Genomic DNA, 57671 nt, shown 5'->3' with positions numbered 1-57671 from the left:
GATGTGGAGAGGTTTACGATTCTCCCGTAATTCTCCATGTATTTCATCGCTTGCTGACAGGCAAAGAAGGTACCTTTTACATTCAGCGCGAATTGTTGGTCAAAATCAGCTTCGGTCACCTCAGCCAGAGGTTTGGTAATCATCAGCCCGGCATTGTTAACCAGAATATCCACTTTGCCGAATTCAGCAATCGTATTGGTAAATAAGGCTTCAATATCGCTCATCTTGCCCAGATCAGCGTGGAGAGCTATGGCTTTTCCGCCTTTTTGAATAATGCCTGCTACAACTTCTTTAGCTCTATCCGGACTGTTGGCATAATTGACAACTACAGCAGCACCTAGATCAGCCAGCTGCTCAGCAATGGCACGTCCAATTCCCCTGGATGAGCCAGTGATAATCGCTATTTTCCCATCCAAATGCTTCATATGTGCTCAACCTTCTTTCCGAATATTTTTAAGATATCCCTTTTTCTAAAAGCATCCACACATCTGAAAACTCCTGATCAATTGTCGGACTCTTCCATTCGTAAGCATGTGCGGGATGATGGAAACGGGTTGTGGCATAGAAAAGCGTACGCGCCAGTTGGGTCGGCTGATCCGCTGTGATGCCCCCGCGCACAATAATGTCAGCGAGCTGATCCACAATGTGGGCGATATGCTGGTCGATTAAATCCGCGGCTTGCTCGGTGACCCGAGTATACATCCCGAACATTTCCTCGTCATCGCGGGCATAATACTGCTTAAGCTCGATCAAGGTCTGTATATATCGTTTTAAGTGCGGTATTCCTAGCATAGATGAATCCTGACATATCTCCGTTAATGGATCAATAATCTTTTCATTTAGCCATTTTTCGGTCACGCCTTCAAGAAGCTCGGCTTTACTTTTAAAGTGTCGGTAAATAGTGCCGTGACTTACTCCTAATACTTTGGCAACATCCGTCACGGAGCTTTTGGCTACACCAAAACGCCTAAGTGTGTCTTCTGTAGCAATGAGAATCTGTTCCTTGGTCAGTATATCTGAGGATTTTTCCATAGAGACACGGTTAACTTACCGTGTGAGTCACCTCCTTGAAGTCAGGATAACACAATGAGTATCAAATGACAAATATTTGTTTTTGTCATTTGATACTCATTTTTTAAAAGAATCCAAAGAAGTGACCAGAAAAACTACAATAGCGATTCGATGACAGGATCAATAGCACAGGGCGCTGTTGTTACTTCAAATCTGCCTTTTACATAGCCATCGCGGTTAATCAGGAATTTGGAAAAATTCCACTTGATACCGTCGCCGACGTATATTTCTGGATATTTATCCCGTAGGAATTCCTCCATCCATTGACCGTCTTTGGTCTGGGTATCGAAGCCCTGAAACGGTGCCTGTTGGGTCAGATATTGAAATAAAGGATGAGCAGATAAGCCTCTTACATCCGTCTTCTCAAATAGCGGGAAGGTTAATCCATGGTTATTTTGGCAGAATGCCTGAACCTCCGAATTGCTACCCGGCTCTTTTTCATTGAATTGGTTACAAGGAAACGCAAGGATTTCAAAACCTTGTTCCCTCCGTCTTTCATAGAGCTTTTGCAGATCAGCGAATTGACTGGAGAAGCTACACATGCTGGCAGTGTTTACAATAAGGAGAACCTTACCTCTATAGTTTGAGAATTCAATCGGTTTCCCGTTGATTAAGGTTGCTTGAAAATCATAAACAGACACGTTAACATTCCTCCTCACGTTATTTTATACACATCGTATATCCAGAATTGCTATTGGTCTAATATATTATTGGAATCAACTTTATAGGCATTTACAATAACCCCGTCATGTAAAGATACATTGTCCATCTATCTTTTGAAATCAAAGGAGGCTCGACATAGGAAATAGGAGATTCGCTTCTTACATAGCAAACTGTGGCATTCGCCGTTACCAAGATAGAATATAGATGCATATTCATGTAGTGTGTGCAAAAACCCAACAGAATCGAGGGATATTCGTGCCCATTGGAAAGATGATTCAATACAAGGAAATGCAACAACATCCCATTTTACGCTCGCACTTGCCCGAAACCCGCTGGATTACGAATGCAAGGACTTTACGGATGCTGGATACCTATCGCACAGTCTTCATCAAGCCTAATTATGGGAGTGGGGGAACCGGCATCATACGCGCGAAAAAGGTAGGGAGGAGATATGAAGTTCGTTGCGGCTCCAGTCGCAGAGTCGTTAGATCCCACGCCGTAAGAAGAGCAATTAGAAGCTACCGAAGACCTCATCGTCGTTATTTGGTACAGCAAGGACTCAAGTTAGCCAAGTACAAAGGTTCGATTTTTGATGCCAGAGTGTATATGCAAAAGCCAGACTCGGAATGGGTTATCTCAGGGGTAACCGGTCGTGTTGCTGCACCCCGAAAAGTGGTTACCAATTATCGGAAGGGGGGACATGCGGCGCCGTTATCCAAAGTGCTTTTAAGGGTTTTTAAAAATGACAGAGCAAAAATGAAAGAGATTTTGGACCAGATCATCGAGCTTTCTAGAATTATTGCCGACACGATTGACAAAAATCATCCGGTTCGCGAGCTGGGCATCGATCTTGCTGTTGAGAAGAGCGGCCAAATCTGGATTATCGAGGCCAATCCGCATCCCGGACATATGTTATTCAGGCAGCTCCCTAATCATAAGATGATTCGCAACATTTTGAGAAACAAACGTCGTATTCATCATCATTAGGATAAAGTGTTTTAAATCATTTATGAATAAGATAAGGAGGAGAACGCCCAAGCAGAGGTGCGGGAGCGTTCTCCTCCTTTTGTTGTATGACTGATCGATCTTAGCCAAAGCTTTTATGTTAAAATGTGCCCGCCATCCACATGGAGGACTGTCCCGGTCACAAACTGATTTTCAATCAAATAAAGTACGCCTCGTGCCACATCCTCCGCAAGTCCAACTCGTTTCACAGGAAGCCTATTCGCCACCGTACCATAGAATTGATTACGCGTGTTTTCAGACATTTTACTGCGGGAAGGTGTATCAATAATGCCAGGGGAGACGACATTCACGCGAATAGGAGCAAGCTCTAACGCCAAAGTCTGACCAAGATTCGAAACTGCTGCATTCACAGCCCCAAGTGCTGAGGACCCGACCATCGGTTTGTATGCCACCACTCCTGAAAATAAGGTAATGGAACCCTGGGTTGAGAGTTGGGAAGACCCATATTTAGCTGCATAATACTGGCCCCAGAACTTATTTTCGAATAGTTTGCGGGCATCTGTTGTTTCCGATTGAAGGAATGATCCACCTGATGTTTCTGCCGCGCTCACTACAAGATGGTCATAGGAGCCCACTTTTTCGAAGAAAGACTTTACCTGCTGCTCATCTGTCGTGTCCAGCACATATATTGTTGCACGAGGGCCCAGCATCTCTTTGGCCTTGTGCAATTTATCTTCAGAGCGGCTGGCAATAATCACTTCTCCTCCTAACGAAATGATTTGCTTAGCTGTTTCTAAACCAATACCTGAACTTCCACCTATAATCACAATCTTTTGGTTTTGCAAATGAATCCCTCCTATAGTTTTAGCTGGATTTGTTACTCATGGAATACGTCTTTCAAATGAACTGCGAGATCAGTAATAAACTGATATATATTCGGGTTTTTAATGACGTCGTAGCATGCAAAGCTTTTTAAGGGCTCCATACCGAGAAATGCATGTGCAGAATGCAAATGACGGAGTGCTGCCTCTAGGCCATTGCCCTTAAAAAATTGAGTTGGATCATTAAAGGCTTTTTCTGGAGCATTCCAGGTCGTCGAGAACATATATTTCTTATTGGTTAATAAACCTCCGCCCCCATATGTGCGAGAACCCGTGAAGAATACACCGTAGGCATAGACCTCATCCATATAGGTTTTTAATAATCCAGGAACACTGAACCAATAGATAGGTGTTTGGTAAATGACTACATCCGCCCAGATAAATTTTTCCTGTTCCTCGCTGATGGTATAACCATTCTGAACAGACGTTGTCTTAATTTTGTTCTCTTCGCTTAAGAGACGCACCATATGGTCCATCAATGTTTGGTTCAGATTTCCTTCAGAAGAGTCATACTTTTGGTGACCATTAATGATTAATATATTTTTCAACTCTTCACCTCCTCGTAGTAGAGAAAACATTATTGGCTACGACGATATTGTATATGTAGTAAGTTCATTTATGGAAGTAGTGATATTTAATTCATATAGTTTCCTAAAGGGAACTATTGTGATACCATTGGGTTTAGCAGATTTTTTTGTGGAGGGAGTTCCTATGCATGTCCCAGAACCTATTGAATTGACGAAAGGAATACCAGGCCAGCCGTGCCCTATTGCCCAAACGCTTGATTTAATCGGAACCAAATGGACTTTTTTAATTATTCGTGACCTTCTGATCGAAGGAACACTGAGATTCAGCCAGCTTCAGAAATCCATGAAAGGAATTAGTCCCAAGACGCTTTCTCTGCGCCTAAGGGAACTCGAAGACAACGGTCTATTAGAAAGAAAGGTTTATCCGGAGGTTCCCCCGCGGGTTGAATATTCGTTAACGGAAAAAGGGAAGCGCCTGGAAGGTATTTTTATTGAGCTGAAGAGATTTGGCTTAGATTTAAAAGTAGATCATTGAGGATTTAACTGAAACATGCAAGGTATCGTTGAGATGAACGATGCCTTTTTTGTGTTCTAAAAAAGAGTGTCTATCGAATTGTTCACAAAATGTTCACTTATGTGAGAGTTTCGACTATTTATATAATTAGCAAAGCAAAAGAAGGGATGATGGAATTGCCAACAACGAAGAAGGAAAATTTTTATTTTGGTTTAATGATGTGCTTGGGGATGGTCGTATTCATGACATTGTATAATCTATATACAAATGGCTTGATTGGCACCATGTCTCTAAAGGCAATGCTTCTTCAATTTATTTTATGTTTTATTACTGCTTTCGTATTGGAATTATGTATTGTCGGTCCAGTAGCAAAGAAAATAGCCTTCTCATTACCGTACGACAAATCCAAAAAGCTATTTGTAATTCTATCCCTTTCATGTTGTATGGTCATTGGCATGGTTTTCTGTATGTCACTTTATGGTTTGGGGACGGCTTACTTTTTTAATAGTCTTTCAGAAGACTCATTATTTAAAAATTACTTATCTTTAGTTGTTAAGAATTTTGCGTTTGCTTTTCCTCTACAGCTCTGCATTGTAGGGCCGCTTGTTCGCTACTTATTTGTTAGATTCGTGAAAGGTACAAGTATGGGGATACCATTAGGCAAAAACGTAGTTAACGACGGTATTCGATAGCTCAACAGCCGCCTTCTGTCTGAGAAGGCGGCTTGTTTTTTATCCAGAAGCTCAGTACCTTATAGCGTTTGCCCGCTGTCTACTGTAATCATCTGGCCTGTCATGGCTTCCTGTTCCAAAGCAGAGCAGACCATGCTGGCAATATCCTCAGGTGTGGAAATGCGCTGTAGCAGCAGATGAGGAGCCAATTGTTTCATTTGTTCTTCCCTACCTGCCCACCATCTTGTCGCCACCGCGCCTGGTACGATGCAATTGACTCGAATATCAGGGGCCAGGGATCGTGCTAACGATTTGGTCAGCCCGTGGACGGCTGCTTTGGATACTGCATAGGGGAGTGAGGAACCTAGCCCTGTTTGTCCAGCTATACTTCCCAGATTGACGATAGCTCCTTGTTGACTATGCTTCATACTAGGAGCTACGGCTCTAGCACAGTAAAACATGCCTTTCACATTGACATCCAAGAGATCATTCCACACCTCTTCCGTAACGGCTTCTAGATCTTCCATCAGAATATGATGTGTAATGCTGGCGTTATTCACCAATACATCAACCGTGCCGTATTGCTGAACAATCTGCTCGACCATATCCCGTACTTCCCGATCTTGGGAAACATCTGCCTGTAATGCAATTGCACTTCCTCCCTGTTCAAGTATCATACGTACGGTTTCCTCTGCATCGTCTTTAGAACGGGAATAGTTTACGACTACCGTAGCATTTCGATCTGCTAATTCTATACATATCGCTCTCCCAATTCCTGTACCACCGCCTGTAACTAGGGCTACTTTTTGATGTAAATCCATGTATATCCGCTCCTTAGCCAACTCGTTAGTGTTGTGTGAGAAAAGTAATATAATCTGTTATGGATCATTGTAGAGGATGTATTATATTTTGTATAATTGAATTAACTGAACTTTTAATTCAATAAACTTGAATTAAACAAGCGACTTGGGAGTAGGAGAATGGATATTAAAGCACTCAAAACATTTCAGATGATTGTGAATTACGGGAGTTTTATGCGTGCGGCGGAAGCGTTGAATTATGCGCAATCCACTGTGACGATGCAAATACAGAAGCTGGAATCCGATCTAGGAGTTCAACTAATTGAGCGGGGCAAGAAAATAAAGTTAACTGAAGCTGGCAGGATGTTTTATGAGCAAAGTTTGCCCATTGTAAAAGACATGGAGCAACTGCAGGAAAATATGGAGAATCTGCAAAGGGGAACCGCAGGTGACATTCGTATAGGAGTGACTGAACCGACCGCCAGTTACCGACTGCCCGAAATTTTAAAACGATTCTTAAACCATTACCCTCACATTCGGGTTTCTGTTGAGTTTGGTAATACACCTACATTAAGCGAGCGTATTCTCCAAGGGGATGTGGACATCGCATTATGCTCTGCCCCGGATTTGGGTACAGAGCTATATTTTGAACCTTTATTTAAGGAGAATTTTGTAGTTTTGATGCCTGAACATCACCCTCTTGCAGAAAAGGAGTGCATTGGACCCGCAGATTTACAGGGGCATCGCCTACTTATTACGTCGTCCATCTGTCCTTATCGGCGCAAACTTGAAATGGTCATGAAAGAACATGGAATAACTACGTTAGACACGATGGAAATTGGCAGCATGACGGCTCTAAAATCTTATGTGGAATGTGAATTAGGGATTGCCCTTGTGCCCCAAATTCTAGTCCGTCCTGTCCCGGCAGGAACAGCAGTGAGGCAATTAAGCGGCAGCTTGATCGATATGACCTTTGGTCTTCTTTGTAAAGCAAACGAGACACCGCTGAAGCTGGCAAGCTCAAGGCTATATTCTGTGTTAAAGCAGGAGCTTGGGCAATTGTCGTGAGCATAGATATCAAACCGACTGCAATAGGCAGCCGGTTCGTTTGGTTATTTTTTCGTAATCGGAATCCATACTTCACTTCGGTATTCCTCAGCATGAGTATCTCCCATGGTATATACTTCTAGCTCAGGCCCGCCTGAGTGCTCATAGTTGCTGGCAGGGAACCATTCCTGGTAAATTCTTTGCCATACCTTCTGGATCGAGTGAGGCATAGGGCCGATGGATGTAAACACGGCCCAGGTTGCAGCCGGGATGGTTCTGGCTTCTAATCCGTTCGAGGCTGCTACGTCTTCACTGCCCTCTGCGGCGATAAGGTAGCTAAACGTTTCCTCACCGTGCTTCATGTCCAGACATATACCGAGGATATCATCGCCTGTCCCCAAGGCATGAATGCGATCCGATGTGCCATCTGCGTTAAGTTGATCCCAGAATTTTGGGATTTCCCGAAGGTTTTCACCGTTCTTAGTAGTAACTTGAATGGACTTCCCAATGACCGTAAAGGCCGCCTTCTCTACAATTTTATAATCCATTTCCTGATCTCCCTTCAGTGATAGATGGAAGGTGATGCGCGGAAAGGCCTTCAGGTTCACCCCCGGGTTTCTGGCCTCAGAGGGAGAAATACCGTGTACCTTTCGGAACGCTTTAGAAAAAGATTCGGGGGAATCATATCCGTACTTGAACGCAACATCCAGTACTTTGGTGGTAGAAAGACTCAATTCCTGAGCAGCCAGGGTCAATCGACGTTTGCGCACATATTCTGCTACCGTAACGCCAGTCAGCATATAAAACATCCGTTGAAAATGAAAGGGCGACGAGTAGGCCGCCTTTGCAATTTCATCAATATCGAGGGGCTGCTGCATTCTTTCTTCCATTAGATCGAGTGCGTTCTTGATCCGAAGCAACCATTCCAACCACATCACCTTCCTTGGTTGTAATCATATCATTCACGGTGTCCGTCATCCTGTCTTTGCGTGCTTTTGTCGAACAGGATATCATCAGCCTGCCCCTTGTGTTCATAATTAAAATTTGGGACAATACAAGAAGTGTTTGAATAGCGCAGAGCGCTCAAACATGCTATGATGCAATGATAGTTGAGACGAGTCGTGATGGCTAGGGTTTATATATAGAAATACGAATTTTAACGTTTGAAAAGAGGATCGAACATGAAAAAGGAATCCATTTATGGATTAACGCTAGACCAATTGACAGCATGGCTCATGGAGCATGGACATAAAAAATCTCGGGCATTGCAGGTATGGGACGCATTGTACCGGAAACGGATTACTGATTTTGCGGCGATGACAGAGGTTCATGAGAATTGTACTCGCCTGTTGGCAGAGAACTTCTCTATTGAAACCCTGGAAGAACACGTGAAACAACAATCAGCAGACGGGACAGTCAAGTTTTTGTTCCGTTTGCAGGATGGTAATTTGATTGAGACGGTATTAATGCGGCATAAGTTTGGATTATCCGTATGTGTGACGACGCAGGTGGGATGCAACATTGGATGTAGCTTCTGTGCAAGTGGGCTGTTGAAGAAGAGCCGTGACCTTTCCAGTGGTGAAATCGTAGGACAAATTATGAAGGTGCAGCTGTATCTGGACCAGGAACGTCCGGGCGACCGGGTCAGTCACGTTGTGGTAATGGGAATTGGCGAACCGTTTGATAACTTTGTGAACCTGTCCGATTTTATTCGGGTCATTAAGGATCATAAAGGGCTGGCGATTGGGCCGCGGCATATTACCGTGTCCACAAGTGGCCTTGCCGATAAAATCATTGAATTTGCTGATTCCGATCTGCACGTCAATCTTGCGATCTCCCTCCACGCTCCGAATAATGAGATTCGTACCCGCATTATGAAGATCAACCGGGCGATCCCGATTGAGAAGCTCATGCAGGCAATTGATTATTACTTGGACAAAACCAATCGTCGGATTACGCTGGAGTACATCTTGCTGAAGGATGTTAATGACGGTAAGGAGCATGCGCTCGAACTGGCTGAGCTGGTGGGCCATCGTCGCAATCTGGCGAACGTGAACCTGATTCCATACAATCCGGTGGATGAGCATAGTCAATACCAGCGGAGTGAGTCGGAATCGATTACTGGCTTCTATGATGTTCTGAAAAAACAAGGTATTAGCTGTAGTGTTCGGCTGGAGCACGGAGTCGACATTGATGCGGCCTGCGGACAGCTGCGCAGCAAGCAAATTCGCAAGGATGCCAATAGCAGCCGCAATGCGGAGCGCGAAGCTATTAGTTAAAATATACGAGCGTACTCTCTAACAGGAGTACGCTTTTTGTATACATGAGCCATCGAACAAAACGTCAACTATAAATGTGAAAATAGTCACGTAATAGTTGCTGCTTTTACGTTATAGTGAGTGGTTAGTGGAGGGGTTATATGGCTAACGTAATTTCAAATGTGGGGCTCGTTCCGGGCATTTATGTGATGAAGATAGAGGGGAAATTTAAGGGGAAGATGGGTCAGTTCTACATGCTGCGCAGCGGGAATGGTTACCCACTGCTGCCCAGACCCATCAGCATTTATGATATTGGGGAAGAGAGCATTTCCTTTTTGTACCGGGTTGTTGGAGAGGGGACCCATCTATTTTCCCAATTACAGCCTGGTCAGGAGATTCAATTGGAAGGACCCTTTGGAAACGGGTTTCCGCAGGTTGAGGGCAGTTTGGCTTTAATCGGCGGTGGCATGGGTACAGCACCATTGTTATTGGCTGCAAAATATTACCCGCATGCAGACGTTTATCTGGGGTTTGCACAGCAGGCCTTCGGGGTTGAAGCGTTCGAGGCTGCGGCAGCATCTGTAGAGGTCAAGGTAGGGGGGAGCATCGTCGAGCAGGTCGATCCGGCTTGCTATGCGAATATGTTTTCCTGCGGGCCAACTCCGATGTTGCAAGCACTCGCGCTGAAAACGGCGGGTACAGCGTCCCGCTTATATATTTCAACAGAAAGACATATGGCCTGTGGCATTGGCGCATGTTTGGGCTGCACCGTGCGTACCCGTGGAGGCAATCGGAGGGTATGTAAGGAAGGGCCTGTATTCCCGGTGGAGGAGGTGGAGTTCGATGATCTCCATGGCGTGTAATATAGCAGGTGTACCGTTCAAAAACCCGATTATCATGGCATCCGGTACGTTTGGGTTCGGGCGTGAGTATGCGGAATTCTATTCTCCTGAACTACTCGGCGGCATCGTCGGCAAGGGGCTAACCCTTCATCCGAAGGCGGGGAATACGGGGCAACGAATACATGAGACAGCATCAGGCATGCTGAATAGTGTAGGATTGGAAAATCCGGGTGTGGCGGCTTTTTTGAAGGATGAACTGGATGACATGACTCGCTGGAATACGGCTGTTATTGCCAATGTGGGCGGCTCCAATCTGGAGGAATACGTACAGGCCGTAGCTATGATTACGGAAAACGCGCAAAAACGCCGTACAATGAACCGCAGAGGCGTTGACATGCTGGAATTGAACATTTCATGCCCCAATGTGAAGCAGGGCGGAATGCAATTTGGTATCCAGACAGAGGTAGCGCGGGAGGTGGTGCGTCAGGTGCGCAATGTGACGGCGCTTCCGCTAGTTGTCAAGCTGTCTCCAAATGCAGAGAACATCACGCAGATGGCGGTTATGTGCGAGGAAGAAGGCGCCGACGGCGTTTCGCTGATCAATACATTTTCTGCAATGAAAATAGATATACGCCGGCGCCGCAGTGTGTTCGCCAACACGTATGCAGGCCTTTCCGGACCGGCAATCAAGCCGATTGCCTTGCGCATGGTTCACCAGGTGGCGCAGGCGGTATCCATTCCCGTGATCGGGATGGGCGGGATCAGCTCTGTGGAGGACATTATTGAATTCACGATGGCAGGGGCCGCCGCCATTCAGGTGGGAACGTATAATTTTGTCCATTTACATGCAGGAGCTGAGTTGGTATATGGGCTAGAACAATGGATGCAGCAGGAAAAGGTGCAGTCCCTGGATGAGATACGAGGAATTTTGTGAATTTAGCACTCATTTGTGTATAAGTTTGAGCATACAAAACCGGCTTGTCTTCTAAGGCAAGCCGGTTTTGTATTTTATTTTACCGAACCAGCCAGACTTGATTAATGGTTAATATCGCATTTGTTCAAGATGAACGAAATTTGATTTTCCAGCCGATGAATGGCTTCCTTGGATGCCTGGTCATTGGCACCTTGTGCCTGAAGCGTAGCGAGCTCCTGCTTGAGTTGATGAAGGTCTTCTCCTGCATGAGCGCAGTCGTAATTGCTCTCGAGATTGTCAATCATCCGTTATCCTCCCTTTCGTCAGGTATACGTCCTTATTATGGAGAATTGACCTTTCCTTATTCAGCATATTGTTTTATTTCAGGTAAAGGCTGCATTATCCACTAATGGGGCGTGTAAAGCTTGTAAAATAAGAAGGGATTTTGTCAAACGATGTCGAATAAAAAGGGATTATAGGGGCAAGATAGGCTCTTCTTCCCATTGGAGAGCTTGATAAAGAAGCTGGGTGATAGGGTTGCGGTTAAAAGGTAAGTTGAAACCGAGAAGACAATTCAAAGTTTCGCTACAATTCATGATTATTATTTTGGTTGTTTTAGTTATTATTATTTCCTTGATTATATCCTTGCTTCTCATTCGTAATTTCGTGATTAACAAGCACTTTGATAATACGAAGGAAAAACTTTCGGGTATTGCCAAGGTGGTAGCCAGTGACAACGATGTTATTCGTAATGTTGAGCAGGGAGTCCCTGTGAAGCAGATCCAAGACTATTCTCTTGGAGTAATGCATAACGTTAATGTGGATTTTGTAGTCATTCTGAACCACGATTTAATTCGGCTTTCCCATCCGAATGAAACCATGATTGGCAAGCCATTCTCTGATTTGGACGATGCCAGAAAAGCACTATCCGGTCAGGGACATTTTTCTGAAAATATCGGTGTTTTAGGCCAAGGCTACCGTTATTTTACGCCGATATTTAATCAACAGAAAGAGGTCATTGGCATTGTATGTGTAGGACTGACCATGAGAACGCTAAATCATGATTTGATGCAGGCGCAGTATACCATTTTTGGAGGACTGATGCTGGGACTCTTTAGTGGAGTTCTGGGCGCGATCATTCTGGCACAAAAAATCAAAACGATCTTATTTGGGCTGGAACCACAAGAGATAGCAACACGATTACGTGAAAAAGTAATTATTGAAAACGAGGTCGCTGAAGGAATTATAGCCATTTCGGCTGACAAGAAAATTATGCTTATGAACAAGGAAGCTCAGGCCAAGTACCAACTGGCGAATCAAGACAAAAAAGCCCCGATTGGCGAGCAGATCGATGCCAACTTTTATAACGCGCTCTTCAAGAAAGTGTTTGATAGTAAGAAGAAGATCAAGGACCGCTCGTTTTATGTGAATGGTATAGAAGTCATCGCGACAGTAACCCCTATACATGTAGAAAATGAGTTTTTTGGGGCAGTTGCTACACTGCGCGACCAATCCGAGATGATTCATCTTAGCAATCAGTTGAGTGGCACAAAATATTATATTAACTCTCTTCGCGGACAGACGCATGAGTTTATGAACAAAATGCACGTGATCTCCGGACTGATTGAGATGAGGAAATATGAAGAAGTCAGTCAGTATATTCAGCAGCTAAATCACCGGTATCAAAATGAAGTAGGCTTTCTAACAGAGAGGATTAAGGTTCCGGCTTTAGCAGGTTTTATTATGGGGAAAATCAACGAAGCACGCGAGCAGAATATTTCGGTGTTACTGGAAGAAAGCTCGAATGTCTCCAATCTGGAGATGCAGGACATTGTTCATGATGTCATACACATATTGGGCAATTTTTTTGACAACGCAATAGACTCCATTTTACAAAAAAGGCAACCCGGCAAAATTGAATTGAAATTGAATTATGAGTGTGAGGGAAATGTGTTCATTTTGAAAGTGAAGGATAATGGTATGGGAATTGACTCTGAAATGCAACAAAGAATATTCGAGCATGGCTTCTCAACCAAAGGAGAGGACAGGGGGTACGGTTTGAATCTGGTTAAAACCATGGTGGACAATCACCAGGGCATCATTGAGATTGACAGCCAACCTGGTCTGGGAACAAGTATCTATGTAGAGTTGCCCTGTACATTGGAGGTGACGAGTGAATGAAGGTACTCATTGTTGAGGATGATCCTATGGTTGCTGAGCTCAATCAACAGTTTATTGAGCGTATGGACAACTTGGATGTGGTATGTAAAGCAGATACTGTCCAGAAGGCACAGGATTGTCTTCAGAAGTTCACACCTGATCTGGTATTGCTGGACGTTTATTTACCCGGAAAAAGTGGATTAACCTTGTTATCCCATATGCAGGAGCAGCAGTACCATGCTTCGGTTATTTTAATTACGGCTGCAAAAGATATCCAAACGGTAAAGGAAGCTGTTTTCTATGGAGTGGCAGACTATCTAATTAAGCCTTTTACATTCGAACGCTTTAAGCTGGCTGTTGAGAAAATCCAGTGTTTGGCCACGGTGATGGAGGAAGGGAACGGAATTAATCAAGCTGTCATTGATCAATATTTTAATAAAGAAGAGCCTATGGGTGTAGAAAAGAAAAAACCTGCTGAACAACTTTCCCCAAATCTATCGAAAAATCTGTCTAAAAACTTGTCCAAATTGACAATGACTACCATACTGAAGAGTATCCAAGAGCTGGACGGACCTTTTTCGGTTGAAACATTAGCCAGAGAAGTGGACTTGTCCCGTATTACAGTCAAAAAATATATTCAGTTCCTGGTAGACGATGGCTTCCTGATTGAATCGATAGAATACCACAAGGTTGGAAGGCCGCTAATGCTCTATCAGATCAATTCGGATATAAAAGAACCGCCATTTCCAGTATGATCTGGAGATAGCGGTTCTTTACTGTCCAATGAGTGTGCCAAGCTTCCTACCCTATTTCATAGCGAGAACAGGAAGTGGGACCAGATTGTCCGAAGAATGAGTTGTAATGATATCATGGAAGTTTTCGTAGCTGGTTTCAATCATGTTGGATAACGCAGTAACGGTATTCGAGCCGGCATGAGGTGTGACCAACACTCTTGGATACAGCTCCACAAGCTTCTGGATCGTTGGGTCCGGGAGCATTTGCCATGGGTCAAATGCTTTGAAAAATAGTTCTTCCTCTTTAGGAAAGACATCTGTTCCGAACCCTTCCAAATGATTGCTGAGCAAAGCATCCAGAATGGCTTGGTTATCTTGTAATTCCCCACGTGAGGTATTGATGAGAATAGACCCTTTTTTCATTTTTGCTAAAAAGCTAGCATTAATCATTTGGTCGTTCTGTCCCGGCAGGTAAGGAACATGCACACTGACGATATCACTCTCTGCCAGTAGTTCATCCAAGGTTGTGAATGGAATGACGGCCTTGGCAGCCTCCGATTGGTACACATCATAGCCGATAACAGAAGCTCCTAATCCTTTAAATAATTTGGCTTCCGTCAGGCCGATGCGACCGACCCCGATAATCCCAACTTTACAATTGTGAATCTCTTTGCTGAACGTATGCTCGTCCACAATAAAATTTTTGAAAGAGCTTTTGGTAGTCATATAAGCGGTGTGACGGAGCAGCATCATAGCAAGCGTTAAGGATAGCTCTGCAATGGCATTCGGAGAGTAGGATGGCACACGTGCGACCTTCATTCCAAATTCACTGCAGGCATCCAAATCAATATGGTTGATTCCGACGGTTCTGGTAAAAATATATTGAATGCCGTACTGATTGAATTTTGCGAGATTCTCCCGATTGGCAGCACAGTTTCCTCTTAACAAAACAGCATCGTGATGCTGCGCCAGTTCTGCATTGCTGGAGGTCAGCAGCTCTTCTACTAGCGTTAGCTGGAAATTATATTTATTAAGCTCATGGAAATAGGGCTTCTCATATGAACGGGCACCATAGCAGATGATTTTTAACATGTTGTTTTCCCCCTGATTTAGAAAATTCCAATTTTATCGATGACATTGAGCGTAATAATCCACACCGGAATCATGACGACGGAAGTGATAGTTGATAGAAGCGATGCGTTGGAAGTTAGTACAGCTTCCTTATCAAAACTGATGGCATAGGCTGCGGCTACGGTAGCTGTAGGAGTAGCCATCATAATGACAATGGTAGATAAAGCGACAGTATCGACCGACAGAATATGAGATATAGTCAACAAAGCCAGCAAAACGATGTTCACAATAGGTACCAGCCAAACTTTAACAAGGCTGTAATACCATGATGTCTTGTCTGTAGCTGCCGACTTGAAGCTGATTTCACCCAAAGTTGAACCAATCGATAACCAGGCCAATGGAGAAGCTAGTCCGGCAAGGTAGGTCATGGGCTTGAACAACCAGACAGCGGTTTGATCAATTCTTAGAAAGGCAAACTGCTGAATAGCCCCATCCTCTGTAGCCACACTCATTTGTGGTAAATAACCCTGGAACAACCAAACAAACAAGCCTATAAAAGTCGCAATAACAATCGGATTCAAAAACATAGTTTTGAGATTTTTAAGCTCCATTTTTAAGCCGCTCATTTTGATATAGCCATAAGAATATAAGAAAATGCGGTAGCCTATATTAAAAATGGAACTGTACATCACTCCGGTAGGACCGTAAATGGCACCGACAATGGGAATTCCGAAAAAAGTAGTAGAACCGAAAATGGTTAGTACCCGTAAAACATCCTGCTTATCCTTGTTGTAGCTCAGGAAGAACGGCTTTGAAATAAAGATGAGAATGATATAAATGAGAATCCCCCATATTAAAACATTCATGCCCTGTTTTAATATTGTAGGATTGATATCCTGCATGAAAGAATTAAAGGCTAGTGCTGGTAGAGCCACGGTGAGAACAACCTTAGATAGCATCTTTCCTACGGCTGCTGTAAAAATCCCCTTCTTGCGGCAAAAAAAGCCGAGCAGGATAATAAAAACGGTAGAAGCGATAGAACTGACAATACTGTTATCTGTTAAGGTCGATGTAATCATTTCTAGTAAAGACATAGATAAAACCCTCTCTTGTACCTTTTTTCACATAAATGCCGATGCAAAATGTGACAATGCAATTCCCTGATCTTTTGGCCAAAGTGTTTGGTTTGCACCTTTATAGTAAAAAAACTTTGTGAAAAAAAGAACAATATCTAATTAATTTAACTTATGAAACTAATTTAAAAAATTTATACGTCACATCAGGATGTAAATGTGAGGTGCCCATCAACATACATGCTATAATATAAAAAAGTTAATTCCAACCTAGTCAGTGGGTTAAATAGATTAGACAAGCAGGAGGGGCCGCATGAATCCGATACAACGTATAGTGAACAAATTTCAGCTGATCGTGCTGGACGGCGCAATGGCGACTGAATTGGAACGTCATGGGCATGATCTGAACGATAGCTTATGGTCGGCCAAAATACTCTATGAACATCCGGATTCGATCAAGCGTGTACATCGAGATTACTTTGAGGCTGGGGCAGACTGTGCAATTACGGCGAGCTATCAGGCCACTGTGGAAGGCTACGTTCAACGAGGGCTAAGCGAAAATGAGGCGTTGAAGCTGATTCAGTCATCGGTGCTGATTGCTGTACAGGCACGAGATGAGTTTTGGGCCGATTTGACGGCTACTGCAAGTCAGCAGCATCGTCCCAAGCCGCTGGTTGCGGCCTCTGTCGGACCCTATGGAGCTTTTCTGGCTGATGGTTCAGAGTATCGCGGTGATTACAAGCTGAGCGAAGAGCAGCTTATGGAGTTTCACAGGCCGCGCATGAAAGCTCTGATCGAGGCGGGAGCAGACATTTTAGCTTGTGAAACGATACCCTGTCTGGTGGAAGCCAAGGCTATTGCCCGCTTGCTGAAGGAATTCCCCGGTACGTATGCCTGGATCAGCTTTAGTGCAAAGGATGAGCAGCATATCAGTAATGGCGAGTCTGTCGCCGCATGTGCAAAGTGGCTGAATGAGCATGAGCAGGTGGCTGCGGTAGGGATCAATTGCACGTTGCCCAAATTCATTCCATCTCTTATTCACGAAATACACAGCCATACGGACAAGCCGGTGGTGGTATATCCCAATCTGGGGGAGGAATATGACCCGGTCACCAAGACATGGCAGGGCCATACTTGTACAGAAACGTTCGGACAGAGTGCCCGGCAGTGGTATGAAGCAGGAGCGCGTATGATTGGTGGCTGTTGTCGGACTCAGCCGCAGGATATTAAAGAAATCGTGGCATGGTCGAGAGAGATATAAACGAGGATAAGCTTTAGGGAAAGGTTATCATTGAGTTTTCCTCCATTGCCGCAAAAGAAAAAGCAGGCTGAACCAAGTTATGCTCCAGCAATGGAGCAACCTGGTTCAGCCTGCTTTTTGTACAAATAAATTTTTAAAGCCCCGCTTCGTTCAATACCTCTACCTCTCTACCTCTTTGCCAATCCAGATCAGCTTTCCACCAAACGTTCCAGCAACGCGTCTCCATTGCGGCTGACCCGAATATAGGCGTAATGAGCGTTCTGTTCAACAGTACGTCCAGTTCCTTCAGGAATGAAATAATTCTCAATACCGTACAGAATACGAGAACCATTCCATTGTCCATTGAGAACAATTTCATGATGGGCAAGTTTCTCACCATCTTGATATAGACGATCAGCAATGTATACTCCTTGGCTATCTGGTGTGAGAACGACTTTAACCTTGCCTCGGTTCCAATCCTTCTCCTGAAGAGGGTTCTTGGAAGGAGGGGGAGAAATATCGTAATTCAGTGCCACATAATCGCCCTGCAACAGGGAGCGCGGGTCTATAGGAGCCAGCTTGAGCTTAACGGAGGCACCTGTGGCGAGCAGGGTTTCACTTCTCGCCGTCTGATAGCCGATAATCCCTAGCTGTAGCACAATGACAATGGCAATGAGTAACGGGCTTAAGCGCATAAAGCTAAAGCTGCGGTGGTCGGCATCGAACGCTGTTTTGCCGCTATGGGCCATTCGTCGATCGAGCCACCAGGTAATTCCCAGTACAATGATCCCCAGTAGCGCCAGTGTAAAAGATTTATACAGCAGCGTCCACAGTAAATCATAGTATTTGAAGCCGATAAAAATAAACCAGAATACGACGCTCGTAATAGCCTCCGATTTTTGTTTGTGACGGATAAAGGCAAAGACCATCCATGTAACGATAACAAAATAAAAAATGTTCATGAACATATAAGAGTGTGGAATGACATCCTCGAAAAACGTCGTCCAAAACAGAAACAATAAGCTGAAGAATAATGAACTATCCCGAAGATGTCCTTTTAGCTCTGTCTTGGGTCTAAAGTAGCTTATCCCATATAACACAGCATTGAGAGCGAACAGGGCGAAGATGATGAACTTATAGGTCCAGTTCCAGCCATCCCACTCTTGATACTGTTGAAACAAAACAGTTGCCATATTCAGGTTTACAAAAGTATAGGCAAAAAATCGCTGCCTTTTCCCCTTGGAGCGAAACCATCCGGCGATGGAAACGATCAGAAATAATACCGAAAGTATCGTCTGATCTGACCATAGAATGGCCGCCAGGCCGGTAATATAGCTGATGGTCAGCAGCGTATAACGGATTACAGAATCCAGCTTGGACTCTGGTATGACGATCATCGTAATCATCAGCAGCAAAGACACGCCCAGCAGTACATATTCGGTGTGGTTTACATTCGTGCTAATCATAATCAGTCCGATGAGAGATATACTGCCAATCAGCACTCCAACCACTTTGATTACGCGAGATACGGTTTTGGTGATCCACTCACTGCTATGTTCCTCAGGGACGGCTGTCTCATCCGGAGACGATTTTCCCAAACGATTTAAATAACGGAAAAACCATACGTTACCCGTCAATAGCAGTGCCACAAAAATCAACCCGAAAACAAAGAATAGTGATGAAGAGTACGCCTCTGCCAGCTCTATAAATTTAAAGACAGCAAACGCCGAGAGCGCCAATGCATTCAAGGTCAGTAACGTTTTATTCAGCCGAACCTTGATAAATATATAAAATCCTAAAGCAATCACAGCGATATGCGGTATATTCATGATCAGGCCATATCCATCGAATGCAAAGGAGTTGGTCATCGCCAACATAGCTATATGGAGAACAGTAAAGCTCATATATTGTAGTGGAGCCGAATGTATACGATGAAGGAACGTCAATAGAAATAGCACCAGATTGAATATTGCGAACACTCCAGCGATGGACAACGATTCCAGTTGGCTATAAGACGCGCTTTGCATCGTTGGATAGAAGTAAAGCCATACCCCCAAATGAATCAGTACATAAGACAGCATATATAAAGGATTGTAGCGAGTAATCCAGCTAAGCAGTAAAGCCGGCACTGACCAAATGAAAAACAACCCGTAGCTGTCCGCATGGGAGTTGTAAATTTGACCGAGCAACGCCACGGAAACGCCGAAGGCTACACAGCCAGCCACCAGAAATATATTGGACAGAAAAGCTTGTTGCCCGGGAACGGCACGTATACGTGCAAATACAAAAGATAAGCCATAAAACAAAACAATAAGCGCAATAGCCAGCACAATTTTGACTGTCCGATCCAGTCCGCCCCAATTGGAGGCGAAAAAATAAATAATCGCAGCCAGTATCAGTGAGATGCCCAGCAGATAACCTGTACGTATAGCATTGAATCGCAGCATGGAATTCACGTACCTTTCCTGTTGGTTTGATGCTTATTATAGCGTTGATAGCGCTCAGAACCAAGTACAAATTAGGATCAGGTCATAAAAAAGGGAGAGCCGCCGTATGTGGTGGTTCTCCTGTATCATTACTGGATTCCGACTAAGCGTTGGCAGTGCGGATCTCTTGCCGGGACTGATGCCGGAAGCGATACTCTCGGGGTGGGATTCCTGCTGTTTTCTTAAATGCTTTGGAAAAGGTGGACATATCGGTATATCCGATGGATTGGGCGATAATCGACAAATTGTAAGTAGTTTGTTCCAGCAATCTTTTGGCTTCGTTAATCTTGAGAGTTTGCAAATACTTGGCGGGGGATATGAGAAAGGTGGAATGGAACTTACGTGAAAAATGCGCACGATCCACACCTACATGCTCAGCAATTTGCTCGATTGTAACACGGTCACAATAATGCATTTCGATGTAATCTTTCCCCTGCTGGAGCCAATAATCAGAGCATACAGAGTTGCGCAGCGCGCCAGATGTGTTGCGGGACAACTCCTCGAAGATCTGGTGTAGTGTAATTAAGCGGGCCAGATCGCTGCCCTGTCTGTTGTGGTCGTTGACGATGGAAAATAGGTTGGAGATAAGCTCGAGGATGTCCTCGCTCACTGCGTTAGCTATAAATGGCTTAGAGGGGGTAATCCCGATCCGCTCGAGTAGCGCCAGTGATTTTGGTCCCTCAAAGGCAATCCATACCTTTTGTAACGGGTGCTCTTGGTTGGTGTAATATTCATGGGCAAGATGGGGGAAAAAACAGAATAAATCAGACTTTTGGACTCGATACTTCTTTTCCTTATAAATGAACTCAGCCTGCCCTTCAAGTACAAAAATAAAATAAAAATAAGGGACAGCCTTGGGGCCGACATGACAGCTTGTTTTCGAAATATCCATACCCAGTCTGACCGGCCAAATAGCACTGGATTTTTCTAGTTCGGTTGTTGTGAAATAATGGTCTTCCACGATGTCGAAGTGATCTTCATTCTTTGTTCTTCTCATATTGTCACCTCTCCTTTGGTGGAGATAAGGGAATTTTGATTTTATTGTATATAAAGGAAAGTGTAATTACAAGTTAATTCATTGGAATTTGGGGTTATAAAATTAAAACGGTAAAGGCTCCATGGCTGGTAAGAGACGAGCCGTGGAGCCTTATAGAGTTCGGTGCTATACGATTAGCCTATGTCTATACGTTCAGGATTCCTTCTTTTGGGGTAACATTAAAGGCTTTAGCCAGATCGGCCAATTCCTGATCTGTAATCCGTTGCTTGATCTCATGCTGAGCAATCAGCATATAAATTTGTGCTGCTTTTTCAATCGTTTCAATCAGGCCAAACGCTTCATCAATGGAGCTACCTGTTCCGAAAATGCCGTGATGAGGCCATAATACAGCGTGATGATCCTTCATTTTTTTCGCTGTTTCGCGGCCGATTTCGCTGGAGCCTGGCACCATCCAAGGAATTACACCGATACCGTCTGGAAAGACTACGATACATTCGGTACACATTTCCCACAGCGTTTTGGTGAATTGGTTTTCGTCCAGACTATGAATAAAGGTCATGGCAATGACATGAGTGGCATGATTATGGATCACAACCCGATGGTTAGGATCGACCTTCAAGCGTTCAATGTGGCTCATAAAATGAGATGGCAATTCGCTGGTAGGAACCGCGTCATGCTTGAGGCCCCACAAAATTTCTAACTGCTCACCATCTTGGGATACACGCAGGACTCCTAAATTGGCTTCCGGATCGGCAATAACGTTTTTGAAGTACTTGCCTGATCCAGTGACGATAAAATATTTGCCTGCCAGTTCATTCACTGGGAAAGCGGGTTTAATCGTTCGAATGACTTTATGAATATCAATATATTTGGCAACCTCGGCCTCATCCAGAATATAACTTATATTGCCTCCATTGCGTTCATCCCAGCCGAATTTCCACATGTTTTGCGTAATTTCCGCCATCTCTCGAACAAATGGGATATCCAGTCCTGATTTTCGTTCTTTTTGATTCTCCAGCACAGTAGTCATGGATGATCTCTCCCTTTGGATGATATGAATATAAAATTATCAGTGCAGTAGTTTATCGTTTCAGCAGGACCTGTTGTTCATAGTTTTTAGCTTCGGTTAGCCATTCCTCACGAACGGGAACGCCGTTTTGAGCGCAATAGTAATCCCATACAGCCCCAAACGGATAGGATTTAAACTCTTCGACCAAGGCAAGGCGTGTCGTGAAGTCTCTTTCCTCTTCGGCCTTTTTCAGTTCCTCAATCGGTTCCAGCATGGCGCGAAGCAACGCTTTGATGGTGTTGCGTGTTCCAATGACCCAAGCAGCCACATGGTTAATACTTCCATCAAAGAAATCAAGGCCGATATGAGTGCGGGAGAGCAGCTCACCGCGCACCAGCTCACGGGCAATGTCCAGCAATTCGTCGTCCATCGTCACGACATGATCGCTATCCCAACGAACAGGTCTGCTGACATGGAGCAATAATTGATCGGTAAACATCAGCACAGAGGATAGTTTGTTCGAAATGACTTCTGTCGGGTGGAAGTGACCGGAATCGAGACAGATAGATTTACCCCGTGTCAGGGCGTAACCCATATAGAACTCATGAGAGCCGACGACATAGCTTTCCGAACCGATGCCGAACAGTTTACTTTCAACTGCATCGATGTTGTAATCTTCACTAATTTCTTCACTGAAAATTTCGTCCATAGCGTCCCGCAGACGTTCTCTTGGAGCCAAGCGATCCACCGGGGTATCCTTGTAACCATCCGGCATCCAGTGGTTTGTGACACATGGCTGACCGAGTTCTTTACCGAAATGTTCTGCAATCCTGCGTGATTTTTTACAGTGTGTGATCCAGAAATCGCGAATATCCGGATCCTTGTGACTTAGTGTGAAGCCATCCTCCGCTTTGGGGTGGGAGAACAGGGTCGGATTAAAATCAAGTCCAAGCCCTTGCTGTTTGGCCCAGTCTACCCAGTTCTGAAAATGGCGTGGCTCCAGTTGATCCAAATCTACTTGTTCTGTAGTATCCGCATAGATCGCATGCAGATTAACCTTGTGTTTACCGGGGATGAGTGATAGAGCTTTTTCTAAATCCTGACGCAGCTCATTAGGCGTGCCTGCTCTACCTGGGTAGTTGCCTGTTACGGCAATTCCCCCGCTAAGCTGTTTATCTTTGAACAGGAAACCCTGCACATCGTCTCCCTGCCAGCAATGTAGTGATATTTTAATTTGTGAGAGTTTCCGTAAAACGTCATCCACCTGAATACCGTGGCGGGCATACAGCCTTTTCGCTTCGTTATAACTCGCTTCAATGGCTTCGTTCATGATTTTACTCCTTTATTGAGATATGTGAGTAGGGGATGTTGCTTGTATTTTGAGGCGTTCCCAGCGATCCAGAAGCTCTTTCATGCCTTCCACTGATTGCGGCTCATATAGCCGAGTCGGGAAGGAGTTAGCTATGGTTCGGACAGCAGCTTTCAGATCTCCAAGAGCACCAGAGCTGATTAATTGCACGACAATATTGCCGATGGCCGTCGATTCGGAAGGTCCTGCCTGAACCTCGATTTCTAAAAGGTCGGCTGTTAGCTGACATAGTAATTCGTTGTTTGCGCCTCCGCCGACAATGTGCAATCGGGTAATCGTTTCGTCTGTTAAACGTTGTAGCTCATGTAGGGCATCCCGGTAGCTTAAGGCCAGACTGTCGAAAATACAGCGGGCAAGCGCGCCAGGTGTGTGCGGGATAGGCTGCCCGGTTTCTTCACAGAACCTCTGAATCTCAAGGGTCATACTATCTGGATTTAAGAATGAGGACTGGTTGCAGAGGACGAGACTGACAAATGGTGTCTCTGCTGAAGCCAATTCGGCCAATTCAGCAAAACTATGTGCAGAGCCTCCCTCTCTTCTAACCTCCTGAATCATCCATAAGCCCATAATATTTTTCAAAAAACGGTACGTGCCGTAAGCGCCCCACTCATTGGTGTAGTTCGCCTGCATAGCTGTCTTGGTATTCAAGGGTTGGGATCGTTCCATACCCAGTAGCGACCATGTTCCACTGCTAATATAAGCCCAAGACTCTTCCCGCGGTGATGGAACACCTGCAACCGCTGAGGCGGTATCGTGCGTAGGCACAAGGATGAGTTGGCAGTCTGGAAGATCATATTTCCGAACAAGCTCCGGCAAGATGGGGCCCAGGACGCGTCCAGGCTCAGCCAGCTCCGAAAATTGACTGCGCCGAAGCTGGAGCAGGGAGAGCAGATCCTCATCAAATTCTCGGGTGTTTACGTTGAGAAGCTGCATCGTGGATGCATTGGTCATTTCATTGACCATAATGCCAGTCAAGCGATAGTACAGATAATCGGGAACCATCAATATTTTATCTGCCTGGGCGAGTTGTTCCCGATCATGGACGAACAGCTGATACAAGGTATTAAAGTTTAGTTCCTGGATGCCCGTTTTCTCATATACATCCTCTCGGCTGATGAGCTGGTGCAGCTTATCGGGGGCATGTAGAGTGCGTGCATCGCGGTATGCGTACACCTCATGGATGCGATGACCTTCCTTATGAAGTAACACGTAATCTACAGCCCATGTATCAATGCCGAGCGTACAGGATTCAATCCCGTTTTGCTTAGCCTTTTGCAGTCCTTGAATGATCTCATCAAATAAATTGTCTATATTCCAGTAATTGTGCCCGTGCCTCTCAGTAAAGGAGTTGTTGAAACGATGAAGCTCTTGCAAGTGAATTTGTTCACCTTGTAGAGTTGCACTCACGAGTCTTCCGCTTGAAGCTCCAATATCAACAGCAAGATAGTTGTTCATATCTAATCTCCTTGCATGGTGAAGTCCTGGCAGCCCCAAAGTCTGCCTTTTGTTTCTTAACTAATTCCATACTACTTCCGTTTGTCTGTGTAGTCAACATAAACGGAAGTGAAAATCTTGGTTTTACCTTTGGAATTAAAAATAAAATTAAAAACAAATATTGTTTTGTGTTGTTTTCCGTTTTTTAATATCTGTTTGCTACTATATATATACCTCAAACAGGGATCGGTGTGTTGCTGCGATATTCAAATTGTGGAAGGTTCTCCAAATGCCGCTGTTTGTATGAAAAATAGTCTTGAAACCGCCCGCCAGAGGGTGTAGTATACAAGATATCAATTTCATATGACTCGTATAATATTGGGGATATGGCCCAAAAGTTTCTACCGGATGACCACTGTAATCGTCCGACTATGAGTGATAGCGCATCAGCTTCGGATGAATGCGGGCATTTTATTTGTGCGCCAATCCGTCAGGGATTACGACCCCAAGGACAGGCTTCACTTGAGAAACGACTCAAGGGAGCTTGTCCTTTTTTGGTTTTAGCAGGTTTTATTCTATTTAAAGTACAGAGGAGCGATATTCGCATAATGAAAGCTTTGGAAGAACGTATTCGTCAAGAGGGACAGATTTTATCCGATACGGTGTTAAAGGTAGATTCATTTTTGAATCATCAGGTGGATACAGCATTAGCATTGGAGATTGGCAAGGAGTTCGCACGCCTGTTCGGCAGTGCTCCGATTACCAAGGTACTTACCATTGAAGCTAGTGGCATTCAATTTGCGATGGCTACTGCTATTGCTTTGGGGGTACCGTTCATTTATGCGAAGAAGAAGAAGGTGATCACGCTGAATGAACAGGTATACTTCGCAGAGGTTCATTCATTCACTCGGCAGGAAACCTATCAGGTGAGCATTTCCCAAAAATATCTCGATGCTAGCGACCATGTACTGATCGTGGATGATTTCTTGGCTACTGGTGCAGCTTTGGTCGGACTTACGGATATTGTGAAGGAAGCAGGAGCGGAACTGGCCGGAGTCGGCTGTGTAATTGAAAAGAGCTTTCAGGAAGGTCGCGGGCTGTTGGAGCAAAGGGGCATTGCCGTACGTTCTCTTGCGCGTATCGCTTCCATGGCACCGGGCGAAGTCCATTTTATAGAGGAAGCTGGCACGGTGATTCCTCCCGTTAAGGAGAATGTGGGATGTTAAGTAAACAAAAATTATTTGCGCTGGGCTTCCAGCATGTCATGGCGATGTACGCCGGAGCCATTGCTGTTCCTCTGATTGTAGGGGGAGCACTTCACCTGACGCCAGCCCAGATGGCCTATCTAGTGGCTGCTGATCTATTCACTTGCGGGATTGCTACGTTATTACAGATTATGGGCACACGCTTTTTTGGAAGTAGATTGCCTGTCATTTTGGGCTGTACGTTTACGGCAGTAGGACCCATTATCGCAATTGCTTCGACCTCAAATCTGGCGACAGCATACGGTGCCATCATTTTGTCCGGTATATTTGTGGTGCTTGCGGCACCGCTATATGGCAAACTGTTACGCTTTTTCCCAACAGTGGTTACCGGCTCGGTCGTTACGATTATCGGTCTATCCCTTATTCCGGTGGCGATGAACAATGTAGCGGGTGGTCAGGGCAGCGCGGATTTTGGACAGCCGCGTAATTTGCTGCTGGCACTGGTTACACTACTGGTTATTCTGCTTGTCAATCGAGTAGCTAAGGGCTTTTTACGCTCGATTTCCGTGCTTATTGGTCTGTTCGCAGGTACTGTAGTCGCCTATGCGATGGGAATGGTGCATTTTGCTCCCGTAGCGGATGCTTCATGGGTGAGTATTGCGCAGCCGTTTTATTTTGGCAAGCCAGAATTTAGCATTATGGCGGTATGCACGATGATTATCGTCAATATTGTCAGCATGGTCGAGTCTACGGGGGTTTATCTGGCAGTAGGTAAAGCGATTGATCAGAAGGTGGAACAAAAGCAAATCGTCAATGGACTTCGTTCGGAAGGGCTTGCGATTATGCTGGGCGGTATTTTTAATGCGTTCCCTTACACGGCCTTCTCGCAAAATGTGGGTCTGATCTCGCTGACTCGCGTCAAATCGCGTAACGTTATTTTTGCTGCGGGCGGCATTATGGTCGTTCTCGGTTTGCTGCCTAAGCTGGCTGCTTTGACGACAGTGATTCCTAACGCTGTGCTGGGTGGGGCGATGATCGTCATGTTTGGTTCGGTTGCTGCATCAGGTATGTCTATTTTGTCAGAAGTAGATCTGCGGAAGGAAAGCAATCTGCTGATCGCAGCATGCAGTATTGCTGTAGGCCTAGGCTCAGCTGTTCTGCCGCAAATGTTTGACCAACTGCCTAGCTTTGCCAAAATGCTGCTGCAAAATGGTATTGTATCGGGCTCGATTACGGCAATTGTCTTGAACATCGTTTTGGCAAGAAAACAGGGTGAATCGGTCAAAGGTGTAAATGTCTCGGAGGTTCCACAGAAGGTTTGATGAATAGGAAATAAACCAAAACAGCCGGAGAGAGGGGGTAGCCTCTTTTCCGGCTGTTTGGCATGGGGTTACCCAGAGCGAGTTATTTATTAAGCAGCATGAAGTTATTGATAAACACCCTTCTTGTATGAAAATGGGGGATTGAGAACCTACTAGAAAAGTTTGCTAGAGTAGTAGGTGAAGGAGTGGTATAATCTACCTTATGGACTTTGAATAGTGGTGGATGTTTTCGGACCATGGCGCAGCTTCCCGAAAGGGGGTGAAGCCGATGGTCAACCTTGTGTCGTGTTACGATGTGCTACGTTGGATGGTTACGTTACTAAGCCTGGTGTTTAGTATTCGTAAGCTTTATCGATGGCTGCGTCGGAAATTTCGGAACAAGCGAAAACCCACCGCGTAATTAGGTTAGGCGCCTAACGGTGGGTTTAGCTAAGCATTTAGCGCGCCGTGGTGATCCACAGCCCTTCAAGTCCTAAGAGTCTTTGCCGTTGGAGCGGCGAAGGCTCTTTTTAGTATACGGATACGGTGGGTATCTCTATACCTAATTTTAGCACGTGAATTGCGTGCACGCAACGTTAAGACATACCCTCAATTGCGCGCAAGCAATGAAGAGCCATGGTCTTGATTCACACTATATCGTTCAAATTTAAATTATTACGCAACATTTGTTGACAAGCCAGTAGCAACAAAATAAGATAATCCTAAATCGTAATAAAAAGGAATAAAGGAAGAAAACAGGTGTGAACGGGACAACTCTATGTACGAGGTTTTGTTGAGACGATGTAGATAGTTGTTGAGCGTGTTCACTTAAAAGGGAAGTTCGGTAGATTCCGACACGGACCCGCCACTGTATACAGGCATCAGCAGGGTACTGCTGGAGCTTTCAGAATAGCCACTGGAACTGTGAGGAACCGGGAAGGCCTGAAAGATAAGCCTGGAGTCAGGAGACCTGCCTGTTTTGACATCACTGTCAGACCCACGGGATGCTGGGGAGGTGGTTAGGCGTGCTGCATACGGAATGTCTGAAACCGATCTGATCCCTTCTATGTTTTTGGAGTTGGCTTTGAGGTGAGTTTTGACATTTTATAATGAAAGCATTTCTGACTGCTGGTCAAGTGGTTGGGAATGCTTTTTTCGCGTTTTGCGTTAGGTTTATACGATATTTTACAAGATAGAGGAGGACATGTGGGATGATAGGCAATCGTAATAGGCGTTCATGGTTCATATGTACAGGATTGCTGCTGCTGATGGCAGTTATGGCTCTTTCGGGATGCGGCACAGCCACGAAGACGGAGGATAGCTCAGGCAAGGGTGAGAATACGCCTGCACAACAGACTCCAGCAGGTAAAAAGCTGGTGATGGCGTATACGTGGAAACCGTCAGGCGTCGATCCGCATGGAGACAATAGCTGGGATGTGATGCGTTCCGGTGCCGGTGAGACACTCATTCGTTTGAATGAAAAGTTGGAGCCTGTGGCTTGGCTAGCCAAGGAATGGAAGCACGACAGTCCTAACGTGTGGACGTTCAGCTTGCAGGATAGGGTCACTTTTCATGATGGAAAGAGTATGGATGCAGCAAGCGTAAAAGCATCTTTGCTGCGCTCTATCGAGAAAAGTCACCTGGCGAAGGATTTACTGGATGTGAAGTCCATTGATGTAAATGGCCCGCTGACGCTGAAAATCACGACAAACCAGCCGAATGCAGCGCTGGCATCCAATCTGGCTGATCCGTCAACGATCGTGCTGGATGTGGCATCCATGAAAGATGAGCAGAGCTACCCTGCAATGACAGGTGCTTTTAAAATCAAAGCCTTTAACAAGGATCAATCCTTGGTCGTAGAGCGTTATGACGGATATTGGGGCGAAAAGGCACGACTGGCTGAAGCAACGATGGAATTCATTACGGACGGTAATTCGCGCCTGATGGCGTTACAATCCGGTGAGGTGGATGTAGCGACGGATATTCCGGTAGATAACGCAGAGGTACTAAAAAAGAACGACAAGCTACAAGTGCTGTCGGCTCCGTCCTTGCGTACCCATATGATTGTGTACAACATGGAATCGCCTGTGTTCAAGGATGCGACCAACCGTAAGGTGGTGGACAGTCTGATTCCGCGCGCATCCATTGTGAGCGCCGTCATGAGGGGCTTCGGTACGGAAGCAAGCAGCCCGTTTCCGAGTATTCTTCCCTTCGGTAAGATTGAGCGTAAAGCATTGAACGGAACGACAGAGCAGTTGTTGACGAAGGATGGCTGGCAGAAGGATGCCCAAGGCACATGGTCCAAGCAGGGCAAGCCATTCGAGGTTACGCTGCTGACCTTCCCTCAGCGTCCGGAGCTATCCGTCATGGCTGAGGTTATTCAGAGCCAGTTGCTGAATGAGGGAATCCAGGTCAAGATTCGCAAGGTGGAAAATATCGACGAGGCGTTGACCAAAAACGATTGGGATTTTGCTATGTACAGCATGCTCACGGCCCATACAGGAGAACCGCAGTATTTTATGGACATGTTCTACTCCTCTACAAGTGAAGCTAATGTAAGCCGTTATGCTTCCAAACCGCTGGAGGATATTCTTCACAGCCTGAAGTTGGCAAAGGATACCGCACAGCGTAATGCGGTAACACTGCAAGCGCTGGATATCATCAATACAGACTTGCCGCAGTCGTTCATTGTACACCCTGACAATGTGTTTGGCGTGAAAAAAGGGGTAGAGGGCTTTACGCCGCATCCGATCGAGTATTACTACATTACAGCGCAATCTGATATTGCGGAATAACGGGCTACGTATCCTATGATTCGTTTTATACTGGAACGTGTGGCGCAGCTGCCCATCATTGTATTCGTTGTATCCACGCTGACTTTTGTACTGATGAGGCTGGCCCCTGGTGACCCTGCCCTCATTTTACTCACCGCGCATAATGTTCCTGCTTCTGGGGAGGCGCTGACCGCGCTGCGAAACGAACTGGGCTTGAATGAGCCGCTTCATATTCAATATGTGAACTGGCTGCGGGATGTGTTCACGGGACATTGGGGAACCTCATATGTGTCCAAGGAGTCGGTGCTAAACGAACTGTGGAGCAGACTGCCCGCTACGGTGGAGCTAGCTTTGGCGGGCTTTGCCGTCATGACGGTGCTTACGCTTGGGATGGGGCTGGCTGCCTCGCTAAAAGTCAGCGGTCCACTAGATCGTCTGGGCAGGCTGTTCGCTTTGCTAGGATCGTCGATCCCTTCTTTTTGGCTTGGTTTTCTGCTAATCTATCTATTTTCCGTTCGCTTGGGCTGGCTCCCATCCATGGGAAGGGAGGACTGGACACATTTAGTACTCCCAGCGCTGACGCTTGGTGCAGGATTGGGAACGGTGCAAGCTCGTGTATTGCGCGCTCAAATGCTGGAGCTGAGTGACCGCAATTTTGTGAAGGCAGCGAGGGCTCGCGGTTTTTCCCGTATGCATATTCTCTTTTTTGAGCTATTTAAACATGCCGTTCTGCCAATGATTACGCTGTTAGGTACGAATCTATCATTTATGCTGGCAGGTAACGTCATCGTAGAGACCATTTTTTCATGGCCAGGGTTGGGCAAGTATTTTATAGATGCAATTACGCAGCGGGATTACCCGGTGATTCAGGGATATGTTATGTTTGCCGCATTTTTAATTGTAGGTGTTCAGTGTTTGGTGGATGTGGTCCAGACGGTGATAGATCCAAGGCTGCGTTTGCGTTAAGGGGGAAGCTGCAAATGAAAAAGGTACGGCTTTCCTTTAGAGGAAGCTTGCTGACAGGGGGCGCACTGTTTGGCTTGATCGTGCTGCTCGGATTGCTGGCTCCATGGGCCGCTCCTCATGATCCTCTGCATGTGGACCTTCTGAACCGTCTGGCACCACCCAGTCGGAAATATCCTTTTGGTACGGATCATTTGGGTCGGGATGTGCTGTCACGGCTCATTTACGGGATTCGGACGAGTGTGCTAATCGCTTGTGCGATTACGGTAGCTACGCTGTGTATCAGTCTGCCCACAGGCTTGCTCATTGGTTATGTGCGAGGGCGCGTGGATCAGTTGATTATGCGGGGAATCGACGGCGTACTGGCTTTTCCTGATATTATTTTAACGGTAGCGATTGTGGGTATTTTGGGGCCGGGTTTCGTCAACATGACCTTAGCGATTATTGCGGTACGGTGGGCGGGCTATGTCCGCTATATCCGTAGTTTGGTTCAAAAAGCTTGCCAGGAGGACTATGTACGGTATGCCCGTTTGTCCGGTAATTCACACGTGCGCATACTAAGGCGTTATGTATTGCCACAAGTATGGCCGCAATTGTTGGTTTATACGGTATGGGATATCGGACGCGTGGTGTTAATGATCGCTGGGCTCTCCTTTCTTGGACTGGGTGTACAGCCGCCCAAGCCAGAGTGGGGTGTGATGCTGCATGATGCAACCTCGTATTTTCAGGTGGCTCCGCATGTTATGATCTTCCCGGGTTTGGCGATTATGCTATTTGTGCTTGCCTGCCAGCTTCTGGGTGATCATTTTTCAGAAAAGGAGGCGGCGAAATAGTGGGGGAGCGACCAGTCACGGGGCGAAAGGACATAGAGCAAGCATACATGCAAAAACCGTTGTTACACGTGGAACATTTGGAGATTTGCCGTACAGGTGTAAGAGCCAGCGAAAGCGAAAGCAAACCGCTATTACGGGATGTGAACTTTTCCGTCTACCCAGGGGAAATTGTAGCCTTGACTGGGCCAAGTGGATGCGGCAAAAGTCTGACCGCACACGCAATCGCGGGTATGCTGGACCCAGGTGTTGGTGTTACGCAAGGGTGCATCTACTATAACGGGGAAGACATTATCCCGTTCCATGAACAGCGCTGGCAAAGACTGCGCCGTGGGGAAATTGCCCTGCTCATTCAGCAATCGCTGAGCGGGCTGAATCCGATCCGTACCGTCCGTGCCCAGCTGACGGATACGCTTAGACTGAACGGGCTGCGCATGATGCACGCCCAGAAGGAGCTGGGGCAAGCTGATGCTGCCCTGTCCCACACTGCATCGCAGCCCCAGGGCGTGCTGTCACGGATGCGGCAGATGTTGAACCGTGTCACGGAGCTGGCTGGAGGCCGTACTATTCCAGGGCAGGAAGCCTATTTGTGTTCTCTGCTCCGCAAGGTCGGTTTTGCCGATCCTGAGCATATTCTGTCATCCTATCCTTTTGAACTAAGCGGAGGTATGTGCCAAAGGGTCCTGCTGGCTGCAATGTTAAGCTCTGGTCCGCGCCTCTTTATTGCCGACGAGCCTACTACGGCGCTGGATGTTATTAACCGCGACAAGGTTCTGGCCTTGTTTCTACAGTTGAGGGAAGATTTCGATCTCACGATTTTGTTAATTTCACATGATCGTCAGGGGATAAGCCGCATAGCAGATCGGGTGCTGGAGATGACCCCGGAAGGAAGGATGCAACCGTGATACTGGAATTGAAGAACGTCACCAAAGCTTACCCTGTCCGCAGACTGAGAAAAGGCTGGTTCAACACGAGACAGAGTCAGCAGCAGGCTATACAGAAAGTGAGTCTGGAATTACGACAGGGAGAATGCCTTGGATTGGTTGGAGAAAGCGGAAGTGGCAAAAGCACGCTGGCGCAGTGTATCCTGGGGCTGGAGTCGTTGACTTCAGGGGAAATCTGGCTGGATCACCAGCCCATACATACTAGAAGGATGAAGGATATTCATCTGTACAAACGAATCCAGTTGGTTGCGCAGGACTCGGCCTCTTCACTGCATCCCCGTATGACCATTCAAGATATTTTGATGGAGCCGATCCGTAACTATTTTCCTAAGCGAAAGGTAAGGGCGCTGGATATCTGCCTTTCCTTACTGGAATCGGTAGGGTTGGAGGCTGACAGTCTGGGAAAATACCCTGCACAGCTAAGCGGTGGACAAAAACAGCGGGTGTGCATTGCTCGGGCGTTGGCGGTTGAACCAGAAATCATCCTGTTCGATGAATCGGTCGCCAATTTGGATACGTCAACCCAGTCCTCCGTGCTAGACATGCTCAAAAGAATGCAGCTCGAACGCCAGCTGTCCTATCTTTTTATCACCCATGATCTTCAGTCCACCCGTACGTTCTGTGATCGTGTTGCCGTCATGGTTCAGGGAGAGATCGTGGAAATATTTGAGGATTGGGATGAAGAACTATTGAAGCATGAATACACGCGTGCCCTATTTCAAACATTGGAGGATTAATCCATAAATTTAATATTATACAAATTCAAAATAAATAATAGCTCTGCTTGCCGAATATTGTTGACAAAATATAATGTGGTACCTATTCTAAATATGATTATGATAATCATTATCACATATATAGAAAAGGGGAAATACATTGATGTCCGTTCGACACCGCAAGACTGCCACCCTTATGTTGGTGACGCTCCTCTTATTATCCGTTATTCTGGGCTGCGCGAAGCAGGAGAACACACCTGCATCCACCTCTACTAACGGAACTGCCAATGAAAAGTCGATCACGCTATCGTGGCCGCGGGACATTGGTACAATGAATCCTCACGTATACAACCCTTCCCAGCTATTTGCACAATCCATGATTTATGAGCCGTTAGTCAGCTACAAGCAAGGAGGCAAGCTAGAGCCTGCTTTGGCTGAATCTTGGACCATATCCAAGGACGGCAAGACATATACGTTTAAGCTGCGTAAAGGTGTGAAATTTTCCGATGGAACGCTGTTTAATGCGGCGATTGTGAAAAAGAACTTTGACGCTATTATGAAAAATGAGAAAACGCATAGCTGGCTTGGTATAGTAGGCGTTCTCGACAAAACTGAAGCAGTAGATGACAGTACGTTCCGAATGACGCTCAAAGAGCCATACTACCCAGTTATTCAGGATCTGTCTGTCGTTCGCCCGTTCCGTTTTTTGGGTGAAGCCGGGTTCCCGGATGATGGAGATACGTCCAAAGGGATTAAGAAACCTGTAGGTACAGGACCTTGGATGCTGGATGAATACAAGCAGGATGAATATGCAACCTTTAAGCGTAATCCGAATTATTGGGGTACTGCACCGAAGGTTGACAAAATTACGGTCAAAATTATTCCCGATGGTGAAACACGTGTAATGGCCTTTGAAAAAGGCGACCTGGATCTGATTTATGGAGAGGGCGTTATTAGCCTGGATGCTTTCAAACAGCTGCGCGACACGAATCAGTATGTTACCACGCTGTCCGAGCCTGTCGGCACAAGAAGCCTGTTGCTCAACTCGTCCAATCCCAAACTGGCAGACCTTCGGGTACGTCTGGCACTCCAGCATGGATTTAACAAGCAGGCGATGGTGGAAGGCGTAACCTCGGGGCTGGAGGAAACAGCGGATACGGTTTTATCCAAAAACTACCCGTATACGAATGTCGACTTACAGCCAATAGGCTATGATGTGGAAAAATCCAAAGCATTGTTGGATGAGGCTGGCTGGAAGCTGCCCGCAGGCAGCACAGTACGGGAGAAAGACGGACAACAGCTGGATTTTGAGCTGATTTTCGATAAGACCGATCCGATCCAAAAGGCGATGGCTGAAACCATTCAGGCTGAATGGGGAGAGCTGGGTGTCAAAGTGAATCTGACCGGACTGGAGCTGACGGTTCAAATCAAGCGGCTTAGATCCAACCAGTTTGATCTGTATTTCTGGTACAACTATGGTGCGCCTTATGATCCGCATTCCTTTATTAATGTTATTGCCAAGAAGAGCTTCGGAATTTCTGAGGTGCTGAGCGCCCTTCCCATGAAGAAGGATCTGGATCAGCAAGTACACGAAGCACTTTCATCGACAGATGAAACCAAGCGTCAAGAACTGTATGCTTCGATTTTGAAGACGCTCCAAGAGCAATCTGCCATTGTGCCTATTTCGTATATTAAGAAAACGGCAGTGTATCAGAAAAAGATTACAAACTTTGTATTTCCAGCTAATCGGGATGAAAATCCATTTGAGGGAATTGAAATTGGAAAGTAACTGAAACGGTGAGGTAACGTTAATTTACAGGATAGGAGGACAACTTATGATTAGCTATATCGGGAAGCGAATGGTAGCGGTCATTCCTATTGTTCTCTTTGCCACCCTCGTTACTTTTGCACTCATTCACATTTCACCGGTTGATCCGGCTGAAGCTTACTTGACGGCTGCCCATATTTATCCTACCCCGGAAGTTCTGGAGCAGAAAAGACATGAGTTCGGACTGGATCAGCCATTGCTGACACAGTATATGCATACAATTCAAAGAATCAGTCGGTTGGATTTTGGTACTTCGTATCTGACCAACAAGCCAGTGTGGGATGAGGTGAAGGCTCGATTGCCTGCCACTGTTGAGTTGGCCTTAAGCAGCATGGCACTATCTATACTGGTGAGCATCCCGTTGGGTGTGTTGGCGGCGATGCGTAAAAATGGCTGGATCGACATGCTGAGTCGGGGGATTTCGTATTTCGGGGCGTCTATTCCCCAGTTCTGGCTGGGATATTTGTTAATCTTCTTTTTCTCTGTCCGATTGGACTGGCTACCTGTAGAGGGTCGGGGAACGTGGCAGCATCTGGTGTTACCGACGTTGACTCTGTCGCTGGTTCTGATTGCTTTATATACGCGCCTGCTGCGATCCAGTGTGCTGGAACAGCTTCAGGAAACGTATGTACTGTATGCCAGAACCAGAGGAATACGCGAGCGGGTGATTATGCTCAAGCACATACTCAAAATGGCTATGACTCCGCTAATAACAAGTATGGGCATGAATCTGGGCAAGTTGCTGACTGGAACGATTATTGTGGAGCAGGTGTTTTCATGGCCTGGGTTTGGCCGTTATTTTGTGGAAGCCATTTTTAACCGGGATATTCCCGTCATACAATGCTATGTGTTTCTGGCGGCATGCCTGTTCATCGTATGCAATTTGCTCGTTGATCTGGTGCAGTTGTATATGGACCCCCGAATTTCCTCGAAGGGACGAGCAGAGCAGTGATGATAAGGTTGCGTAAAATGTTCAAGGATCAAAAGGTAATCGTGGTTTGCTCAGTCGTGCTGGCAGCCCTTTTTATCATAATGGCGCTGGCTCCGTGGCTAGCTCCCCATGATCCCGTTAAGGTTAATTTACTGCATAAGCTGGAAGGCCCTTCAAAAGAGTATTGGCTGGGAACGGATCATCTGGGTCGGTGTAATCTATCCCGGCTGCTGTATGGAGCACGAATTTCGCTCGGCTTTGCGACATTAATTTTCCTGTCCTCGCTAAGCATCGGTGTTGTAATCGGATCAATTGCAGGTTATTTGGGCGGTTGGGTCGATAGTGTACTGATGCGGTTTTGCGAAGGCATTATGGCGTTTCCCAACTTGGTGCTTGTGCTCGGCATTGTCGGTATTTTTGGGCCGGGTCTCATGCAGGTGCTGTTTGCCTTGATGCTGGTGCAGTGGGTGTACTATGCCCGAATGTGCCGCAATATGGTCGTCATTCTGAAAGAGCAGAATTTTATAGCGGCCGCAAGGATTAGCGGCTCCTCCTCAGGGGCCATTATCCGGCGGCACATCATTCCAAATGTGCTGCGGCCGATTATGGTCATTGGTACGCTGGAGATGGGCTGGGCGATTATGGACATCTCCGCGTTGTCATTCCTTGGTCTAGGTATCCAGCCGCCGACTCCTGAATGGGGAGCCATGATTCATGAGGGAACGGGATACATCCGCAGTCATCCGGAATTAATGATTTATCCGGGTATCATGATTCTGGTGGTGGTGATGGCCTTCAATATATTGGGGGAGACGCTGTCCGACCGATACGGGATTGCCAAACGTCAGTAAAACAGGAGTGGGGACAACGATGGATGACACGGCCAAGACGCAGGTGCTGGAGGTCAGCGGCTTGCAGGTAAAGCTCAAAACTGATGCAGGGGCGGTATCTCTACTAGAACCTATCCATTTTGAACTGGAAAAGGGGCAGGTTCTGGGTCTTGTCGGCGAGAGTGGGAGCGGCAAAACAGTAACCTGTAACGCGCTTCTCCAGTTACTGGATCGTCAGACGATGGATGTGGAAGGCAGTGTCCGTCTGAACGGTCGTGAGTTGAACGGAATGGCAGCTGAGGAGATGCGCCGCATTCGGGGCAAGGAAATCGCTTTTATTATGCAAAATCCGATGCGAGCTTTTACGCCAGTGTATACGATTGGGGATCAGTTTATGGAAACGATCCGCACGCATACCGGATTAACCAAACAACAGGCCCGGGATCTTGCCATAACGGCTCTGGAAAATATGAATCTGCCCAATCCAGCCAAGCTAATGAAGCGTTATTCGTTTCAGTTGAGTGGCGGGATGCTGCAACGGGTCATGATCGCCATTTCCATGTGCCTGCGACCAGCAGTGGTTATTGCGGATGAACCGACAACGGCACTCGATGTGGTCAATCAGCTACAGGTGCTGAGAGAGTTGGATCGCTTGCGTACGGAATATGACACGTCTATTTTGCTGATCTCGCATGATCTGGGTGTCATCTCCCAAATGGCGGATGAAGTGGCAGTGATGCAGCGGGGACGTATTGTTGAGCAGGCAGAGGTTTTTCAGTTGTTCGACCAGCCACAGCATGAATATACGAAAATGCTGCTGCAGGCCAGACCTAAGTTGTCCCTTCAGGGCATAAATCAGTAGGGCGATTAGTTGCCTGTTGGATACTTTCAAAAGGGGAGCGAATGCGTGTGCTGCAAGTGAAGGAAGTAACTCATAGCTATAGAAAGCGCAAATGGCTGGGCCGCTCCGAATCACGTCTCCCTGTGCTCACTGATGTGTCGCTTACCATAGAGAGCGGATTTTGTCTGGGACTGCTGGGAACTAGCGGAGCGGGGAAGAGCACGCTGGGCAAGGTTATTCTGGGGCTGGAGAAGCCGCAGGAGGGTCAGGTACTGTTTCAGGGGCAGGACATCTATAATGGGAGTCCTCAAGTACGCAGGGGATTGCGACGGGATATGCAGGTTGTATTCCAGGACTGCTATTCTGCTGTAAACCCTCGCATGACCGCCGGACAGATTATCGGAGAGCCCTTGGACAATTACGAGCGGTTATCAGTGCAGGAACAAAAAAGAACGGTAGAAGGTCTGCTGGAGCGGGTGGGTCTTAAGCCGGAGGATCGGAATAAATATCCGCATCAATTCAGCGGCGGACAATTACAGCGGATTAACATTGCACGGGCGATTGCGCTCAGACCCAAGCTGATCGTGCTGGATGAGTCCGTCAGCAGTCTGGATATGGTTCATCAGATGCGCATTTTATCCCTGTTGGAAGAGCTGAAAACTTCATTTGGATTGTCATATCTGTTTATCACGCATGATATTCGAGCGGCTTACGCCGTCTGTGATGGCATTGCTGTGATGGAACAAGGGAAATTAGTCGAGCACTGTGCTGAGAAAGATCAGATTTTTGAATCTGCTCACCCAGCTGTGCAACGTTTAATTTCGTCCATTTTACCGGAACATCCAGCAGACCGTCTTCCACTTCATGAATAACAACTGACCCGCAAGGGTCTTTTTTTGTGCAATATCTGATTAGATAATCGAAATGAAATTTGCTAGTTGTATTATTTGAATAACTCGTTATAATATAAAATCATAGTAAATTACTTGGATTTCAAAAGGGGATATCACTTATGAAGAAATCTGCTTTAGTAGCAGCGATTGGCCTATCTCTTGTGTTATTAACGGGTGCTTTGAGTGGATGTTCCTCGAAGGAAGCGGCATCAGGGGATAAGGTACTCTATGTGGGGACACAAAATGACTACCCGCCGTTTGCTTTTACGAATGATAAAAACGAGCTGACCGGATACGATGTGGAAGTAGTCAAGGAGATCGATAAGAAGCTGGACGGCTATAAGATTGAATTTGTACCTTCGGGCTGGGATGCGATATTCCTTGCGCTGGATGCGAATAAAGTTCAGATCATCGCAGATGAAGTTGCCAAAAATCCGGAGCGAGAAAAGAAGTATCTGTTCTCGGATGAGTCCTATTTCTCCGCTCAGTCGGTTATTATTGTGAAAAAGGGTAGAACGGATATCCATTCTCTCAAGGATTTGGAAGGCAAGAAGGTAGCCGCCTCGGTAGGGGATTCCTATACGCAGTTGCTAGAGCAGTATAATGCGAAGAACGGGAACAAAATTATTTTAAAATATAACGATACAGGCACTTCGTCCGATAACCTCCAAGACGTGCAAAATGGCCGAGTGGATGCTTATGTGAATGATCCAGTGATGGCCGCAGCAACGATCAAGAAGGAAGGCTTGCAGGTGGAAGCTGTGGGCGAGCCTGTGCAAAGCGATAATATCAATCTGGTGTTCAAAAAGGATAAGCAGGGTGAGGAGCTGAAAGCTAAAATCGACCCGATTATTAAAGAACTTAAAGCGGACGGAACACTGAAAAAATTGTCTGAACAGTGGACAGGCGGAGAATTTATTCCTCAGTAATAACAATGTAAAAAGTAGAGTGGGGTTCCTATGGAAAAGCTGTTTGATTTAGATTATATGCTGAAAAGCCTTCCCCAGATCGTGGAGTATCTCCCTGTTACCTTATGGATTGCGTTTGTCTCCATGCTGCTGGGTGCGATCATCGGGTTGGCTACGGCCTTAATCCGGATATACAAGGTGCCTGTCTTGGCGCCCTTGTCTACGTTGTATGTCTCGTACATCCGGGGAACACCGCTCATTGTGCAGCTGTTTCTCGTATATTACGGAATACCCAAGTTTTTGTATTATTTTCAGAGCGAATATGGCTTCTTGCAGCAATTCAATGTCTATGTCATTCCGCCCGAGCTGTTTGCGTTGCTTTCATTTTCGTTGAACCTTGGAGGATATTTGTCGGAGACATTCCGGGCAGCGATTCATTCAGTCGATCGGGGACAATTTGAGGCTGCCAATTCCATCGGCATGAGCCAAACACAGATTATGCTCAAAATTGTATTGCCGCAGGCGCTAACGGTGGCTTTGCCAAATTTGGGAAACACACTGATCAGTACAGTGAAGGATACATCTTTTATTTTTATGATTGGTGTCGTCGATATGATGGGACAGGCCAAAATTATGGGCGCGCGAGCGTTGGCTTTTTTTGAGGTCTATGTTGCGGTGTCTTTGATCTACTGGTTGGTGTGCATCATTATTGAGCGCGGGCTTGTTGTGCTGGAGAAGCGTATCCGAATATACGAAAGAAGTGAATAAGGGCATGATTCAACTTCATCAAATTCATAAGCATTTTGGGCAGCATCATGTGTTAAAGGGCATAGACCTGACGGTAGGCAAGGGAGAAGTTGTGGTCATCCTGGGGCCAAGCGGATCGGGGAAGTCTACACTGCTGCGTAGCATTAATTTTTTGGAACAGCCGACCAGCGGTATCATTGAAATTGACGGTCTGAAGGTAGATGCGGCCAAGGCAGGAAAAAAGGATATTCTCGGATTGCGGATGGCAACGGCAATGGTATTTCAGCAATATCAGCTGTTTAAAAATTTGAATGCACTCCACAATGTGATGATTGGTCTGACCAGTGTGAAAAAGATGGATCGCAAGCAGGCAAGGGAGATCAGTGAAGGCATTTTAGAAAAGGTCGGGTTAAAGGATCGTATGACCTATTATCCTGCCCAGCTTTCGGGTGGACAACAGCAGCGTGTTGCGATTGCCCGCGCTTTGGCGCTGAATCCGCAGGTGTTGTTGTTCGATGAGCCAACCTCCTCACTCGATCCTGAGCTGGTGGATGAAGTGCTGTCCGTAATTCAAAAGGTGGCGAGTGAAGGCAATACGATGATTATTGTTACGCATGAGCTTGGTTTTGCGAGGGATGTAGCGGATCGGGTCGTGCTGATGGAGCATGGTGCGATCGTGGAACAGGGGCCGGTGGAACAGTTTTTCAATCATCCGAAGGAAGAACGGACACGACAATTCTTGGGCAAAGCTTTGGGGCAAAGAACGTTACAGGACCAGCCAGCATCGCCATAAAAGTACGTGAATGGGTTAAAGGTATGTGCAGTGCTGTAGATTCATTGCAACTATCGTAAAAAGCACGCTAAACAAGTCGCGGTAGGCAGGAAAGTCGGCGCTTGTTTTGTCGTGCTTTTTTAGCCTTACATTCGAAGTTATTTTCCTTTGCAAAGTAGCTAATCACCCTTATTCATGATAAATTCTAAGAACAATAAAGTGAAGTTGTAATCGGGAAGGAACATTGGCAAATGAAAAAGGTTCTGTTCATTAATACCGGAGGAACAATTTCTTCCTCCTATCAGGAAAACGGCCTGACTCCAACCCAATCGGCTGAAAATATTTTGGCTGAAATTCCGGAGCTTCAGGAAATTTGCGAGATTGATGCCTGCAATCTGATGAGCATTGATAGCACCAATACACAACCAGAGGATTGGGCTTCCATCGCTCGGATGGTACATCGTTCGCTCGATCAATACGACGGTATTGTTATTGCCCATGGCACGGATACGATGGCTTACACAGCTTCAGCCCTGAGCTTCATGTTGGGCACTGTAGACAAACCCGTTGTGGTGACAGGTTCGCAGGTATCCATATTGGCGGAGCACAGTGATTCCAAAAAAAATGTAATTGACTCATTCCTGACCGCATGTGGCGAGGTGGCAGGGGTTTTTGTCGTGTTTAATGGCAAAATTATCAACGGTAGTCGCAGCTCGAAAATCAGAACACGCAGTTATAACGCTTTTGAGAGTATTAACTATCCGTACATAGGTCTCGTGGAGAACGGGAAGGTGGTCTATACGGAGGGTGTATTTGCAAATCGTGATACCGTTCGTCACCCATACAATGACGGGTATGCTGCTGAAGTATTTCTGCTCAGGCTGATTCCAGGTACGAATCCCGCGATTTTCGATGCTATTCAGAGTTTGGGCTATAAAGGTATCGTCATTGAGGGCTTTGGCATGGGGGGCGTGCCTTTTAAAGAAAGAAGCCTCATTAGCAAAATTGAGGAGCTGATGAAGGACGGTATGAGTATTGTCGTCACAACTCAATGTCCTTATGAGGGCGGGGACCTGACGATTTATGAGGTAGGTCAGAAGGTACTGGAGAAGGGTGTTATTCCGGGGTATGACATGACAACGGAAGCGCTGGTGACGAAAATGATGTGGGCGTTGGGACAGACGACAGACCCGGCCGGGGTAGCCAAGATTATGGCAACGAACTACGCGGACGAAGTGTCCTTGCCTGCGGATACAGCTTCCTGATAGGAAGCCGATTTCCGTAGGTGCCAGCTACATACCGGCTAACGCCGAGCCTGCTCCAGCCTGTTTTTAATCTCAATGGCCATTTCCAGTGCTTGTACGGCCGACTCCAGGGGAATGAGGCATTCCGCATGTCCGCCAAAGCATTCAAGTGCATGATCCCAAATTTTTTCGTATGGATTGGCAGATTCGAGATTGATTTTTTGCTGTCCTGATGCGGTATACTCAAATAATGCGGTGGGTATAGGATCGTTTTCGTCACTCTCATGAAATACCAGTTTGGCTTTTTCAAAATAAGCCTCATAGGCTACCGTGAAAGGATAGCTTTTCGGCATATGGGAAGAAGCGATGACTTCTGTGAAGGCATCCCGATGCTGATAGTAAGCCCGAACCTGTGCCTGTTCGGGATGGACTACCTCTGTACCCCACACTGTATATGGATCACAGGGACCCCATAACCAGGTGAATAAATCCAGTTCATGAATCATGAACTGCGTAGGGATGGAACTTAGTCCAAGGTCTCCCCACAGGGGAGGAGTTTCTCTTTTCAAGGACAAAGAAATGAGTTTTCCGTATTTTTGTTGGCGATAAGCCTCGTACAGATAGGTATAGGCAGGATCAAACTTAATGAACTGGTTGACCAGAATTTTTTTGCCATATTGCTTCTCAGCTTGGTGCATAAGAAGAGCGTCTTCGAGATGAAAGCAAACCGGTGTTTCACAAAATACATGCTTCCCGTGCTTTAGCGCATCAATGGCATGTGACCTATGCAGGTGGGAGGGCAGGCATAGATCGACGATATCCACGTCCGGATCCAGCAGAATATCCTCTATATTTTGTGTGACTTCTACGTTTAGCTCCTCTTTCAATTTTTGCAGCTTGGTTTCGTTCCTTCCAAATACAATGAGTCTGTTTACCTTGGGATGGTTGTTTAACAGTGAGGCATGATACGCGCCGAATCCCGTCCCCAAAATTCCAATATTCATCATCCATTACACCCCTTTACTTCTATGATACACACCTAATCCTGCCAACAGGGTGTCAACAATCTTTGCATCATCTTTTCATTTCGGGCTAACCATCTATTTTGGAGGTATGATTTGTGAGACTGCATCGTTTAATTGCGATTTTATTATGTATCGAATCTAGAGGGAGAATGAAAGCCAAGGAATTGGCGTTGGCACTGGAAACCTCTGTACGCTCCATTTACAGGGATATCGACCTTCTGGCTGAAGCCGGAGTTCCGATTGTTACCGCATCCGGCCCGAAGGGCGGAATTTATTTAATGGACGGTTATACGGCGAACCTGAAACAGTTGAATGGCGGGGATGTCATTCAGTTGTATTTAACGGGGATGGGCATTTATACGGGCGGGTCCACAGAATCGGGTTTGAAGTTAAAGAATACTTTGCTCAAACTGGAACAGACGATGCCGGCCCCATATCAGTCCGATATTCAAAAAGCCAAAGCGCGGTTTTATTTTGATGATACACCGTGGTGGACGGAACGTGTAACGATTCCTTGCCTGGAAGCTGTGAGAGCGGCAGTGTGGGGGTCCTATAAAGTAACTATTCAGTATGAGAAAGCTGACGGCTCTTGTTCTTCTCGCGATGTACATCCCTATGGACTTGTGGTGAAAAAGGGAGATTGGTATCTTATTGCCTTTTGTGAAGTCGGGCAGGAGATTCGGACCTTTAAGTGTGAGCGAATTATAGAGATTCAGCCGTCTGCCGAAGTCTTTGAGGTTCCTGGAGATTTCTCACTGGAACATTATTGGATGAGGCAAGAAAGCACGTTTAAGCAGCTTTGTAGAGAGAAAGAATACTATCCTGTTCTGATCCGAACGACTAAGAAGCAAGCTGGAATACTAGCGAAAAGGATGGAAATCATTCAGTCTGTGCAGGAGGGCAGTCACTTCATTGTAACCGTTAACATGTATAGCTATGAAGCGGCTTGCCGCGATGCGATGGATTGGATCGGCCGGGTTGAAATCGTGGAGCCTGCAATACTCCGACAGTTTGTGAAGGAGGAAATTAGCCGACTCCAGAGGATCTACGGTTAAATCATCAGAAAAACATCTGCCGATAGCAGATGCTTTTGCTTGTTAAGTCCAGGCCCAGAGGAATGCATCACGATCCCAGGCGATTCGGCCACCATGTAGCTTGCGAAATGCCTTTTTGATTTCTTTTTCCAAAGAAACATGACCATGCTCGCTTATAAACACATACTGCTCTCCGTATTCAGAGCGTACATATGCAATGGCATCTTCTTGTTTCAAAGTGCCCACTTCACGGATCTGCGCGACCATCCATTGTGCAATTTGTTGTTCTATAGTTGGGGTGTTGTCCATTTGTCGTATCCTTTCCTGCGACCGATTGGGTGTAGCTGTTCAGCTCGCCTCCTGTAGTATACGGCAATTCGGAGAATTATTGAATTTTTTGATATAAATGTACTTATGCAGTTGGCTAAGTGGGCTTTCTTTTGTATAATTAAGGGAATATTCACGGGAATTTTCTTTTTTTGTATTGAAATCATGCAAGTTATCCCTGGGGGTGCCTGATTTGAAGGAAACAACCACTATTCGCGCAGAGCTGGAGCAGTACATCAGACGAGAAGGAATTACGATTAGTAAGTTTGGGGAGAAGACAGGTATTAATGCAGGTACGATCAGTGCCATTATCAACGGTAACCGTCCAATTGCGATGCTGTTGCTGGATCGGATTGCTGCAGGCATGGGGCTTGAAGAAGGGAGCCTCTATGAGCTATACATTGATGAATTTATACGGAATACGGCACCGAATTGGCGACGGGTTCGTCCCTTTTTGCATCGCTGTGCAGAGCTGAATAAATTGGAATGTATTAAGCAAGTCGTGGAGTTTATGATGGACTATCTCATATACGCCCCGGCTTTGTTTGAGACAGCGGAGGAATTGTTCAGCGAAGGTAGGTTTGAGGCTGCGGCCATTATTTATAAGAATGTCGCGGAAAGTGAGAAGTATCAACATTCGGAGCGGCTGGCGCTCTGCCAATACCGTTTATTTACAATTGCCATTGGCGATGATCAGGATGAAAATTTATGGGCAGCCACACATTTTGAAAGCTTTGTGGAGCGGTTGAGTGAGGCAGACCAATTGGATGCCTTAAGAGATTTGGCTAATACGTATGCTTCCTTGCGGCGTTGGGATAAAGTAGAATGGTTTGCTGAAAAAATGGCTCAAAAAGCCAAAGTACAATACGAGCAAAAATACGGAAATACCAGAAAATCAGAGCGTGGCAAGGAACCTAAGGGTCCTTTGTTTATGTATATTGTATACTCTTACGTGCTCCGTGCCGGGGTGTGGGATGAGCGCGGGGATTATCAGAAGGCACTGGAATATGTATCCCTATACTCGGATTTGAGCTGGGTGCAAGAGGATACGGAGGAAGCTCGGCATTTGAAGGCCCTTTGTAGCAACTGGGCTGAGGCCAACGGATATTTGTATCAGTTGATGTCCGGTAGCCTGGATGTGATTCCGCAGTACGTGGATTATTTAGAAAAAAATGAGGGTGAAATTCTGGTCGGGTTACATAAAATAATGGTAGCAGCCAACCGCTATGATTTTAATGTAGATCATGTACTGAAACACTTTGAAAAACAAATTGAGGCATTTGCAGATCAGCATACCAAGGTAGGCACTTATACGGAGCAAATGTCAGCAGATCTTTATGCACGATTTTTGGCAGAGATGGCTTGTTACGATCTCAACAAACATCGGTATTCCAAGGGTATGAAATTTTTGCTCGAAAGCCTTTCCTATTCTGTTGTGCTGAATGGTAATCCTGTCACCATCAAATGTGTAGGACTATTTGAAAAGTATCGGCATACTGCCACTTCTGAGGACAAAGAGGAGTATAAAAACTTACTTGGAGAGGTAGAGTACATCCATGATAAAAAAGATCGTTTTTTCTCTGCTCGCATTTAATGTTTTTATCCTATTGCATTTTCCACCCGTCACCCCTCCTATAGAAGACCCAAGCGATGTCCACAGTCATGGGCTGGGGGGATGGGCATTGTCATCTCCTGAACCATTCGCATAGAGGGTCTAGTATAACATTAAAAAAGGTATTCTCTTATGAAGAAGAGGATACCTTTTTTATTTGGAAGTGCATTTGAAGGAGCGTCCTTGCCGTCAAGTGAGAGGAGTGGGGAGCTGAGCAGGCGGAAACCATACATGACGCAGATCCACCCAGCCCTGGCTGTTAAAGGATACGCCGCGTACAGTAGGAAGATATGCCGTTTGAACGGGCTTTTCATATAAGATATGCAGCTGGTGCTCATCCATGAGCCGAGTTTCGATATGTTCAAATTGCTGCGCTCTGACGGTATGATCAGCTTCCCGTGCAATTTCGCGCAGCAGTCTTTCGATATCCACGCGGCTATGCGGCTCCACATGTCCGGATACATTAAGATACAGATCAAACAGGCGCAATTGCTCATCACGGTCACGAAACAGAGAAAAGATGATTAAGTCTGACTCCATACGAATCGATGAACTTTTAAATTCATTCATGGATGCGGCTACGATGTTACAGGTATATCCACAGGATTCGAGCTGGGCCGCGACCCGTTCTGCATCCGCTCTATACTCAGAAATGGTGGCAATTTGCAACGCCGCCAGTGGTTCACATGAATCGTTAGCGTTAGATGAATCCACTGCTGAAGGAAGGGGACGATGATCCAGACATGCTACAATCCGAGCACGTATTTCCGGGTTGCGCAGCGGTCCGTCCTTGTGTGTGTTACATGTGATAAATTTGCGCACCGAAGCTGCCGAGTGAATCTGGCTCCATGCGGTATCCGTGTCTCTTGCCAGGATAGGATTATGGATAATGTGAAAAGAGGAAGCGGTGTCTTCCATATCCGACGATTCTAGCTTAGTTGCCCACGGGAGTTGGACGATTTCCACCCGATCTAGATGAGCACGACCTTGAAAATAGGGCGAAAAAGCCTCAAGTAGGCACAGGCTTTCGTTCATTTCCGTGACCTTGAAAGCCCCTGTACCGATAGGACGGACGCCAAATGCGGCTTCACCCACCTGATTAAGCTCACGCGGTACAATTGCAGCCCGGCTGGTACACAGGAAGGATAAAAATAGCTCGTTCGGCTCCTTTAGTACAAAGCGTACCATCGTCGGACTCAACGCCTGAACGTGCTGAATTTGCCGGACGATAAAATGGTAAAGTCTCCTTCCCGGCGCCAGGCTCAGTCGCTCAAAGGTATAAACGACGTCTTCCGCGGTCAGTATTTTGCCGTTATGAAACAGCACTTCTTTACGCAGGAAAAAAGTCCACTGCGTACGAGTAGTGTCCACTTCCCAAGCGTGCGCCAGTCCCGGCAAAATCTCGCCGCTCTCGTTCGCCCGGCGGGCCAGCCCGTCAAAAACATGGCTGGATACGAAGGACTCGGCGAGCCAGTTCAAGTACAACGGGTCCAGCGTATAGAGCTGCTGGCGAATAGGCAGACGCAGCGTGTCGATCTGCTGCTGATCACTGCGCACCTCTGCGTGATGCCCGAAATAATTCAGCAGCCAGCCTTGTAAATGCTCCTGCATGGTGGAGGAGCGTGAATGAGCTCGGATTTCATCCAGTGCGCGTTTGATATCATGGCGGTCTATGGCTTGCATCATGGATTGCACGGCAATGTCTTCCGGCTGAATGAGGAAGCGTAGACTGGAACGGCGGCCTCTGCCTCGGCGGGGAGTCCATTGTATCCAGTCGTGCTGCTCCATTTTCTGAATGATCATCAAGGCGTTGCGGTGGGTGCAGTCAAAAATAGCCGCCAGCTCATCCAGCGTAGTCTCTATGGTATGGTTCTCGTCCCTGTCGTCAGCTGCGTGGGAGTGAAGCCGTAAAAATTGGGCGTGAAGTTTCATTCAGGAATGCTCCGTTTCCCCTATGCTTGAGTAAAAGCGTAACTGCTTTTATAAAATAGGAAATTTTATTTCGATTAATTTCTCTTTATCTTCTTATTTTATCATCTACAATAAGGCTTATAAAGCATAGTTGTGGAGGTATTTACCATGCATGACAAGATGAGTGGATCGTCTTTACCGAAAGCGTCATTGTTGTCCGCCTTTGCTGGCGCTATTGTGTTGGCGCTGGTTCATCAATATCTATTCTTCGGACATGGGCTGGGCGTGTCTATGCCTATTTTTGTTATTGTATTTTACGTGTATATGTATTCCTTTAATCGAGATCGTTGCCAGCCCCTTTCATGGATAGGACGTCTGTTGTTTGTGGTCATTATGATGCTGGCACTGACATATGTGCTGTTCGATAACCCGATCTTCTATGTGTTAAATGCCCTGGCTATAGCTGCTCTGATTAGCGTGCATATGGTGTTGCTGTTCGGGGAAAAAAGGCATGGCTGGTCGGAAATCGGTATTATCGGTCAGGCGCTAAGCCATTGGTTTTATCAAAATTTTCGCCATATCGTGACCCCGTTTCGGATGTTTAAGACGGCAGCCTTTCGAAATGTAAAGGATGAGCGTAAGCGTGTATTGGGTAAAGTGATAATCGGTCTACTTATTGCCTTGCCGTTGCTACTCATTATTATATCTTTGCTGGCTTCCGCAGACGGGATGTTCGAAGAGTTGTTATCAGGCATACCCGCATGGATTGGTACATTGACCTTTGGGAGTGGTTTGCCGCGGCTGATCTGGACCTGCTTTTTTACCTTCTGTTTTTTCTGTTACTTGTGGGGATTTGTACAGCCTGCTCCGCGGAATACGGAGAGAGAGGCTCAGCCAGCAGTAGCAGTACCTTACCACGAGCCGGTCGCGATCAAGTTTGATCCTGTCATTACCGCTACAGTGCTGATTGTCATGAATCTGGTGTATGTTGTGTTCGTCGTGCTGCAGTTCGGATATCTGTTTGGTGCATGGGAAGGGGCTTTGCCAGAAGGAACCTCGTATGCTGAATATGCGAGAAGAGGATTCGGGGAGCTGGTTATGGTAACAGGTATCAACTTTGTGCTGATGATCAGTGTATTGAAGTGGACTGAATTCGGCTCAGGTATAGTGCAAACATTGAACAGCGGCCTGCTGTACATACTCGTTGGTTGTTCGGGTGTGATGCTGTACTCGGGATATACCCGGCTGGTCATGTACGAAGAAGCATACGGCTATACGTATATCCGCTATCTGGTACACGCATTTATGATTTTTCTAGGCTTGCTGCTGCTCGTTGCAGCTGTGCGCATTCATGTCCGCCAGCTTCCACTGGCGAAATATTATATTGTACTCGCTCTAATCGCCTATGTCGCCGTGAATTATGTGGGCATTGATGTACGGATAGCTGAAAATAATCTCGAACGGTATCGTACAACATCGGTGATAGACAAGGAATATTTGAGTGAGCTATCAGCGGACGCGATTCCACTGCTGATTGATTTTAGCCGTAAGGAACATGGAGCGCTGGATGAGTTTTTACAAACCCGCTTGATGAGCATGACGAGAGAAGAATCGAATTGGCCAGAATTCAATTGGGCTAAGTATCGAGCGCAACAGGAATTGCACGACTATATTTTGGAATGAGAGGTGTTTGGGAATGATCGGAACAGATACGACACAGGATATGGTATTGGAGCTACAGGATGAAATGTCACAATATCAGTATCAATTTGGTGTAAGGCGGAATGATTTTCTCGTGGAGGCTATGTCCTACGGGATGAGTGAGGAGGAAGCCCGTGCTTATGCTATCCAGCGTATTGGCCCGGTCGTTCCCGTCACCTGCATCCCTACGTTGGCTCTAGGCAAAGTGAGACCGCTCAGTCCAATGTTGGCAGCGCGGTACCAATATGCAGGGGATTGGAAGGACATCCATGAGCATCTGCTCCTTCCTGATGAAGTGCTGCGAATCGTAGGTACACAGCATTTTCGCAGCTGGATCAGCGATATGCGAAATTACTGGGTAGAATCGGCCCCTTACCGATTCGGGGATGATCGTCTTTCGCTGCTGTCGGTTGCAAGCGAGAAAGAAGGTCACTTTTCCATGCTCGTCTGGAGGGAACCTGGTGAAGAGCCAGAGGTATGGACGTATGCTTCCCAGCATGAATACCGATTCAGTCATTTGCTCCACTGGTTCAAGTGGCTGAACGGGCGCAGTGAAGAATGAGAGGTACAGGTGATGAAAAAGAATCGTAATTGGATCGTGCTGTTTATTGGCATTGCTGTAATGGTGGGGGTTGCAGACTATTTTACACCCGCTAAGCCTGCGACTACTCCTGAGCTTATCGTTCCAACCGTAATCAGTGAAGAAAGTCTTCAACTAAGTGATGATTAATCAAGCAAAAGCCCTGGTTATCACTGTGAATGGAATCTGAATAGGAAATATAAAAAGAGTTCATTTTCTGTGGTATTGCGTTGTTAAAGTAAGCCGGAAATCACCCTAATAGTTGAGAGGGAATTGAAGCCAACATCAATGAATGTGGAGCCATTCAGATGTTCAAGCGACTCCGTCATTTCCTCTACAACTTATATTCAGGGGGAATTTTCAATGGCTAGAAGTGCAAGCACATACGCATCTGTAATCGATGGCTTTAAGGTAGAAACGAACAAAAAGTATTCACCAGTAGGTGGAACAAAATGTAATATTTTCGCGCAAGATGTGATGGCTGCGATGTCGGCTTCCTTGCCAGGTGGCTTAGCCAATCAAATGGCTGATGCTTTACTGAATAAAAAGGCGCCAGGCTGGTCCTCTGTAACTTTTCAGGATGCTCAAAAAAGAGCAAATCTCGGGTACCCTACGATTGGGATCAAAAAAGCGGACGGACATGGTCATGTCGTCGTCGTCAGACCGAAGGGATCATCGATTACGATCTTGAAGGAAGTACAGATCGCTCAGGCGGGGACCAAAAATTACAACAGTAATACTATTAATTATTCTTGGGTGGCAGCTGATCTGCCTGGCGTAAAATTCTATACACACGACTAAGTGGTTTGAGATATTGGCAATCTAAACAACCCTGGAAGCAGATCCATTCGATCTGCCTCCAGGGTTGTTTTTTATTTTGAAACAGAATGTTTAGATACAATGAAGGCTTTGCCTGGCTTGATAAAAGCAACAGCATAACCATTAGAGAAGGAAGAAGATTCCGATCTGTATTCAAGCTTGGTCAGCAGTTGACCTTGGCGATTGATGTATCCGAATTTTCCGTCCGAAACGGATGAGTTTGCTTGTTTACCGACTAAAGCAATGCCTTCCTTGAATGGAGATGTAACGTCATATTTTTGTTGATATTTAATGACCAATGTTCCGGTTCTATCAATAAACCCAACCTCATTTTTCGCATTTTTCACACTGGCCAGGCCCTCGCTAAAATCCTGTGCATCCGTAAATTTAAAGGGAATCACGACTTTTCCCTGTTTATTGATGAATCCCCATTTACCCTTGGCATTTTGTACTGGAGCTAATCCTTCCGAGAAGTCTCCGCCGGATTTGTATTGAGGTGGAATGACTTCTTTGCCTGCCGTATTGATATAACCGTATAGCCCCTTGCTATTTTGAACAATAGCCAAGCCATTCGAGAAACTACGGCTGTATTTATATTGATAAGGAATCGCTAGTTTACCGGAAACATTCACAAAACCAATCTTCCCAGTGTTAGGGGCATAGGCAAGAGCCAGACCTTCTGTAAATACATATTCTGAATCCACATTTTCTTTAAAATGAGAAAGGATTTTTCCCGTTCGATCTATAATTGCATTTTCTTTGGTGTCTGCTATTGTGACCTTGGCTTTGCCTTCGGAAAAGACATTGGCTTCGGTATATTGGCAAGGAATAACCAGTGTCCCTTTGGTATTAATGTATCCATAGAGATTGGTTTTTGTATTTTTGACTACAGCTCGTTGCTCTTGAAAATCACCAATAGGTTTAAGCTCGGCGGGAAGAGAGAAAGCTTTTTGTCCTTTGGTATTGTAATACACAAGGTTTCCGGCAGATGTTTCAGCGGCCAATAAGCCATCATGGAAAGCACCATCGCTTGAAGGACGAGCAATGTTGTAATCTACAGCGGTTTTAGAGACTTCAATGGTTGTTGTACTGGATGCGGCCCAACCTGTTCCCATAATGGAGAGGCTAGTCACCAGAATCAATGCAGCTAATCCTAACTTTTTCAACATGCATAAGCTCCTTTGTGAGTTGATTTTAACTTCGGGCTTCAAAGAATTCTGCCCTCATACGTAAGGCCTTCCATAATATAGACGATAAAAATGTAGGAATGTTTCTTGATATTCAAATTTTTTCTAATTTTCAGTGTGTGAAAGCTCTAAACCTGACCTACATCTTTCGGATGCTCAACAGAGAGTTGCCGTTACGCATAAACTCATACGGGACCTTGGCCTCCGTCACCCGTAAGCCTTCTGCCTCCAGCTCAAGAATCAAACGATCTAGCAGATCGTAACGAGTGCCTGTTAAATCGGTCAGAGGAAAAATGCGGACTTCCTCTGAAGCCACTCGTAGCAGTGCGTGTACCGTATTTTTATGAAACTCATAGTCGAGTCGATCACTATACCTAAACAGAAACTGGGCAGACAGCACGATATTAAACTGTTCATCCTCAAAGCGAAGCTCCGGTAGTACCGCAGCAACGTAGCGTTCTGGGTGCTTCCTCATATATCCTGCGTGCAATCCTGAAGTGCTTGATGCCGCTGCTCGCTAAGCCTCGCACATCTCTTATAGTGAGAATCGATTACTATTGAGAGATTAAAGATAAGGAATCAGTTCATTTTTCAAAAAAAAGAGAAAATGTGTCATTTTAAAAAAAGTCTATACATATATGTTAAATGTATAGACAAATTCGAAAAGCGGATTTATAATTACGCTGTAAACGTTTTCTAGTAGTTATCATCCAATCAGACCTTGAAGGGAAGGAATAATCATGAAGAAAATTTTACTGGCGTGCAGCTCAGGTATGTCTACAAGTTTGCTGGTTACCAAGATGCAGGAATATGCTAAGTCCATTGGAGATGAGGCTGAAATTTGGGCAGTAGGTCAAGATCAAGCGGCAGAAGATATGGCTAAGGCTGACGCGGTATTGATTGGCCCGCAGATGAGTTTTCTTAAAGGACAACTGGAAAAGGAAGCATCTCAATATGGTATTCATGTAGAAGTGATCGACATGATGGCCTACGGAATGGTTGACGGTAAGAAAGCCTATGAACAGGCCGTAAAGCTGGTGGAACGCAAAAATGGATAAGATCAATATAGCTGAACTGACGGAAGAGCAAATTAGTTTCCAACTTATTCTTCACAGTGGAAGCGCTCGCAGTAAAGTGATTCAGGCGCTGACTGAATACAGAAATGAGAATGTAGAAGGTGCGGACGAATTGCTCAAACAAGCCAAGCAAGATTTACGTGCCGCACATGATATCCATTTTCAAATGGTTAAGAAGGAAGCGGGAGGAACCCAAACTCCCTTCTCGCTCCTTCTGATGCATGCCGAGGATCATCTGATGTCCACGGCTACCATGAAGGATTTGGTTCAAGAGCTGCTGGAGCTGTTCAAATCCAGAAGTTTATAGTAGGACCTGTAAAATTGTGAATTTTGGGACATGAAATGCTTGCAACTCTATTGATGCAAGTCACTTCGCGGGGAGGAATAGGCTTTGTTTGAAAAATTAAGCCGGATACTGATACCTATTGCCGGTAAACTGAACAACAACCGCTATCTTACTGTACTGCGTGATGCATTTATGTTGTCATTTCCATTAACAGTTTTTGGCTCCATCATTGTCGTTATTATCAATCTGCCGTTTCTAAAAAGTTGGATGGGCGACGGTAATTATGCGACTTTTAACAGTCTGCTGAACATTGCGCCGAGTGCCACCCTGAACATCATGACCTTATTCGTGGTTGTCGGGATCGGCTATTATTTATCCCGAAGTTATAAGGTCGAGCCCATATTCGGCGGCATGATCGCGTTGGTCAGCTTCTTGATGCTCACCCCGTTTGTGCTGACACAAGAAAGCGGTGCCACGATTGCTGGTGTCATTCCGTTGGATCGGATTGGGGCCAAAGGAATGTTCCTTGGCATGATCGTTGCTTTTATAGCTGCTGAAATTTACCGAAGAGTGACACAGCGGAACATTGTTATCAAAATGCCTCCAGGCGTTCCGCCAGCTGTTGCCAAATCGTTTGCCGCTTTGCTTCCGGCGTGTATCACATTGGGCATATTTTTGATCATTAATGTTGTAGTTACACTGACTCTTCATAATAACCTGCATGATCTGATTTATCATGCTGTACAGGCACCTCTGGTGCATTTGGGCAGTGGTATTGTTCCTACATTAATTGCTATTTTCTTTGTTCAGCTTTTATGGTTCTTTGGGCTTCATGGTCAAATTATTATCAACTCAGTCATGGAACCGATCTGGAATACGCTGGCACTTGAAAACTACGAAGCGTACTCCAAAGGAGCAGAACTGCCACATATTATCACCAAGCAGTTTGTGGATATTTATACCGTAGGTATCGGTGGTACAGGTATGACACTGGCAGTCGTGCTTACGATTCTGATCTTCCTAAAGAGCAAGCAATTGAAGCAGGTCAGTAAGTTGGCCATTGGACCAGGTCTATTCAATGTCAATGAACCCGTCATTTTCGGTTTGCCGATTGTGATGAATCCGCTTATTTTTGTCCCATGGGTCATTGCTCCAATGATCGTTACGCTGATTACTTACTTCGCGATGTCCACCGGGCTTGTACCACCGCCTAACGGAATACAGGTCCCTTGGACGATGCCGTTGTTCTTTAGTGGAATGATGGCTACGGGATCTCTAATGGGAGGCGTACTGCAGTTGTTTAATATGGCTGTCGTTTTTGTCATTTGGTTCCCATTCCTGAAATTTATTGATCGAATGAACGTCCGTAAAGAGCAGGAAGAGGAGATTAACCAAGCAGCCATTGCAGGTAAGGATCAAACTGTTGGAATGTAGTGTGAATGAGCCTGAACTAGCGGCTTATTCATTGCAAAAGAGAGAGGAGTAGAGCTGTGAATCATACCGAAATGAAAGATACAGAGCAGCAAGCCATTCAATACCGTTTTCCATCCGACTTCTGGTGGGGGTCATCAGCCTCGGCTACCCAGACAGAAGGAACCGTGGAGGGAGACGGCAAAGGACCGAACATCTGGGATTATTGGTTTGAACAGGAGCCAAACCGTTTTTATGACGGGGTGGGACCTGGCGATACATCCCGCTTCTATACTCGTTACAAAGAAGATATTGCACTCATGAAAGAGCTTGGCCATAACTCCTTCCGGTTCTCCATTTCCTGGTCACGCCTGTTTCCAGCAGGAAGAGGTGAATTGAACCAGAAGGCGGTTCAATTCTATAATGCCGTCATTGCAGAGTTGCATGAGGCGGGGATTGAGCCGTTTGTGAATCTGTATCATTTTGATTTGCCGATGGCTTTACAGGAAAAAGGAGGCTGGGTAAACCGGGAGACGGTCGAAGCTTACGTGGATTACACTAACACTTGCTTTGAGCTATTCGGGGATCGTGTAGCCAAATGGTTTACACATAACGAGCCGATTGTCCCGGTGGAAGGCGGCTATCTGTACGATTTCCACTATCCAAATGAAGTGGATTTCGGGAAAGCTGTACAGGTGGGATATCATACCCTGCTATCGAGCGCGAGTGCCATTAAGGCTTACAAAGAAGGCGGTTATAAGGGCAAAATTGGTATTATTTTGAACCTGACGCCAACTTATCCGCGTAGTCAGCACCCGGCAGACGTGCAGGCTGCTGAAATATGCGACGCGTTCTTTAACCGTTCCTTTTTAGACCCATCTGTGACGGGAGAATTTAATCCTTTGCTCGTGGAGTTGTTACGCCAAGAGGGATTCGTACCAAACATGGAAGACGGAGACCGGGAGATTATACGTCAAGGCACTGTGGACCTGCTGGGGATTAACTATTATCAGCCGCGCAGAGTCAAGGCTCGCGAAAGTCTTCCGAATCCAGATGCGCCTTTTGTGCCGGAACGATTCTTCGATTATTACGCCATGCCTGGTCGTAAGATGAATGAGATGCGAGGCTGGGAGATTTATGAGAAGGGCATTTACGACATTCTGACCAACGTCAGGGAGAGTTATGGAAACATTGAATGCTTCATATCAGAAAACGGAATGGGTGTTCAAGGCGAGGAAAAATTCAGGGATGAGAACGGCATGATCCATGATGACTATCGCATTGATTTTATCCGTGAGCATCTCAAATGGGTCCAACGTGCCATCTCAGAAGGCTCCAATGTAAAAGGTTATCACTTATGGACATTTATGGACAACTGGTCCTGGACGAACGCTTATAAAAATCGCTATGGCTTCGTATCTGTCGACCTTCAGAACGAAGGCAAAAGATCCGTTAAACAGAGTGGGCACTGGTTCAAGCAAGTGATCGAAAATAACGGATTCTAAGGTGGTGGGTGGTCCTCTGGACCACCTTTTTTTATCACCGAGCCAAGTTACCCTGTATACTGCTGGTGAGAAAGTATATTGTTCGGTATACTTACTTATACCATAATACCTCGATGTCCCCGCCTGCAGAACCAAAAGAACCAGCGCTACCGATGTTTTTGGTAAAATGCTGACATAAAACAAATTTTAGTACAGGTGGTAGACAGATGAATAAATACCAACGGATTGCACAAGAGGTCAAGAAGCGTATTATAGATAAGACCTATAGCAGTGATGATCCGATCCCCGATGAAATTTCACTGGCCAGTGAGTTCCGGGTAAGTCGGATGACGATTAAGAGGGCATTGGATACGTTGGTGTCGGAAGGGCTGTTGAATCGTAAAAGAGGACACGGAACCTTTATCGTCAAATCGGTCTACAATGGCCCGGTTAATGTCGTTGTGAATGAAATGCTGGGGCTGACCAACGTACTGCGCGGGAAAGAAATCAAAAGTAAAATCATAGCCTTTGACGTTCAATTTCCATCTGAAGAGGTAGCGGCGCATCTATTTATTGATGCCAATTCTCCTGTGTATCATGTAGTCCGTCTGCGTATTGTAGAAGGAGAGCCGTATGTGATAGAGCGCACATACATGCCTACCAAGCTGATCAGCGGTATTACCGAGCAGGTGTTGCACGGCTCAGTGTACAAACATATTAAGGAGGAGCTGGGCCTTAATATTGTCAGTTCACATCGTACCATCCG

Annotated in this window: 57 protein-coding genes and 2 riboswitches (2 of these 59 only partly in view); of the genes, 37 read left to right on the top strand and 20 right to left on the bottom strand. The window is 46.0% G+C overall.

The features are described 5' to 3' along the window. The 3 genes from OIU26_RS12775 to OIU26_RS12765 all read right to left on the bottom strand — a co-directional run. Positions 1-425, bottom strand: partial view of an SDR family oxidoreductase gene (locus tag OIU26_RS12775; RefSeq protein ID WP_013373776.1) — the 5' portion only. Its footprint begins 316 nt before the window's first position; the window shows 425 of its 741 coding nt (coding positions 1-425); its start codon is at positions 423-425; its stop codon lies off the left edge, out of view. 28 nt (positions 426-453) lie between these two features. Then, the gene (locus tag OIU26_RS12770) at positions 454-1032 is read right to left on the bottom strand and encodes a TetR family transcriptional regulator (protein ID WP_264217033.1); all 579 of its coding nucleotides are present in this window, start codon (positions 1030-1032) and stop codon (positions 454-456) included. A gap of 134 nt (positions 1033-1166) precedes the next feature. Next, positions 1167-1712 carry a glutathione peroxidase gene (locus OIU26_RS12765; protein ID WP_264217032.1) on the bottom strand — a complete coding sequence of 182 codons (546 nt, stop codon included), beginning with the start codon at positions 1710-1712 and terminating at the stop codon, positions 1167-1169. Positions 1713-1938: 226 nt separating this feature from the next. On the opposite strand from OIU26_RS12765, the gene OIU26_RS12760 reads away from it, so the two are divergent. Further along, complete coding sequence (locus OIU26_RS12760) at positions 1939-2721, top strand: YheC/YheD family protein (protein WP_043886073.1); 783 nt, start codon at positions 1939-1941, stop codon at positions 2719-2721. Positions 2722-2834: 113 nt separating this feature from the next. Here the strand turns inward: OIU26_RS12760 and OIU26_RS12755 are convergent, their stop codons facing one another. After that, complete coding sequence (locus OIU26_RS12755; RefSeq protein ID WP_064962806.1) at positions 2835-3545, bottom strand: SDR family oxidoreductase; 711 nt, start codon at positions 3543-3545, stop codon at positions 2835-2837. 32 nt (positions 3546-3577) lie between these two features. Next, positions 3578-4129, bottom strand: a complete 552-nt coding sequence (locus tag OIU26_RS12750) for an NAD(P)H-dependent oxidoreductase (protein ID WP_165082112.1) — start codon at positions 4127-4129, stop codon at positions 3578-3580. Positions 4130-4292: 163 nt separating this feature from the next. Between OIU26_RS12750 and OIU26_RS12745 the strand changes: the two genes are divergently transcribed. After that, positions 4293-4643: a winged helix-turn-helix transcriptional regulator gene (locus OIU26_RS12745; protein ID WP_107733890.1), complete on the top strand. Its 351-nt coding sequence runs from the start codon at positions 4293-4295 to the stop codon at positions 4641-4643. A 155-nt stretch (positions 4644-4798) separates the two neighbouring features. Further along, complete coding sequence (locus OIU26_RS12740; RefSeq protein WP_264217129.1) at positions 4799-5314, top strand: hypothetical protein; 516 nt, start codon at positions 4799-4801, stop codon at positions 5312-5314. 59 nt (positions 5315-5373) lie between these two features. Here OIU26_RS12740 and OIU26_RS12735 read toward each other — a convergent pair whose 3' ends face one another. Next, positions 5374-6114: an SDR family NAD(P)-dependent oxidoreductase gene (locus tag OIU26_RS12735; RefSeq protein WP_264217031.1), complete on the bottom strand. Its 741-nt coding sequence runs from the start codon at positions 6112-6114 to the stop codon at positions 5374-5376. A 159-nt stretch (positions 6115-6273) separates the two neighbouring features. Here OIU26_RS12735 and OIU26_RS12730 point away from each other — a divergent pair, with 159 nt between their 5' ends. After that, positions 6274-7161, top strand: a complete 888-nt coding sequence (locus OIU26_RS12730) for a LysR family transcriptional regulator (protein WP_264217030.1) — start codon at positions 6274-6276, stop codon at positions 7159-7161. Positions 7162-7205: 44 nt separating this feature from the next. On the opposite strand, the gene OIU26_RS12725 is transcribed toward OIU26_RS12730, so the two are convergent. Next, positions 7206-8075 carry an AraC family transcriptional regulator gene (locus OIU26_RS12725; protein WP_013373769.1) on the bottom strand — a complete coding sequence of 290 codons (870 nt, stop codon included), beginning with the start codon at positions 8073-8075 and terminating at the stop codon, positions 7206-7208. A gap of 246 nt (positions 8076-8321) precedes the next feature. Between OIU26_RS12725 and rlmN the strand changes: the two genes are divergently transcribed. From rlmN to OIU26_RS12710, 3 genes are all read left to right on the top strand, one after another. Further along, on the top strand, positions 8322-9419 hold the full coding sequence (rlmN, locus tag OIU26_RS12720; RefSeq protein ID WP_058830965.1) for a 23S rRNA (adenine(2503)-C(2))-methyltransferase RlmN: 1098 nt from the start codon (positions 8322-8324) through the stop codon (positions 9417-9419). Between the two features lie 140 nt (positions 9420-9559). Further along, the gene (locus OIU26_RS12715) at positions 9560-10261 is read left to right on the top strand and encodes a dihydroorotate dehydrogenase electron transfer subunit (protein ID WP_264217029.1); all 702 of its coding nucleotides are present in this window, start codon (positions 9560-9562) and stop codon (positions 10259-10261) included. Then, positions 10242-11174, top strand: a complete 933-nt coding sequence (locus tag OIU26_RS12710; RefSeq protein ID WP_013373764.1) for a dihydroorotate dehydrogenase — start codon at positions 10242-10244, stop codon at positions 11172-11174. The genes OIU26_RS12715 and OIU26_RS12710 overlap by 20 nt, the downstream gene beginning before the upstream one ends. 101 nt (positions 11175-11275) lie before the next feature. Here OIU26_RS12710 and OIU26_RS12705 read toward each other — a convergent pair whose 3' ends face one another. Beyond that, a complete protein-coding gene (locus OIU26_RS12705; protein WP_013373763.1) occupies positions 11276-11458 on the bottom strand; it encodes a hypothetical protein in 183 nt (60 codons plus the stop codon). Between the two features lie 289 nt (positions 11459-11747). Between OIU26_RS12705 and OIU26_RS12700 the strand changes: the two genes are divergently transcribed. Next, a complete protein-coding gene (locus OIU26_RS12700) occupies positions 11748-13334 on the top strand; it encodes an ATP-binding protein (RefSeq protein WP_264217028.1) in 1587 nt (528 codons plus the stop codon). Then, a complete protein-coding gene (locus OIU26_RS12695; protein WP_264217027.1) occupies positions 13331-14068 on the top strand; it encodes a response regulator in 738 nt (245 codons plus the stop codon). Before OIU26_RS12700 ends, OIU26_RS12695 begins: the two co-directional genes overlap by 4 nt. Before the next feature lie 51 nt (positions 14069-14119). Here the strand turns inward: OIU26_RS12695 and OIU26_RS12690 are convergent, their stop codons facing one another. Next, positions 14120-15139: a 2-hydroxyacid dehydrogenase gene (locus OIU26_RS12690; protein WP_129550243.1), complete on the bottom strand. Its 1020-nt coding sequence runs from the start codon at positions 15137-15139 to the stop codon at positions 14120-14122. Between the two features lie 17 nt (positions 15140-15156). Beyond that, positions 15157-16212: an AEC family transporter gene (locus OIU26_RS12685; protein ID WP_264217026.1), complete on the bottom strand. Its 1056-nt coding sequence runs from the start codon at positions 16210-16212 to the stop codon at positions 15157-15159. Between the two features lie 292 nt (positions 16213-16504). On the opposite strand from OIU26_RS12685, the gene mmuM reads away from it, so the two are divergent. Continuing rightward, complete coding sequence (gene mmuM / locus OIU26_RS12680; RefSeq protein ID WP_264217025.1) at positions 16505-17452, top strand: homocysteine S-methyltransferase; 948 nt, start codon at positions 16505-16507, stop codon at positions 17450-17452. A gap of 188 nt (positions 17453-17640) precedes the next feature. On the opposite strand, the gene OIU26_RS12675 is transcribed toward mmuM, so the two are convergent. The 5 genes from OIU26_RS12675 to rhaB all read right to left on the bottom strand — a co-directional run bounded on the left by OIU26_RS12675 (position 17641) and on the right by rhaB (position 24747). Then, positions 17641-19878, bottom strand: coding sequence for a GDYXXLXY domain-containing protein (locus tag OIU26_RS12675; RefSeq protein ID WP_264217128.1), 2238 nt, complete (start codon positions 19876-19878; stop codon positions 17641-17643). A gap of 142 nt (positions 19879-20020) precedes the next feature. Further along, on the bottom strand, positions 20021-20914 hold the full coding sequence (locus OIU26_RS12670; protein WP_058711908.1) for an AraC family transcriptional regulator: 894 nt from the start codon (positions 20912-20914) through the stop codon (positions 20021-20023). A gap of 184 nt (positions 20915-21098) precedes the next feature. Next, complete coding sequence (gene rhaD, locus OIU26_RS12665; RefSeq protein WP_264217024.1) at positions 21099-21944, bottom strand: rhamnulose-1-phosphate aldolase; 846 nt, start codon at positions 21942-21944, stop codon at positions 21099-21101. A 52-nt stretch (positions 21945-21996) separates the two neighbouring features. After that, a complete protein-coding gene (gene rhaA / locus OIU26_RS12660) occupies positions 21997-23253 on the bottom strand; it encodes an L-rhamnose isomerase (protein ID WP_264217023.1) in 1257 nt (418 codons plus the stop codon). A 12-nt stretch (positions 23254-23265) separates the two neighbouring features. Further along, entirely contained in the window at positions 23266-24747 is a 1482-nt protein-coding gene (gene rhaB, locus OIU26_RS12655; protein WP_264217022.1) for a rhamnulokinase, read from the bottom strand. A gap of 327 nt (positions 24748-25074) precedes the next feature. Continuing rightward, positions 25075-25178, top strand: a riboswitch (purine riboswitch). 156 nt (positions 25179-25334) lie between these two features. Between rhaB and OIU26_RS12650 the strand changes: the two genes are divergently transcribed. The 16 genes from OIU26_RS12650 (at position 25335) to OIU26_RS12575 (ending at position 42474) form a co-directional block, all read left to right on the top strand. Continuing rightward, the gene (locus OIU26_RS12650) at positions 25335-25952 is read left to right on the top strand and encodes a xanthine phosphoribosyltransferase (RefSeq protein ID WP_264217127.1); all 618 of its coding nucleotides are present in this window, start codon (positions 25335-25337) and stop codon (positions 25950-25952) included. Then, positions 25946-27253: a nucleobase:cation symporter-2 family protein gene (locus OIU26_RS12645; protein WP_016822599.1), complete on the top strand. Its 1308-nt coding sequence runs from the start codon at positions 25946-25948 to the stop codon at positions 27251-27253. The genes OIU26_RS12650 and OIU26_RS12645 overlap by 7 nt, the downstream gene beginning before the upstream one ends. A gap of 767 nt (positions 27254-28020) precedes the next feature. Continuing rightward, a riboswitch (cobalamin riboswitch) is annotated at positions 28021-28224 on the top strand. Positions 28225-28443: 219 nt separating this feature from the next. Continuing rightward, positions 28444-30027 (top strand): ABC transporter substrate-binding protein, encoded by a 1584-nt coding sequence (locus OIU26_RS12640; RefSeq protein ID WP_264217021.1) that lies wholly within the window; start codon positions 28444-28446, stop codon positions 30025-30027. 15 nt (positions 30028-30042) lie between these two features. Continuing rightward, positions 30043-30972 (top strand): nickel ABC transporter permease, encoded by a 930-nt coding sequence (gene nikB / locus OIU26_RS12635; protein ID WP_129550236.1) that lies wholly within the window; start codon positions 30043-30045, stop codon positions 30970-30972. Positions 30973-30986: 14 nt separating this feature from the next. Beyond that, a complete protein-coding gene (gene nikC, locus OIU26_RS12630; RefSeq protein WP_264217020.1) occupies positions 30987-31802 on the top strand; it encodes a nickel transporter permease in 816 nt (271 codons plus the stop codon). Then, positions 31802-32704, top strand: coding sequence for an ATP-binding cassette domain-containing protein (locus tag OIU26_RS12625; protein ID WP_264217019.1), 903 nt, complete (start codon positions 31802-31804; stop codon positions 32702-32704). Before nikC (OIU26_RS12630) ends, OIU26_RS12625 begins: the two co-directional genes overlap by 1 nt. Then, complete coding sequence (locus OIU26_RS12620; protein ID WP_264217018.1) at positions 32701-33480, top strand: ABC transporter ATP-binding protein; 780 nt, start codon at positions 32701-32703, stop codon at positions 33478-33480. Before OIU26_RS12625 ends, OIU26_RS12620 begins: the two co-directional genes overlap by 4 nt. Positions 33481-33622: 142 nt before the next feature. Next, a complete protein-coding gene (nikA, locus tag OIU26_RS12615) occupies positions 33623-35248 on the top strand; it encodes a nickel ABC transporter substrate-binding protein (protein WP_264217017.1) in 1626 nt (541 codons plus the stop codon). Positions 35249-35294: 46 nt separating this feature from the next. Continuing rightward, positions 35295-36239: a nickel ABC transporter permease subunit NikB gene (nikB, locus tag OIU26_RS12610; RefSeq protein WP_113050105.1), complete on the top strand. Its 945-nt coding sequence runs from the start codon at positions 35295-35297 to the stop codon at positions 36237-36239. Beyond that, entirely contained in the window at positions 36239-37069 is an 831-nt protein-coding gene (gene nikC, locus OIU26_RS12605; RefSeq protein WP_264217126.1) for a nickel ABC transporter permease subunit NikC, read from the top strand. Before nikB (OIU26_RS12610) ends, nikC (OIU26_RS12605) begins: the two co-directional genes overlap by 1 nt. Positions 37070-37088: 19 nt before the next feature. Then, a complete protein-coding gene (locus tag OIU26_RS12600; RefSeq protein WP_165082077.1) occupies positions 37089-37910 on the top strand; it encodes an ABC transporter ATP-binding protein in 822 nt (273 codons plus the stop codon). A gap of 41 nt (positions 37911-37951) precedes the next feature. Further along, on the top strand, positions 37952-38761 hold the full coding sequence (gene nikE / locus OIU26_RS12595) for a nickel import ATP-binding protein NikE (RefSeq protein ID WP_264217016.1): 810 nt from the start codon (positions 37952-37954) through the stop codon (positions 38759-38761). A 140-nt stretch (positions 38762-38901) separates the two neighbouring features. Beyond that, positions 38902-39711, top strand: coding sequence for a transporter substrate-binding domain-containing protein (locus tag OIU26_RS12590; protein ID WP_013373735.1), 810 nt, complete (start codon positions 38902-38904; stop codon positions 39709-39711). 30 nt (positions 39712-39741) lie between these two features. Continuing rightward, complete coding sequence (locus OIU26_RS12585; RefSeq protein WP_016822612.1) at positions 39742-40458, top strand: amino acid ABC transporter permease; 717 nt, start codon at positions 39742-39744, stop codon at positions 40456-40458. A gap of 4 nt (positions 40459-40462) precedes the next feature. Then, complete coding sequence (locus tag OIU26_RS12580) at positions 40463-41230, top strand: amino acid ABC transporter ATP-binding protein (protein WP_264217125.1); 768 nt, start codon at positions 40463-40465, stop codon at positions 41228-41230. Between the two features lie 230 nt (positions 41231-41460). Continuing rightward, positions 41461-42474 carry an asparaginase gene (locus OIU26_RS12575; RefSeq protein ID WP_044786650.1) on the top strand — a complete coding sequence of 338 codons (1014 nt, stop codon included), beginning with the start codon at positions 41461-41463 and terminating at the stop codon, positions 42472-42474. Positions 42475-42512: 38 nt separating this feature from the next. Here the strand turns inward: OIU26_RS12575 and OIU26_RS12570 are convergent, their stop codons facing one another. Further along, on the bottom strand, positions 42513-43460 hold the full coding sequence (locus OIU26_RS12570) for a Gfo/Idh/MocA family protein (RefSeq protein ID WP_264217015.1): 948 nt from the start codon (positions 43458-43460) through the stop codon (positions 42513-42515). A gap of 113 nt (positions 43461-43573) precedes the next feature. On the opposite strand from OIU26_RS12570, the gene OIU26_RS12565 reads away from it, so the two are divergent. Continuing rightward, a complete protein-coding gene (locus OIU26_RS12565; protein ID WP_436449142.1) occupies positions 43574-44533 on the top strand; it encodes a helix-turn-helix transcriptional regulator in 960 nt (319 codons plus the stop codon). A gap of 42 nt (positions 44534-44575) precedes the next feature. Here OIU26_RS12565 and OIU26_RS12560 read toward each other — a convergent pair whose 3' ends face one another. Continuing rightward, positions 44576-44821 (bottom strand): DUF6953 family protein, encoded by a 246-nt coding sequence (locus OIU26_RS12560; RefSeq protein WP_013373729.1) that lies wholly within the window; start codon positions 44819-44821, stop codon positions 44576-44578. A gap of 211 nt (positions 44822-45032) precedes the next feature. Here OIU26_RS12560 and OIU26_RS12555 point away from each other — a divergent pair, with 211 nt between their 5' ends. Beyond that, positions 45033-46433, top strand: a complete 1401-nt coding sequence (locus tag OIU26_RS12555; RefSeq protein WP_165082065.1) for a helix-turn-helix domain-containing protein — start codon at positions 45033-45035, stop codon at positions 46431-46433. Positions 46434-46640: 207 nt separating this feature from the next. Here OIU26_RS12555 and OIU26_RS12550 read toward each other — a convergent pair whose 3' ends face one another. Beyond that, complete coding sequence (locus OIU26_RS12550; protein WP_264217014.1) at positions 46641-48383, bottom strand: ABC transporter substrate-binding protein; 1743 nt, start codon at positions 48381-48383, stop codon at positions 46641-46643. Positions 48384-48530: 147 nt separating this feature from the next. Between OIU26_RS12550 and OIU26_RS12545 the strand changes: the two genes are divergently transcribed. The 4 genes from OIU26_RS12545 (at position 48531) to OIU26_RS12530 (ending at position 51444) form a co-directional block, all read left to right on the top strand. Next, entirely contained in the window at positions 48531-50045 is a 1515-nt protein-coding gene (locus OIU26_RS12545; protein ID WP_264217013.1) for a DUF4153 domain-containing protein, read from the top strand. A gap of 13 nt (positions 50046-50058) precedes the next feature. Continuing rightward, on the top strand, positions 50059-50625 hold the full coding sequence (locus OIU26_RS12540) for a hypothetical protein (protein WP_025675743.1): 567 nt from the start codon (positions 50059-50061) through the stop codon (positions 50623-50625). Between the two features lie 12 nt (positions 50626-50637). Then, entirely contained in the window at positions 50638-50793 is a 156-nt protein-coding gene (locus tag OIU26_RS12535) for a hypothetical protein (protein WP_165264084.1), read from the top strand. A 213-nt stretch (positions 50794-51006) separates the two neighbouring features. Continuing rightward, positions 51007-51444: a hypothetical protein gene (locus tag OIU26_RS12530; protein WP_040102563.1), complete on the top strand. Its 438-nt coding sequence runs from the start codon at positions 51007-51009 to the stop codon at positions 51442-51444. Between the two features lie 71 nt (positions 51445-51515). On the opposite strand, the gene OIU26_RS12525 is transcribed toward OIU26_RS12530, so the two are convergent. Together OIU26_RS12525 and OIU26_RS12520 are read right to left on the bottom strand one after the other, a co-directional pair. Further along, positions 51516-52631, bottom strand: a complete 1116-nt coding sequence (locus OIU26_RS12525) for a WG repeat-containing protein (protein ID WP_264217012.1) — start codon at positions 52629-52631, stop codon at positions 51516-51518. A 157-nt stretch (positions 52632-52788) separates the two neighbouring features. Continuing rightward, positions 52789-53124 (bottom strand): hypothetical protein, encoded by a 336-nt coding sequence (locus tag OIU26_RS12520; protein ID WP_264217011.1) that lies wholly within the window; start codon positions 53122-53124, stop codon positions 52789-52791. 265 nt (positions 53125-53389) lie between these two features. On the opposite strand from OIU26_RS12520, the gene OIU26_RS12515 reads away from it, so the two are divergent. From OIU26_RS12515 to OIU26_RS12495, 5 genes are all read left to right on the top strand, one after another. Continuing rightward, the gene (locus OIU26_RS12515; protein ID WP_013373718.1) at positions 53390-53707 is read left to right on the top strand and encodes a PTS sugar transporter subunit IIB; all 318 of its coding nucleotides are present in this window, start codon (positions 53390-53392) and stop codon (positions 53705-53707) included. Next, positions 53700-54032 (top strand): PTS lactose/cellobiose transporter subunit IIA, encoded by a 333-nt coding sequence (locus OIU26_RS12510; protein WP_264217010.1) that lies wholly within the window; start codon positions 53700-53702, stop codon positions 54030-54032. The genes OIU26_RS12515 and OIU26_RS12510 overlap by 8 nt, the downstream gene beginning before the upstream one ends. Positions 54033-54116: 84 nt before the next feature. Next, positions 54117-55445, top strand: coding sequence for a PTS cellobiose transporter subunit IIC (gene celB / locus OIU26_RS12505; protein WP_264217009.1), 1329 nt, complete (start codon positions 54117-54119; stop codon positions 55443-55445). A 71-nt stretch (positions 55446-55516) separates the two neighbouring features. Then, on the top strand, positions 55517-56926 hold the full coding sequence (locus OIU26_RS12500; protein WP_264217123.1) for a glycoside hydrolase family 1 protein: 1410 nt from the start codon (positions 55517-55519) through the stop codon (positions 56924-56926). A 206-nt stretch (positions 56927-57132) separates the two neighbouring features. Continuing rightward, positions 57133-57671: the 5' portion of a GntR family transcriptional regulator gene (locus OIU26_RS12495; RefSeq protein ID WP_013373714.1), read on the top strand. The gene runs 172 nt beyond the window's last position; the window shows 539 of its 711 coding nt (coding positions 1-539); it begins with the start codon at positions 57133-57135; its stop codon lies beyond the right edge, outside the window.

Origin of the sequence: Paenibacillus sp. BT-177 (assembly GCF_025846815.2) — a bacterium.
GTDB classification, from domain to species: domain Bacteria; phylum Bacillota; class Bacilli; order Paenibacillales; family Paenibacillaceae; genus Paenibacillus; species Paenibacillus polymyxa_C.
The sequence above is the reverse complement of the archived record's forward strand: the minus strand, read 5'-3'. Positions and strand labels throughout refer to the sequence as shown.

Excerpts from the sequence above, each read along its gene's own strand:
- OIU26_RS12675 (WP_264217128.1), bottom strand. The coding sequence starts at position 19,878 with ATGCTGCGATTCAATGCTATACGTACAGGTTATCTGCTGGGCATCTCA.
- OIU26_RS12690 (WP_129550243.1), bottom strand. The coding sequence starts at position 15,139 with ATGTTAAAAATCATCTGCTATGGTGCCCGTTCATATGAGAAGCCCTAT.
- OIU26_RS12745 (WP_107733890.1), top strand. The coding sequence starts at position 4,293 with ATGCATGTCCCAGAACCTATTGAATTGACGAAAGGAATACCAGGCCAG.
- nikE (WP_264217016.1), top strand. The coding sequence starts at position 37,952 with ATGCGTGTGCTGCAAGTGAAGGAAGTAACTCATAGCTATAGAAAGCGC.
- OIU26_RS12600 (WP_165082077.1), top strand. The coding sequence starts at position 37,089 with ATGGATGACACGGCCAAGACGCAGGTGCTGGAGGTCAGCGGCTTGCAG.
- OIU26_RS12700 (WP_264217028.1), top strand. The coding sequence starts at position 11,748 with ATGATTATTATTTTGGTTGTTTTAGTTATTATTATTTCCTTGATTATA.
- OIU26_RS12670 (WP_058711908.1), bottom strand. The coding sequence starts at position 20,914 with ATGAGAAGAACAAAGAATGAAGATCACTTCGACATCGTGGAAGACCAT.
- rhaB (WP_264217022.1), bottom strand. The coding sequence starts at position 24,747 with ATGAACAACTATCTTGCTGTTGATATTGGAGCTTCAAGCGGAAGACTC.
- OIU26_RS12590 (WP_013373735.1), top strand. The coding sequence starts at position 38,902 with ATGAAGAAATCTGCTTTAGTAGCAGCGATTGGCCTATCTCTTGTGTTA.
- OIU26_RS12515 (WP_013373718.1), top strand. The coding sequence starts at position 53,390 with ATGAAGAAAATTTTACTGGCGTGCAGCTCAGGTATGTCTACAAGTTTG.
- OIU26_RS12545 (WP_264217013.1), top strand. The coding sequence starts at position 48,531 with ATGCATGACAAGATGAGTGGATCGTCTTTACCGAAAGCGTCATTGTTG.
- rhaD (WP_264217024.1), bottom strand. The coding sequence starts at position 21,944 with ATGACTACTGTGCTGGAGAATCAAAAAGAACGAAAATCAGGACTGGAT.
- OIU26_RS12730 (WP_264217030.1), top strand. The coding sequence starts at position 6,274 with ATGGATATTAAAGCACTCAAAACATTTCAGATGATTGTGAATTACGGG.
- OIU26_RS12530 (WP_040102563.1), top strand. The coding sequence starts at position 51,007 with ATGGCTAGAAGTGCAAGCACATACGCATCTGTAATCGATGGCTTTAAG.
- OIU26_RS12520 (WP_264217011.1), bottom strand. The coding sequence starts at position 53,124 with ATGAGGAAGCACCCAGAACGCTACGTTGCTGCGGTACTACCGGAGCTT.
- OIU26_RS12570 (WP_264217015.1), bottom strand. The coding sequence starts at position 43,460 with ATGATGAATATTGGAATTTTGGGGACGGGATTCGGCGCGTATCATGCC.
- OIU26_RS12705 (WP_013373763.1), bottom strand. The coding sequence starts at position 11,458 with ATGATTGACAATCTCGAGAGCAATTACGACTGCGCTCATGCAGGAGAA.
- rhaA (WP_264217023.1), bottom strand. The coding sequence starts at position 23,253 with ATGAACGAAGCCATTGAAGCGAGTTATAACGAAGCGAAAAGGCTGTAT.
- rlmN (WP_058830965.1), top strand. The coding sequence starts at position 8,322 with ATGAAAAAGGAATCCATTTATGGATTAACGCTAGACCAATTGACAGCA.
- OIU26_RS12715 (WP_264217029.1), top strand. The coding sequence starts at position 9,560 with ATGGCTAACGTAATTTCAAATGTGGGGCTCGTTCCGGGCATTTATGTG.
- nikB (WP_129550236.1), top strand. The coding sequence starts at position 30,043 with ATGATTCGTTTTATACTGGAACGTGTGGCGCAGCTGCCCATCATTGTA.
- OIU26_RS12770 (WP_264217033.1), bottom strand. The coding sequence starts at position 1,032 with ATGGAAAAATCCTCAGATATACTGACCAAGGAACAGATTCTCATTGCT.
- OIU26_RS12500 (WP_264217123.1), top strand. The coding sequence starts at position 55,517 with ATGAAAGATACAGAGCAGCAAGCCATTCAATACCGTTTTCCATCCGAC.
- nikC (WP_264217020.1), top strand. The coding sequence starts at position 30,987 with ATGAAAAAGGTACGGCTTTCCTTTAGAGGAAGCTTGCTGACAGGGGGC.
- OIU26_RS12525 (WP_264217012.1), bottom strand. The coding sequence starts at position 52,631 with ATGTTGAAAAAGTTAGGATTAGCTGCATTGATTCTGGTGACTAGCCTC.
- OIU26_RS12535 (WP_165264084.1), top strand. The coding sequence starts at position 50,638 with ATGAAAAAGAATCGTAATTGGATCGTGCTGTTTATTGGCATTGCTGTA.
- OIU26_RS12685 (WP_264217026.1), bottom strand. The coding sequence starts at position 16,212 with ATGTCTTTACTAGAAATGATTACATCGACCTTAACAGATAACAGTATT.
- OIU26_RS12735 (WP_264217031.1), bottom strand. The coding sequence starts at position 6,114 with ATGGATTTACATCAAAAAGTAGCCCTAGTTACAGGCGGTGGTACAGGA.
- OIU26_RS12550 (WP_264217014.1), bottom strand. The coding sequence starts at position 48,383 with ATGAAACTTCACGCCCAATTTTTACGGCTTCACTCCCACGCAGCTGAC.
- OIU26_RS12540 (WP_025675743.1), top strand. The coding sequence starts at position 50,059 with ATGATCGGAACAGATACGACACAGGATATGGTATTGGAGCTACAGGAT.
- OIU26_RS12640 (WP_264217021.1), top strand. The coding sequence starts at position 28,444 with ATGATAGGCAATCGTAATAGGCGTTCATGGTTCATATGTACAGGATTG.
- mmuM (WP_264217025.1), top strand. The coding sequence starts at position 16,505 with ATGAATCCGATACAACGTATAGTGAACAAATTTCAGCTGATCGTGCTG.
- OIU26_RS12585 (WP_016822612.1), top strand. The coding sequence starts at position 39,742 with ATGGAAAAGCTGTTTGATTTAGATTATATGCTGAAAAGCCTTCCCCAG.
- OIU26_RS12575 (WP_044786650.1), top strand. The coding sequence starts at position 41,461 with ATGAAAAAGGTTCTGTTCATTAATACCGGAGGAACAATTTCTTCCTCC.
- OIU26_RS12710 (WP_013373764.1), top strand. The coding sequence starts at position 10,242 with ATGATCTCCATGGCGTGTAATATAGCAGGTGTACCGTTCAAAAACCCG.
- nikB (WP_113050105.1), top strand. The coding sequence starts at position 35,295 with ATGATTAGCTATATCGGGAAGCGAATGGTAGCGGTCATTCCTATTGTT.
- OIU26_RS12580 (WP_264217125.1), top strand. The coding sequence starts at position 40,463 with ATGATTCAACTTCATCAAATTCATAAGCATTTTGGGCAGCATCATGTG.
- nikA (WP_264217017.1), top strand. The coding sequence starts at position 33,623 with ATGTCCGTTCGACACCGCAAGACTGCCACCCTTATGTTGGTGACGCTC.
- OIU26_RS12510 (WP_264217010.1), top strand. The coding sequence starts at position 53,700 with ATGGATAAGATCAATATAGCTGAACTGACGGAAGAGCAAATTAGTTTC.
- OIU26_RS12760 (WP_043886073.1), top strand. The coding sequence starts at position 1,939 with ATGCATATTCATGTAGTGTGTGCAAAAACCCAACAGAATCGAGGGATA.
- OIU26_RS12725 (WP_013373769.1), bottom strand. The coding sequence starts at position 8,075 with ATGTGGTTGGAATGGTTGCTTCGGATCAAGAACGCACTCGATCTAATG.
- OIU26_RS12695 (WP_264217027.1), top strand. The coding sequence starts at position 13,331 with ATGAAGGTACTCATTGTTGAGGATGATCCTATGGTTGCTGAGCTCAAT.
- OIU26_RS12650 (WP_264217127.1), top strand. The coding sequence starts at position 25,335 with ATGAAAGCTTTGGAAGAACGTATTCGTCAAGAGGGACAGATTTTATCC.
- nikC (WP_264217126.1), top strand. The coding sequence starts at position 36,239 with ATGATAAGGTTGCGTAAAATGTTCAAGGATCAAAAGGTAATCGTGGTT.
- OIU26_RS12560 (WP_013373729.1), bottom strand. The coding sequence starts at position 44,821 with ATGGACAACACCCCAACTATAGAACAACAAATTGCACAATGGATGGTC.
- OIU26_RS12645 (WP_016822599.1), top strand. The coding sequence starts at position 25,946 with ATGTTAAGTAAACAAAAATTATTTGCGCTGGGCTTCCAGCATGTCATG.